Genomic DNA, 57,671 nt, shown 5'->3' with positions numbered 1-57,671 from the left:
CGCCCTCGACGCCGAACAGGATACCGGAGACGGAATTCTCAGGAACCTCATCCAAACAGATACTGCAGTCAATTACGGCAATAGCGGAGGGCCGCTCATCACCCAGGATGGACAGGTAGCCGGCGTCGTCGTCACCGCCGAAATCAGGGGCAACTTCCGGGCTGAAGGCATCGCCTACGCGGTGACGGCGCCCCGTGTTGCAGCGGCTGTCAACGAGTGGAAGTCACGGTCCACGCCCGTGGCCTTCAAGGACTGCGGAAACGCACCGGCGCCAGATTCCGGGTTCTTCCCCTTCACCGTCTCGGCGGACCATGACCAGGCCCGCAGCATAGGTCAAAGCCTGCTCCTTCACGGTCAAGGCATCAATCAAGGCGCCTACACCGCTGCGTTCAAACTCCTCACTCCCGAGCTGCAGGCCACTTTTGGGGACGCTGCCAGATGGAGCAAGGATCTTGGCTCCTCCTACTGGACAAGAGCCGAGCTCATTAAAGTCACCGGTGCCCCGTCAGCGGACGATTTGAGCGCCGATGTGAACCTTCAGACCATCCAAGACGCGGCCGATGCCTATCACGGGACGGACCAAACGTGCTCGAACTGGAGGATCCGGTACTCAATGCACTGGGACGGTACACGCTGGCTCATCGCCGGCACGTCCTTGCCGTTCGGCGATCCTACCGCTTGCTAGGATCCGTGGGCCCATATGCCTAGGCAGGCCAAGGCGTCCGATATCAGCAGGAGCAGCAAGGGTGGGGGAGCGGGGTCATCAAGAAACTCTCCGAGGACTTTTCCATCGCCCCGGCCGCATGGCCGACGGCGAGACCATCAGTTTCGTTCTCGGGGGTTTATCTTATGGAGGTGCTCCCGCAGACCTGGGATGGTGAAGTCGCCCTTGCCGTAAGCGGGGGCCTCGCTGAGTCCGGCTGCGATGAGTCGGGCGCGGTAGTTGGCCACGACGTTGCTCTTGGCGTCGAGTCGTTTCCCTATGTCGCCGGCGGTGACCGGCCCGTCGTCTTCAGCCATGGCGCGAAGGAAGTCCTTGTCTTTGTCCGATGCGGTGGATAGTGCCGCTTCGATGACTGTCGTCTCGTGGCGGCGGATGGCGGCATCGATGGCTTGGAGGACGTTCTTTTCCTCAAGTGCCATGTTGTTGACTTCAGCTTGTCGCCAGAGTTGGTAGCCGATGAGCTGGATCAGGAACGGGTATCCTCCTGTCGCGTTCGCCGCGTGCTGGACCAGGTCATCGCTGATGCTGATGCCGGCGCCATGGAAGGTGCTGGCGTAAGAGCGTTCGACATCGCTGATGATGGCTGCGTGGAGGTGGTCAACAGTCCAGGTGCCCCTGATCCGATCTGCAAGCCATATTCAAATTCATCCAGTGTCCCCTCTCGGCCGATAAGCTCGGGGGGAGTGGCACCGGCCGTGGGCCGGAAAGGGTTCATCACAGGGATCCTTGCGAGTCCTAGTGGGTCTAGGCCCTCGAGTTAGCACCTGGCGGAATCCGAGCCTTTCGGCGGTCGTGCCCGGTCACCTGAGGAGCCATTGTCCAAACACTGTCCGGACAATGGGGGCGCACGGGAATGAAGTGTTCCTGCTTCCTTAGAGACACACAGAACGCTGTGTCACCCGATGCCCCGGGGAAGTCGTCCGCGGTAGGTCCCACTTTGTTTGGCCAGCGCGATACCTTCCCGTTGGCGTTCCCTTATGAGTGAGCGTTCGAATTCGGCGAAGGCTCCCATAACGGAGAGCATGAGGTTCGCCATTGGGGAGTCTTCACCGGTGATGAGAAGACTCTCCTTGACGAACTCCACCTGCACTCCTTTACCAGTAAGTGCTTTGACCAGTGAACGTGGGTCATCAAGATTCCGTGCCAGGCGGTCCATGCTGTGCACCACCACGGTGTCCCCCTCACGGGCGAAGCGCAACATCTCGGCTAATGCCGGGCGGGTAGTGTCCTTGCCCGATGCCTTATCCATGAAGATCCTATCGAGGGCCTGTCCATCGAGCTGGCGTTGCTCATTTTGGTCCAACGTACTGACGCTCACTTACCCGATCCGCTGACCAGTCATGGCACCCCACACTTACGTGTCAGGTTTAAATCTGAGAGCCACATCAAATGCTGTCAAGAAGAGCAAAAATTGACCCTATTCTGACAGTCCAGCAGAAGCAGGCTGACGTCAGGTTGGGGTGTGCCGTATCTGGACGAGTCGTGTCCGGATCACAAACCTGACGCAGGGGCACGTCCAACCCGGATAACACTCGGTCCTACACCCGGCGTCAATTCCTCGGCGGGCTTTGGTGCAGGTGGTGTGGAGGACTGAGTATCTGCACGCCGTTCCGTTCTTCTGGTCGAGCTAATGGGTTCGGCCCGCATAGGCTCCTTGTCACTTAGGTGGGCAGGGCCGATGCCGGCACCGGCGGCGTAGGAGCTGCCAAGTGCCACATATCCTGTTCCAGGACTCCGTGCCTCTTCCGGGGCAGCCTGAGCTGGCCAAGGCGGCACCTGTCCTTTGTAGGCTGCTGTGGAGGTGCATGAGCGTTCCTTATCTCTTATGAGTGCGCGTATGTTCTTACTGAGCAGCGGAACTGGTGAGATCCGAACGAAACCGTTCAGGGCAGCGGATCGGTCGGGACGATGGGGATGTCCTGACATGCCAGCGCGGTATTCAGGTCTCCGTTGTCTTGGACTCCGGTCCGGCCTGGGTCCGGAGTGATGTGGGTCAGGCGGATATAGATGTCGGGGCTTTTTTCGATGATCCGCCGTGGAACTGCCCCGTTTTGGTGCAGCCAGAGGAGGCTTCCGTCATGGGTGACGCATTCGACTGTTCCGAAGTCGACCAGTTGCCCGCGGTGATGGATTTCCACTATGCGGCCTTTCAGTGTCCTCCAGTCGTCTACTGGTTGCCAACTACTGGGCGTTGTGCTGGTGCTGGCTGCGGTCGGGGGTCGGTTCACTATGATTTCGGTGGGGTTCACGGTGTTCCTGCCTCTTGCTTCTTTGGGGTTTCCGTGTCTGGTTGTTGCTGCCGGGTGCTGTTACGTTCCTTAGCGGGTCAGGGGTTCGGCTGTGGCGTACCCGGCTGCACTGCCCGCCGCCGCTGCGTGGACTGGTTGTTCCGTGGCTTGGATAAGTTGGGCGAGGAAAGGATTCCGCGCGGCTTGGTCCGGGTAGCTGGCAGTGTCGGCGACGCAGGTGGGGCACCAGTGGCCTGCCGTTAGGACCAGGCGGGGGCTGGCGTCGAAGGCATGGCCGAATGCGCACCTCCACGCGATTGGTGTCGTGTATTGTCCCGGGGCGATGTTTTGGGTGAGCAGTTGGCCGCCTCTGAATTCGGCGGCGGAGCTGTAGTCCGTTTTCGTCCATTCGGATGGTTTCCTGGCTTCGTCGTACCCGTGGTCGAGCAGGACTGGTGTCGGGTGAGGCGTCGGGGGCTGGAACGTGGACCAGTCGCCGATTGACTGCCAGTTGGCGAGGGATCCGAAGTGGGCGTTGATTTCCGTGGGGTTGCCTGACCTGATGGCGTGCATGGTGCCGCGTGGCTGTCGGGTTAGGGGTTTCATGACCAGGTGTTTGATTAGCCAGCCGGGCACTTTCCCGGCAGACTTTACGGCAGGGGGCAGGGAGCCTACGGCGCGTGACAGGGCTTCGGGGAAGGTGTCCTGGCGGAAGGGCACGAGCGCTTGCAGGCGGTCGCTGTCGGTGTACCAGTGGCCGTGGAAGTTTCCGGTGGCGAACCAGTTGCGGTCGTACCAGCGCCGGATGTCCTTCACTCCCAGCGCGTGGGCGATGGCGGCCTGTAGTTCCCAGTTGGTGAGCCGCCACGGGTCTCCGCCACCAATGTTGTAGATCCCGCCCCAGAATTCCTCGGGGACGTCTGGTTCGCAGATGTTGGCCAGCAGCCGGGCTGAGTCTTCTACCGAAACCCATTCCATGACCCCGTCCAGGGTGGAGTGCGTCATGATGGGGTCGCGGATGGTGAGCATGTCCGGGTGGAAGATCCCGGTTTGCCGCAGCCAGGCCCAGCGGGGGAGCCCGGAGTCGACCAGTTCCCGCTCCGCGATCACTTTGGTTTGCCCGTATTCATCGAAGGTTGAGACGCGGATCGGGTCTCCAACGCGGCCCCAGTGGTGGGGAACAACGCGGTTCCCGGTTTCGGCCACCGATCCGACTCCGACCACTTTGATCCGGGACGGATCGGGCTGGTTTTTGACGGCCCGGATGATGTTGCGCATGCTGCCGATGTTGACCTTGCGGGCCAGTTCGGGGTGCTGGTCAGCCAAGGGGGAGACCACCGCCCCGACATGCAGGATGATGTCGGCATCAGCGACGCAACGCTCCACCGCTGCCGGGTCGGTCAGGTCTCCCCAGACCACGTCCAGGTTCTCCATGTCGCTGAATTGCTCCAGCGCGGCCCGGTCCCGTTCAGTGGGAAGCACGAGCGCAGTCACACTGAACCGGTCCCCGCGTTCCCTAAATTCCCGGAGCGTGGCGCGGCCCCAGTTGCCCGTTGCACCGGTGAGGAAAACACGGGTCCGGGCACCCGTCCTGGTGCCGGCTCCGTTTGTGGCGGTGGTCATCAGGCTGCGGGTTCCTTCCGGCTGAGCTCCATCAATGACTGCAGGGCTTCCGGCGGGAAGGCTCCATTGGTGAAGGCCAGGAACTGCTGCATGGGCATGGACTCAACCATTTTGAGTTGGTCTGGGTTCTCTTGGGCCTGCTGGGCTTGCTCTTCGCTCATAGACGCGCTGAGGCCAGCCATGAGTGCAGGGCCGACGGTGGGGTGGGCAAACCAGTCCCCGACAGTGGAGTCCAGGGTCAGTTCGCGGATGATGCTGTCGCCTGCAAGGGTGATGTCCTGTTCGGCCAGAACGGTGGAGGCGTCGGAGCAGAGCTGAACGGCGTACGTTCCTGCCGGTACCACCCAGCGGCCCAGTTCGATGTCCCAGTAGGCGAAAGCCCGGCGGCCCAGGGTCAGTGCGACCTGCTTGCTTTCACCTGGTGCAAGGCTGATTTTGGTGAAGGCACGCAGTTCACGAAGGGGCCGCCGGACCGGGCCGGCCGTTGTGGCGACGTAGACCTGGACCACGTGCTTGCCGGGCCGGTCCCCGGTGTTGGTGACGGTCGCGTGGACGGTGACACTGTCGTCCGAGAGCGTGTCGACTTCCACATTGGAGGTGTCGAAGGTGGTGTACGACAGCCCGTGCCCGAACGGGTAGCGGACCTTTACGCCGGCGGTGGTGTAGTAGCGGTAGCCGACGAAGACCCCTTCGCTGTAGCGGACGTGTCCCTGTTCTCCCGGGAAGTTCAGCCAGCTTGGGTTGTCTTCCAAGCGCAGCGGGATGGTTTCGGCAAGCCTCCCGGAGGGGTTGACGATACCGAAGAGGACGTCGGCGAGGGCCCCGCCGCCGGCTTGCCCCAGCAGCCAGCCCTCAAGGATGGCGTCGACGTCATCATGCCATCCTTCAAGCGAGACGACGCCTCCGTTGGACAGCACGACAACGGTTTTCGGCGCTGCCGCGGCCACGGCGCGGATCAGCTCCACCTGGTTGGCGGGCAGTTCAAGGCCGGTCCGGTCAAAGCCTTCGGACTCTTCACGTTCGCTGAGCCCGGCGAAGATCACGGCGGTGTCGGCGGTCCGGGCAAGGTTTACGGCTTCGTCTTTTAGGAGCGCGGCGTCTGGCTCTTCGAGGGAGAATCCGGGTGCGTAATCGATTGTCCCGTTGCGGTCCTTTGCGAGGGCCGCGAGTTCGCCCAGTGCCGAGTCGGTCCGGGTGGCGTTAATGTGGGAACTTCCGCCGCCTTGGAAGCGGGGAGATACGGCGAAGGGGCCGATGATGGCGATGCGTTGTCCGCCGCGCAGCGGCAGGACTGCCTGGTTTTTCAGCAGCACGATCGATTCTGCTGCGACTTCGCGGGCCAGGGTGTGGTGCTGGTCAACCGGCAGATCGTCAGTGGCTTCCCTGTGCAGGGCTGTCAGGGCGAGGACGCGGCGTACGGCGTCGTCGACCTGGTCTTCGGTGAGCCTTCCATCGCGGACGGCGTCGACGATCTGCTGGTCGGTGCCTCCGCCGCTGCCTGGCATTTCGAGGTCCATGCCGGCGGCGACGCCTGCGACGCGGTCGCTGACCGCGCCCCAGTCGGACACGACGGGGCCGTCGAAGCCCCAGTCACTGCGCAGGACATCGGTCAGCAGCCACTTGTTATGGGATGCGTAGACGCCGTTGACCTTGTTGTAGGAGCACATGACGGTGGCGGGTTGGGCTTCGGTGACGATGCGTTCGAATGCGGGGAAGTAGATTTCGCGCAGGGTGCGTTCATCCACGTCTGCGCTGATGCGCATCCGTTCCGTTTCCTGGTTGTTGGCTGCAAAATGCTTGAGGGAGGCACCGGGGCCGGTTTCCTGGAGGGCGGTGACGTGCGCGGATCCGAGCACGCCGGAGAGCAGGGGGTCCTCGGAGTAGTACTCGAAGTTCCGCCCGCACAGCGGGGACCGCTTGATGTTAACGCCCGGCCCCAGGACGACGGACACGCCGAAAGCGAGGGCTTCACGGCCGACGGCGGCACCCACCTTGGCGGCCACGTCCGAATCCCAGCTCGAGCCCACTGCAACGGCGGGCGGAAAGCAGGTGGACGGCAGACTGTCGTTGATGCCCAGGTTGTCGGACTCGGCGTCCTGCCGGCGGATCCCGTGGGGCCCGTCGGTCAGAACGATCGACGGTATGCCGGCGTCGTCGATGCTCTTGGTCGTCCAGAAGTCTTTTCCGGACAGCAGGGACGCCTTCTGTTCGAGAGTCAGTGAGGAAATGTCGGCGGTCATACGTGGGTTCCTTGGGAAGCTGAGGTGAGTGCTGAAGTGAGGTCGTTTTTGAGCTCGTCGGAGGCGCCGGGGACGTAGTCCAGCATCGTGCGGACGGACATTACGGCCGCCTCAGGTGCGCGGCCGTCCAGGGGCACTCCCGGGAAGTGGCTGGCGAAGGCGTCGGTGAAGGCGCGCCAAGCCCGGGCGTTGCCGGCGATCTGGCCCAGGGTTGAATCCAGGGTGAAGACAGTATCGGCGGCTGCGTCTTCTCCCAGGTCATAGGACCATTGATGGGTGCCGCCGCTGATGTGGACGGTCTGGGAGTCAGGGTGCAGCGGGAGCGTGACCTCTGCCGATGTTCCGGCCGGGATGGTCGCTTCGAGGGACACGGTTCTGTCCGTGATGGACCAGGAGATACGTACTTCGCCGTAGACAGTGTCGTGGCGCAGCTTCGCGTGGGTCAGTCCGCCGCCGGGTTGTGGTGCGATGCGCATGTGCCGGTAGCCGGGCTCCAGCGCGGTGAGCCCGCCGATGGTGCGGTGCATCCAGTCCACGACCGCGCCGAGGGCGTAGTGGTTCAGGGAGGTCATTCCTGACGGGTTGATCGTCCCGTCGGGCCGGATGGAGTCCCAGCGTTCCCAAATGGTCGTCGCTCCCATGGTGATGGGATAGAGGAAGGACGGGCAGCCGGTTTCGAGCAGGAGGAGGTAGGCCTCGTCGAGGTGGCCGGTCATGGAGAGCGCGTCGGTGACCAGGGGCGTGCCGGCGAACCCGGTGGAGATCCGGTAGCCGGATTTGGCCACGGTGGCGGCGAGGACTTTTCCTGCGACCTTCTGCTGTTCTTCGTCAAGGATTCCGAATGTGATCGCCAGGGCATATGCGGTGGCGGTCTGGTCGACCAGCCGCCCGTTCCTGGTGACGTACTCGTTCAGGAACGCCTCCCTGACACGTGCCGCGAGGGCCGTAAATTCTTTGGCGTCCGCGTCCCGGCCCAGGATCCTGGCGGTATCGGCCATTTCGCGGGTGGTGCGGCACAGGTAGGCCGAGGCTACGAGGTGCCTGTCTGTTTTGCCGCCTGCCGGGTTGTCCATGGGGGCGTCCGGATCCAGCCAGTCACCATATTGGAACCCACTGCTCCACAACCCGTTCTCGTCCAGCAGGCCTGCCACCTGGCGGATGAAGGCTGTCATGGAGTCATAGGCACTGGCGAGGATGGTCTCGTCACCGTATTCGCGGTAGAGGGCCCAGGGCAGGCTGACCGCGACATCGCTCCACAGTGCTGTGGGGGAGGACGGGGTGGACAGGACGTCGGGAACCACCCACGGCACGAAGCCCTTTTCCGCCTGTTCCGCGGCGAGGTCCTCCAGCCAGGATCCCAGCACAGCGCGTACGTCGTAGAGGAACACCGCTGTGGGAGCGAAGGCGTTCAGGTCACCGGTCCAGCCCAGGCGTTCGTCGCGCTGCGGGCAGTCCGTGGGAACGCCAACAAAGTTGTCCCGCATGGACCAGACCGCGTTGGCGTGCAGCTGGTTCAGCAGCGGGTTTGAGGTCTCGAGCCAGCCCGTTCGCCGCATGTCCGAGTGCACGACCACGGCGCGCAGCGCCTCCTGCTCGGGGGTCCCCGGCCAGCCGTCGATCTCGACGTAACGGAAGCCGTGGAAAGTGAACCTCGGCTCCCAGGTTTCGGGTTTCCCTCCGCGGAGCGTGTACCTGTCGGTCGCCTTCGCGGTGCGGAGGGTTTCGACATCAATCTCGCCATCCGTCATCACTTCGGCGTGCCGGAGCGTGACGACAGTACCGGCCTCACCCTGCACCGTCAGGCGCACCCACCCTGAAATGATCTGTCCGAAGTCCACCACGGTTTTGCCCCTGGGAGTGGTCAGGATCTCCACCGGGGCGATTTCCTCGACCCGGCGGATCGGGTCCGCCGTGGCTTCGAACAGCGCCTCAAGGGGCCAGTCAAAAACCTCAACTGGATTCCAGGTCGAGTCATCAAACCCGGACTGGTCCCAGTCGTCGGATTCGAGCCGGGCGTCGAAATCTTCCCCGTCGTAGAGACTGTTGGCCCTAACGCCCCCGGTGCCTGCCCGGAAGGAGCCGTCGCTCGTCAGTGTTTCAGTCCGGTCGGTGTACTCCAGGACCAATTCCAGGTACAGGGCCGGCCGGTCCGTGTAGTGGTGCCGCTTGTCTTCCCACCCTAGACGGTTGATCGCCCACCCCTGTCCCACAACAGCCCCGAGGGCGTTCGCTCCCAGGGTGATCACGTCTGTGACGTCGTGGGTGCTGACGGCCAGGCGGTGCCTGTACGAAGTCCAGCCGGGAGCAAGGACTTCATCGCCCACTACCGCCCCGTTCAGGTGGGGTTCGACAAGTCCCAGTCCGGTGATGTGCAGGGTGGCACGTACAGGGGTTTCGGGAATGTCGAATTCGCGGCGGAAGTAGACGGCCGGGTCGTTCTCCTGGCCGTGGGAGGTGGTGGGGGTAATGAACTGGCCGGTCCAGTTGCGGGGCATAACGGATTCCTCACATAACGTGGATGGATTAGCGGACGGAGCGGATACGAAGGACGACCAGGCCGCCCAGGAACGTGCACGCGGCGGCGATGACGTAAAGCAGGAGGTAGTTCTTCTCACCTGAGGCGCTCACCCCGACGGCGAGGAACAGCGGGGCGATGAGCGGCGCGATCGACTGCGGGATGGAGGTGGCAAAGCCTGTGATGCCCATGAAGCGGCCGGCGTCCGTATCCCGTTCGGGAAGAACGTCCAGGAGCAGCGCCTGGTCCACGGCGGAGAACGCTCCAATTCCAAGGGATCCAAGGAGGGAACCGACCACGAGCATCGGCATGTCTGTAGCGAACGCCATGACGATGGCACCCGCGCCAAAGATGATGCCGGCACCGAAAACGAAGGCGCGCCTGCGCCGCAGCTTGTCGGAGATGAAGCCGCCGCCGATGGCACCGGCGGTCGTGGCAACGATTCCGGCCATGGAGAGGATGGCGATGATGCCCGCCACCTCGGTGACGCTAACCCCAAGGCGGGAAGCGAAGAAGAACGCGGTGAACGTGGTGTTCAGGGTCAGGCCAAAGTAGAACAGGAAGCGCCCCAGCCAGTTCCAGGAAAAATCGGGGTACTGCTTCGGGTTGTAGAGATATTTCCGGAGCAGACCGCCCAGGTTGAGCTTTTCCTCGAACGTGTTGCCCCGGCTGTCCTTTTCGTGCACCAGGAGAACGAACAGGAGGGTCAGGACCACGCCGATGGCGCCGGGAACAAGGAAGAGCAACAGGTTGTTGGTGGTGAAGCTGCCGGCGAGGACCACGCCGACGACGGGTGCCACCTGGGTGGCAAAACCAGTCAGGCCGGCAACCTTGCCGCGCTGGCTCTCCGGCAACCGGTCCGCAGTGGAAATCTACAGGTTGCCCAGTACCTGGCCCCAGCCAAGCTGGGCGAGGATCCATCCTGCTCCCAGCACAAGCACGTTGGGGGCAACCGCCATGACAACCAGGGAGATGACTCCGAGGATCATGCCACCGATCATGAACGGGCGGCGGCGGCCGAGCCGGGTACGGGTCCGGTCACTGGCTACCCCCAAAAACGGGGCGGTGAGCATGACGGCGAAAGCACCTGCACCGGTGATGTAGCCGAGGTATTCCTCGCGTCCCGGCGCCAGCTGGCTCAACCGGATAGCCAGGGAAATGGCCAGGGGCGTGATGAAAGCTACGAACACGCCGAACTGGGCAAGCACCATCAACCAGATGTACTTCTTGCCGACCGGAGTCAACGATTCTGATTTTGGCGTGGCTGTGGCATCGGGTGCATCCGGGAGGACGTCCAGCTGGGGGAGGGGGTGGGGCAAAGGTGCGTCAGAGTGCGCTGTGCTGCCTATTGGGGAATTCATCGATGTGACTCCGTTGTCGATGCGAAAGAAAAGTGATGCTCATCGCTAGCGCGTGCTAGCTGCATCGATCGTAGCCGACGTTACTAGCGCGCGCAAGGTAAGGTTGGGGCATGACTGTGGAGACGAAGAATCGCCGGGTGACTGCTGCGGACGTGGCCAAATCTTTGGGCATCTCCAGAGCGACGGTCGGGTTCGTGCTCAACAACACGAGGGGTCAGACAATTTCGGAGGCGACGCGGCAACGGGTCATCGCCGAGGCGGAGCGTCTTGGCTACAGGCCGCATACCGCCGCCCAGGCCCTGGCCCGGGGGCGCAGCAGAATAATTCTGCTGGCACTGCCCGACTGGCCGGTCGAGCACAGCTTGGGCCGCCATGTCGCAGAAGCTTCTAGGGTCCTGGAGGAAGCCGGATATTCCCTCGTGACGTACACGCTGCACGAGAGTGAGGCGGTAAGACCCCTCTGGGAAGCCCTGGATCCCGACGTGGTGATGGGCCTGCTTCCATTCTCCGAACGTGACGTGGCATCGATGCGGGCAAGCGGCATCGCCAGCATCATTCCTGACCCGTCCTCGGAACCGATGGCGTGGCAGACCGGCCCGAGCATCGTCGCCGGCCCTGGGCTTCAGGTGGCGCACCTTGCCGATTTGGGACACCGCAGGATTGCGTTTGCTGCACCCGACGATGCCCGGCTCACGGCCATCGTCGAAGCGCGGTTCTCGGCCGTACGGAATAAAGCGCTGGAACTGGGTCTGCCGACCCCGGATCGCCGCCACCTTGATTTCCACGACTCATCGGCGCGGCAGGCGGTTCAGCAATGGTCCGCAAGCGGCGTCACGGGGGTAGTTGCCTACAACGACGAGACCGCCGCAGCCGTGGTCGCCGCCGCCGTGCGCGAAGGCATTCCCGTCCCAGGTGAGCTCGCCGTCATCGGACATGACGACACCCCTTGGGCCGAGCTCTTCGTGCCCAGCCTCTCCACTATCCGGCTGGACATCGAAGGCTTGGGACGGCAGATAGCGATGACCGCCTTGGTCGCGGTCGACGGACGGGCCGTTCCCGCAGAAGATCCAGCCCTCATCGCCGCCCTCGTCCGGCGCGAATCAACCTGATCAAGATGGCCGGCCTTGCTTCCGCGCCGGCGTCAGGGTAGCGCGAAGTTTCGTTTTATTGACGGTGGCTCATGACGTTCTAAGATCCCACCCTGACAGTCGGAGGTGCGGAAATCGGAGAGTGGAAGCTCGAGAACAGTCGCTTAGTCCAGCTTGATGCAGTCAGCTGGGGCAGTGGGTGATTAATTCACACGCTTTGACTAGATAGGGCGTCCGAGAACCCGTCGGAGCTCCGCTCAGAAGCGAAATCTTTCCTTGTCAGAAGGTCCTAACGTCAGGTTGGGGTGTACTTGATCGGCTATGCCAGGTGAAGCCATCAAATCATGCCACGAGGCGGTGTTAAATTGACCGCCGGATGTGGCCGATTGCGACCTGTGAGCCTGTGATTTCCTTCGATTGTCCAACGTCTGGAAAGATGTAGCCGATGCCGGTTCTCCGGTTCGATGGCCGCCCTGAGGGGCTTGTTATTGGGGAAGCAATTGCCGCGAAAACTGTTCTGTGAAATATCGCCTTTGACGTACCGTCTTTCCGTTCAGCGCATGATCCTGGGTCGCCGCCTGAAGGACTTCTTTGCGGCCACAGCTTTTGCCCGGCAGCGGCCGGCTGAAGTGTTTCCGGTGGTGGTGTATCGCCACAATTCCTTGATTCGGCGGAAGCTCGGCAACGTGGACTTGCATTTGCAGGAGAACAAGGCCGTCAGTTTGGGAATCGCGGCTCCTTTGGTGAACTCAGTGGTCCTCCAGCCTGGGGAAACTTTCTCCTTTTGGCAGCTCGTGGGCAGCTGTACGAAGGCCAAGGGCTACCGGGAAGGCCTGGTCATAAATCACGGCCGGCCCGACTCGGGAATCGGGGGAGGGCTGTGCCAGTTCACCAACCTCCTGCATTGGATGGTCCTGCACAGCGAGTTGACGGTCGTTGAACACCACCACCATGGAGATCTTGACCTGTTCCCTGATTTCAACCGCCAGATACCGTTCGGTTCGGGAACTTCGATCATCTATAACTACCTGGACTACAGGGTGCGGAATGACACCGACCAGGCGTACCAGTTCCTCGTCAGTACAACTGACGAACACCTTTGCGGTGAACTTCGCGCCGAGCGCGCGCAGGACGTCAAGTTCCATATTCGCGAAGAGGACGCCTACTTCCATGAATCCGGAGGAAACGTCTACAGGCACAACAAGGTTGTCCGCTTGACCAGGGACAAGCGAACCGGGCTCGTGACATCAACAGAGCAGATCATCGAAAACAACGCCTTGGTGGCCTACGACCGGGCCTTGATCAACGCGCCTATCCTTGAGGCACCGCCGTCGTCGCAAAGGGACCAAACGCGGGAGCCCGTATCCGCCCAGGTTGATTCGTGATCCTCCCAGGACTCATTCCCTAGGTGATGTCGAAGCGTTCGTGGTGAGAGTTGGATGAGTCCTCGACTTGTGGCAGCTTCGTCGCGCCACTGCTCGTATCAAACGCAACCAGGCCACAGTGACCGGGCGGGGAACGGGCTTATGGGCATGTTGAGCTGGATGGTCTGACGGTAAGTCGAGGGCTGTTCCGGCGAAGGTTTTTCCTGGTGATGTAATTTTTCGTGCCGCTGTGGAAACAACAGGTACGAGCAGGCCGTTCTGCTCAGTCACTCCACGGGGGAAGGACCCAGACTTATGAAGTACCGTCGATCCTGTTATGCCAAGTCCGCTACTCTCGTTTCTCTTGCACTCGTGCTAACCCTTACCGCGTGCATCCCTGCAAGCCCGCAGACCGGTACTTCCACCGGTCGGGAAGTACCAGAGGTTTCGACGGCTGCTTTCAAGCCTCTCGCCACCGTTGTTGATCAGCAACTGCCATCGCCTGAACCCAACGCAGCTAACACGCTCAGTGGTCCCGTCCTGCTCGAGTTGCCATCGGCAGTCATGGTCCCGGCGACTAGCGCTGCACCCTCCCTCGAAGGTTCAGGTACCGTGTCAGCGGTGGCGCCCGCTCCTGCTGCCAGTGCCTCACAAGTTGCTGCCGCTGCCCCAGGGGTGACCACTGCGATGGCCACCCCGCCAGCGGACCTGAGTATCGGCGCCGCTGCGGGCGAGTGCATCCCGGCCAACATCGACATCCAACGCGATGATACGGTCCGGGCGATCGAACCCATCCCGGCCGGGGAACGGCACTACTACACCGTCCTTGGCTGCGCCGAAGGCTGGCTCGCTTACTCCATCTCCGATGCGGGGGTGAAAGCCATCGGCCTTGACGGCGGCAATGCCTGGTACAACATCGCCACACTCCAAAGCAACGGCAGATACCTGACCGACTTCGGACAACCATGGACCAGCATCTACAACTGGGAATTCCTTGGCTACGACGTCCAGAACGGCAAGTACACCACCGTCCAAGAAGGCATGGACCACGAATTCGCCACGGCCGGCATACCAGTCCGCCTCAGGACCCAACTCGTTGGCCCCGGGCCGGCAGCTCCAGAGCCTGGCGGCCCCACGGCGGGTGAATGCACCCCGGCAAACATCGACATCCAACGTCAGGACCAGGTCCGGGCGATCGATCCCATTCCTGCCGGGGAACGGCAGTACTACACCGTCCTTGGCTGCGCCGAAGGCTGGCTCGCGTACTCCATCTCCGATGAAGGCATCAAAGCTATCGGCCTCGACGGTGGCAATGTCTATTACAGAATTGCCAGGCTCCTAAGCAGCGGCCGGTACCTGGATGAGTACGGAGAGGTATATTCCTGCGTCCGTACCTGGGAATTCCTCGCCTTTGACGTCCAGGCCGGGAAATACGCCTCAGTGCAAGATGCCATGGACGATCAGTTCTCCACCAACGGCATACCCGTCCGGCTAAGGGAACAACTCGTCGGCCACGGACCCGCAGCTAGCACTCCCTAATCGCCTCTACTCCAAGCACAAGAAAAGAAGACCATGGAATCTATCGACGCCCACTCGGTCGTGATCTTTGGAGTACTGCTCGTTCATGTCATCGGCGTGATCGTCGTCGCCGTTTCAACTGTTGTTCTGGTGACCGCATTGCTCGTCGTCATCCTCGCCGTTCGTGCCTGCAGAAGCATGGGGCGGGCCCCTCACCCAAACAAACAAATACGCAGTGGCCACATCTTGGCCGCGCAGCGGCTCTAGACGCGATACCCGGCAAGCTCATTGGGGGAGGTTGCCGGGTATTTCCGTTCCCACGGTAACCAGGTGTCCGTAGGCACCGCGGCAGCCACTGGGTAACCCATGCGCCGCCTCGACGAAGATTAGGACCTAGCCGGAACAGAGGTCACAAGTTTTTCTCCGGTTATGTAAGAAACACTGGTTCCCGGGACACTAAGGGGTTGAATCATCACATCGCACTAGGCCGGGGGAAAAGAACAAGGATGTTGGCTACCAGAGAGCAGGAACTGATTGCTCTTCACGCTGAACACTTCAGCCGCATCTACCAGTACATCGCGTACCGGATCAGCGATCGCGAACGGGCCGAGGAACTGGCCAATGACGTGTTCCGGATCGTGTGGGAGAAACAACCGCCCGAGCCCCCTGGCATCGGATGGCTGATCGCCACGGCCAGAAACGTCCTCGGAAATGAATACAAGGGCCGAAGCCGCCGCCAACAACTCATGCAGCGCTTGGCTGAAGAGGCACGAACCCAAGCGGCCACCACCAACGATGACGCACAGCAGGCCAGCGGCGCCGAGATCCTTTCCCTCCTCAAGGAACGGGACCGGGAAATCCTGATGCTCTCCTACTGGGACGACCTCACCACCACAGAACTGGCCGAAAGCCTCGGATGCACACCCTCAGCAGCCGCGGTCAGGCTGCACCGGGCCCGCAAAGCCTTCGCGAAAGCCGCACCACAACACCTCATGACAGAACGGGAAGTCTAACCATGGACCGCATCGAACAACTCATGAAGAACGCCAAACCCCGTGTCCCCGAGCCCGGGACTACCCCCGGAGTCCTACCGGGGCGCTCCACCGTCTTCACGGACGACCCCAACGTCGTTTCCCTCGCCGAGCGCAAGACCCGGCGGACCCGCTGGACAGCGACAGCAGGCGTAGTGCTCGCAGCCGCGACGGTCATCGGCGCCGTCGTCGTCGCAGGGAACCTGACGCCCCAATCAGCACCCGCCCCGGCCACCACCGATACTCCCAGCGTCACGGCCACCCCCACACCGACCGCCTCAGCAACGCCCACTCCCTCGGCGTCGCCCACGCCGACACCGACGTCCACACCCTCGTCCGCCCAGACGCCGACCACGACCCCAAGCCCGTCCCGGGTCGTCACCGCCCCCGCCGCGAGCACAGCACCGCCCGCCACCGTGCCCGCAGGACCCGCAGCCGGCGCCTGCATACCGGCCAACATCGACATCCAACGCCAGGACCAGGTCAGGGCGATCAAACCCATCCCCGCCAACGAGCAGCAGTACTACACCGTCCTCGGCTGCGCCGAAGGCTGGCTCGCTTACTCCATCTCCGATGCGGGGGTGAAAGCCATCGGCCTTGACGGCGGCAATGCCTGGTACAACATCGCCACACTCCAAAGCAACGGCAGATACCTGACCGACTTCGGACAACCGTGGACCAGCATCTACAACTGGGAATTCCTTGGCTACGACGTCCAGAACGGCAAGTACACCACCGTCCAAGAAGGCATGGACCACGAATTCGCCACGGCCGGCATACCAGTCCGCCTCAGGACCCAACTCGTTGGCCCCGGGCCGGCACCAGCCACAACCAGTACGCACTGACCCCCATTCATCAAGCACACATAACGTGAACAATGGACCGTCGCTCTGGACGTTCGGACGCAGGCACTAAGGCCGTGATCACTGGTCCATACGTCCGCTGGAGAATCATAAGGAGGGTCGGCTTACTCCTCCTAAGTCGTATAACGATGCTGGCAAATAAGGCGTCCTGCTCAGGAAAAATGAAGATCGCACCTACTGGTCCTATCGATTCGACTACACCGCAGGTTCGAATGCACCCACGCGAGAGACCCTGAGTCTTCGACTCCTTCAAAAGCGTCCCGAGCCGGGGTTCTTGTCCACACTCGAATCGGTCCATGTGACTCTGGGGGGCGTGTCAGAATAAGCCGGAGAACCGCATTTATTGACAACGCCTCACCGTGATCTCAGAACCTATCCTGACAACGGAAGTCAACGTCAACCGCCGACGAGGAAACTCGACGACAGCCAAAACAGCCTAAGAATCCGGATCTGGGGAACACAGCATGGCCCACCGAGCCGCAAGACCACAAACAAGGCCGGAGTCCAGCACCTGATGCCAGCCGGAAGGCAGCCGTAAGCCGCATCTTCCCTTATCAGGAGGACCTAACGTCAGGTTGGGGTGTGCCTCCCTCTGACTGAGGGCCTCGAGACTGTGGGTTTCCGCGCTATGGCGGTCAGGAGGCGTCCGTCGTCCCTCCATTCCCGGGTTTCGGATGCTTCATATGCGACGCGAGTCGTCTGCCATCTGGACCTAGTTCGCCCCCGAATCACGTCATTCTCCCAGGAGCTTCCCAAGGATCCGGAGACCAGTATGTGTCCGTCATATTGAACTCGGACCTCCCGAAGCGTTCGAGTGCAAGGTCCAGCTCTCCCCATGTCTCGGCGGACACTTGAGCAACGGCGGACCGAAGAAAGGATTCGATATCGCGCCGGTCGAACTTGGCAACAATCACCTGACCATGTCCGGCTATGTAGGGCTGAAAGTTCATCCGGAGGGTCAGTTCCTCTACCGTTGTCACGGCTACCTCATACCGCAGAGCAGCAGCCTGCCCGGGCGATGTCACGTACATCGCTAGGAGAGTCGGGAAATCAGGGGCAGCGTTGTCATCCTCGATGTCGAGCCACTTAAACTGCCTTACTTCCGCGAACATCATCTAGATCCCCTTCCAGACTGCGTAGGGCCCGCCATGGGAGCGTAATAGAGCTCTGTGCCACCTAGCATTCCAGCTGCGGAGGATGTCGCCTCAAGAGCGCCATGGCTTCACTTTACTGGTTCCTTTAGACCTGGGGCTTTGGTCCGTTTTTTCTGCCATGGGGGTTAGTCCTTGGTGCTGAAGGCGGCGTCGAAGCTGGTTTGGGAGGCGGGGAAGTCGTATTTCTTGAGGGCGGTGAGGGCTTCGGGGGCGCCGTGGAGGCGGTCCATGCCGGCGTCTTCCCACTCGATGCTGATGGGTCCGTTGTAGCCGATGGCGGTGAGGGCGCGGAAGGAGGATTCCCAGGGGACGTCGCCGCGTCCTGCGGAGACGAAGTCCCAGCCGCGGCGCGGGTCGCCCCAGGGCAGGTGGGAGCCGAGGACGGTGTTCCGGCCGGTTTGGCGGAGCTTGGTGTCCTTGCAGTCGACGTGGTAGATCCGGTCTTTGAAGTCCCAGATGAAGGAGACGGGGTCGATGCCTTGCCACATGAAGTGGGAGGGGTCCCAGTTCAGGCCGAACGCTTCGCGGTGGCCGATCGCTTCGAGGGTGCGGACGGTGGTCCAGTAGTCGTAGGCGATTTCGGAGGGGTGGACTTCGTGGGCGAAGCGGACGCCGTGTTCGTCGAAGACGTCCAGGATGGGGTTCCAGCGGTCGGCGAAGTCCTGGTAGCCGGCGTCGATGACCTTTTCGGGGACGGGCGGGAACATGGCGACGTACTGCCAGATGGAGGAGCCGGTGAACCCGACGACGGTGTCCACGCCGAGGGCCTGGGCGAGCCTGGCGGTGTGTTTCATTTCCTCGGCGGCGCGCTGACGGACGCCTTCGGGGTCGCCGTCGCCCCAGACCCGGGTCCCGACGATCGCTTCGTGGCGGAAGTCGATCGGGTCATCGCAGACGGCCTGGCCCTTGAGGTGGTTGGAGATGGCCCAGACCTTCAGGTTGTACTTGTCCAGGATGGCGAGTTTGGAGTCAACGTAGCCGGGTTCGTCCCAGCGCCAGGCGTCCAGGTGGTCGCCGGAGACGGCGATTTCCAGGCCGTCGTAGCCCCAGCCGGAGGCCAGTTTGGCGACTTCCTCGAAGGGCAGGTCGGCCCACTGGCCGGTGAACAGGGTGTACGGGCGGGACATGGTCAGGCTCCTTCAGTGGTCAGGGCAGCCTGACGCACGTTCGTCAGCACGCTCTTGTTGTTGGCTGATTCTTCGACGGCTGCGAGGACGCTTTGCACCTGAAGTCCTTCTTCGAAGGACGGCGAGGGCGACTCATTGTTGTCAATGGCGGCCAGGAAGTCGCGGATCTCGTGCGTGAAGGTGTGCTCCCAACCGATGATGTGGCCCTGCGGCCACCACGCCTCCAGGTAGGGGTGCTCGGGTTCGTTGACGAGGATCCGGCGGAAGCCCTGCTTCCGGATCGAATCACTTGCATCGAGGAACATGAGTTCATTCAGGTTCTCTAGATCGAAGGTCAGTGAGCCTTTGGAGCCGTACATCTCGATGCGAAGGCTGTTTTTTTGGCCGGTAGCCACCCGGGAGGCTTCCACGGATGCGCTGATCCCGCCGGTCAGTCCAAGGGTTGCCCAGACCGCATCGTCGACGCTGACTTCCTCAGGGCCGTTTGGTCCGGGACGTTGCGTGACAAAGTTACGTAGAGTGCCTGTCACTTCCGTGATGGTCTGCGCGGTGAGGTGCTGGATCTGGTCGATGGCGTGGCTGGCAATATCACCTAGGGCGCCGGACCCGGCCGTTTCTTTGCGCAAGCGCCAGGTCATGGGGACTTCCGGGTCGGCGAGCCAGTCCTGCAGGTAGGCGGCCCGGACGTGCCGGACGGTGCCGAGCCGGCCTTCGGCGATCAGTTCGCGGGCCAACGCCAGGGCCGGGACGCGGCGGTAGTTGAACCCGACCATCGACTGGACCCCGCGGGTCCGGGCCGCCTGCGCCGTGGCGGTCATGGCCTCGGCCTCGGCGAGGGTGTTGGCGAGCGGCTTCTCCACGAGCACGTGCTTGCCCGCCTCCAGGGCGGCGATGGCGATCTCGGCATGCATCCAGCCCGGGGCGCAGATATCGACGATGTCGATATCGTCACGATCCAGCACGGACCGCCAGTCCGTCGCGGACTCGGTCCAGCCGTACTTAGCTGCAGCTGTGGCAACCTGTCCGGCGTCCCGGCCGACTAGGACCTTCATCTCGACGGGGGGGACATCGAAGAAGCTGCCGACATTCCGCCAGGCGTTCGAGTGGGCCTTGCCCATGAACGCATAGCCGATCATTGCCACGCCGAAGGTTTTGCTCGGATTATTCGGGTAAGACATGCTTTCCGTTTCTTTCTGCGAACAGTAGGGGTCGATGGCGAGCTGGCACAGCCCAGCTTCAATGGCACGGGGACTGATACGGTGCTCTTTGCCAGCCCGCCTCGCTCAGGCCAGATGGCCCGCACCCTCCTAAATCAATCCCTACTTGGTGATCGTGGACAGTTCGGCGACCGTTGGTACGTCCACCCAGGCGCCCTTGTCCGCTGATGTGACGATAGCGTCGTCGATGAGCGCGGTCTGATAGCCGTCGGCGAAGTTCGGGCTCACGCTGCCGCCTTCTGCGATGGCTTTGAAGAAGTCATGCGCTTCGATGATCTTCGTTTCGCCATAGCCGATACCCAGAGCCGGGATCGGCCAGAGCCCGTCCCCGTAGGGATGGGCGGGGCCGGTGTAGACGGTCCGGAAGCCGCGTCGGTCGTTCTGATCGGAGGCGAAGCAGACCTGCAGCTCGTCGCGGCGTTCATAGTTGAATGCGATGCTGCCTTCTGTGCCGTGGATTTCGAAGGTGATGAAGTTATTGCGGCCATAGGCATTGCGGGTGGCCTCGATCGAGCCGACGGCGCCGTTGGCGAAGCGGACCATGGTCATCACCTCGTCGTCGACGTCAACCTCGCCCCGGGGTCCTTCACCGCCGCGGACGTTCCCTAGCGCGTCGGCGCCCCCGGTCTGCAGCGGACGTTCCGGGATCCACGTTGAGAGGACCGAGTTCACGGAGGCGAACTCACCGACAAGGTAGCGGGCCATGTCAACGACATGGGTCGCGATGTCGCCGAGGGCCCCGGACCCGGCGATGTTTTTCTGGAAGCGCCAGGACAGTGGCGAGTTGGGGTCCGCGGACCAATCCTGGAGGTATGTGCCGCGGAAGTTCAGGATTCGCCCGATAGCGCCCTCCTCGATGTACTTCTTGGCCAAGGCGACGGCGGGAGTCCGGCGGTAATTGAAGGCCACCATATGGACGATTCCGGCGTCCTTGACCGCGTCGTACATGGCCTTGGACTCCTCACCCGTGCGGGCCAGAGGCTTTTCGCAGATAACATGCTTGCCGGCTTGGGCCGCGGCGATGGCGATCTCGGCATGTAGGTGGTTGGGGGTGGCAATGTCGACGACATCAATCGCCGGGTCATCCACGATCCGGCGCCAATCGGCGGTGGAGTTTTCAAAGCCGAAGCGGCGGGCGGCCTCGGCGGCGAGGGCGTCATTGGCTTCAGCGATGGTGTGGCGGATGGGGAGGGCCGGTGCGGGCCAGAAGAACATGGGCATGGCCGAGTAGGCCAGGGAGTGGGCCTTGCCCATGAAGCCGCCTCCGATGAGGCCGACGTTAAGGTTTTTCACGATCGTGTTCCTTTTCTGAGATGCGTTGGGGTTAGGGGAGGAGCTCTTCGAGGTATTGGCGGCTGATCTCAGCCGCCTCCCTTGGGTTGCCGTCGTACTCATCGAGCTCAACCATGAGCCAGCTGTCGTAGCCGCTCTCTTTGATGGCTTGGACGATGTCTGGGAAGTCCAGCTCACCCTTCCCGAGGGGCAGGAAGGAGAATGGGTCCTTTCGCAGATCCTTGAGGTGGACGTGGCGGATCCGCTCGGGGTACTTGCGGATGACAGCGGCCGGGTCCGCTCCGCCTGCCGCGAGGTGTGCGGTGTCCGGGCAGAAGCCGATCCGGGTGAGGGGCATGAGGCGTTCCAGCTCATCCGGGCTCTCGACGATGGTGGTCAGATGCGGGTGGTAGGTGGCGGTCAGCCCCGCGGCCTCGGCGATGTCGGTGACGCGGTCCAGGGCCTCGCCGAGGCGCCGGTAGTCCTCGTCCGTGGTGCCCGCGGCGCGCCGGGCGCCGCCTCCAACGACGAGGCGTTCGGCGCCGAAGGTCGCGGCGAGCTCGGCGGCACGCTGGATGCGGTGCAGCTCGTCGGGCAGGATGTCCGCGTAGATGAAGTTTGCCCCGGTGTAGACGCTGACGAGGGAGACACCGGCCTCTTCGAGAATGCCGCGGAGCTGCTCCGGGTTGTCCTCGTAGTGGGCGAGGTTTCCGTCGAACATTTCCACGCCCTGGTATCCGGCCGCGGCGATGTCTTTGACGGCGGTGTCCATTGACCCGTGCGTCAGATAGAAGAGGTCTTTGACGCTGGTCACGCCGACCGGATGGCCGACGACGCCGCCCCAGGTAATGGTGCAGTATCCGAGTTTCATGGTTCTGCCTTTCAAAGGAGGAATGTTGCGAGGGGCCTGCGTATACGGGCCAAGGCGACGGCAAGGGCAATGCCCTCCTGCTGTCCAAGCGCCCCCCAGGGTCAGGGGTCGTTGATCAGGAGCCCCGGCTCTTGCGGGAAGAGGAGGCGCAGTCTGCCGGAAGCCTCCGTGAACGTTTACGATTCAGCCTGCGCATCCACGGAGCATAGGGGGACTATTGCTTCGCCACCGGTGTGCAATTCGAACGATGGCGAAGCAGCGCTGGGAGTTGCAGCGGGCAGCCGGGTGCGTCGATTGGCGCAGTCGCCCGCAGGTTGGCCCGCCGCCGGAGTGGCGGGGGTGTCTCCCGGAGCCGGTGCTCAGGAGGGGTGGGCTGTTATATCCGTTGCTGGGCTGTAGCCTGTGCCTGGGCGTTGGCTTCGCGGATCCGGTCGGTCATGTCGGTGTAGAACTCGTCTTTCGGGTCCTTGATGCCCCAGCCGCGGCCGAGGTTCTCGATGTAGCCGCACCAGTGCCAGCCGATGATCCAGGGCTCGGCCATCACCTTGGCGAGCCCGTTGACGTAGTCTGCGCCGCGCTCGGCGTGGGTGGTCATGTCGCTTGTCCGGTGGGGGTTCATGTCCGTGGCTACCCAGTTGCCGATGTCTGCGATGACCACGGGCTTGCCGGTCAGTTCGTGCCAGCCGCGAAGGTCTTCGATCATGGTCTTGTATTCCTCGTCCGTTTTCCCGGTGAAGTACTGGACGGAGAGGACGTCCACAAAGGGGACCATTGCGCGCAGCGCCGCTTCCGGGATGCCTTTATTACCGTTGTAGCGGTCGCCAAGGATCAGGTGGTTGGGGTCGTAGCGGCGAATCGCCTCGGTGATGGTCTTGTAGTACTGGGTTGCGACCTCAAAGAGCTTTTTGTCGTGCTCTTCCTGGCTGAGCCCCTCGAACCCGGGCCAGAACCTACCCGCGGCGTGGGGCAGCCAGGCTGGGATGTCCACCAGAAAGTAGCCGATCAGGTTCCGGCTGTTCTTGTGGTCGGAGACCATCCGTCGGGCGATCCAGTCGGCGTACTTCTGGAAGTCTTCCCCGAAGACGTCCCGGAAGGCGGGGTGGCCGTTCCAGTCCTCGATCTCCTGCACGCGGATTTGCACGACGTAGGGCATGCCGGAGTCCAGCAGGTGCTGGTCGGGCCAGGGGAGTGAGTGGCCAAGGTCCACGGGGTCCCCGAACCAGTCCAGGGCCTCACCCCAGCCGCCGCTGATGTACTGCGACGTCCACCCGATCGTGTTGAAGTTCAGGTCTTGGAGGTCCTGGACCGCGCCCTTCGTCCAGGCCTCGCGCGAGCCGTACTTGCGATCGAAGATCTCCGCGTTGTGCGGGTAGCGCAGGTCGGTGTCGTCGATGTGGTTCAGGGCGAGGGAGAGGAACGGCTTGCCCTCGGGGTCAAGGAAGCTCCACGCTCCGTCTCCGTTTTGGGCTACCTGGAAGAATCCGTTGTTCTTTGCTTCGGCTGACATTTCAATCGTTCCTTTGCGGGTTCTGCTATTTCTTGCTGAGGGACACGGCGGCGATGATGATGGCTCCCTTGATGATCTGCTGCACCGAGGAATCAACGCCCATGAGGACCAACCCGTTGTTCATCATGCCGATGATCAGGGATCCTGCAAGGGCACCGATAATCGTTCCCCTGCCGCCGAAGAGGCTGACGCCTCCAAGGATGACGGCGGCGATGACATCCAGTTCGAGGCCGACGCCGACATCCGGGCGGGCGGCGTGGGCGATGCCGGTGAACAGGAGCGACGCAACACCAACGAGGGCGCCAGTGATGACGAACGACAGGATCACGGTGCGGTGCGTCTTGACGCCGGTGAAGCGCGCCGCCTGGGGATTCCCTCCGGTGGCGAAGACCCGGAGCCCGAAGACGCTCTTGTGCAGGAGTACGAAGCCGAGCGCCACTATCACTATGGTCCAGACGACGGCGATGGGAATGCCCAGGATGTTGCTGTCACCGAAGATGCTGAAGTAGGGCCGGTTGGCGATGAGTACGGGGCGGGTGTCCGTGATGAGCAACGCTATTCCGCGGGCGACGCCGAGCATCCCCAGGGTGACCAGGAAGCTGGGTATCCCGAGCTTCACAGTCAGCAGCCCGTTGACGAAGCCAAAGACGACGCCGACGGCGATGGCCGCCAGAGCTCCGAGTACCCAGAAGTTGGACAGGTGCTGGAGCGCCAGGGCGGAGGCCATTCCGGAGAGCGCGAAGACGCTTCCGACCGAGAGGTCGATCTGGGCGTTGACGATGACGAGCGTAACTCCGACGGCGATGATGGACACGATCGCTGTTTGCCGGCCGACGTTGGCGAAGTTCTGCACGCTGAAGAAGACAGGCGAGGCTATGGAGAAGAAGAGCACCAGGGCCACGAGTGCGATATAGACGAAGTATTCGCGGACGAAGTCCATGGTGGACCGGCCGCCCCATTGCGGTCTGGTCAGGCTATAGCTGTTGGTGATCGCGCTCATGGCTCTCACGAACCCTTTCATTGAGTCTTGAATAGATGTACTGGTCGGTCATGTCGGGGGTGACTTTCTCCGGTTCGCTCATGGATGTTGAGGTCATGAAGTAGATCTCGTCGCACAGCTCCTGGAGCTCGACGAAGTCGGAGGAGGCCACGACGATTGCTGCTCCCTCTTCTGCGAACCGGTGGATGACCCGGTAGATCTCCTGCCGTGCTCTGACGTCGACGCCCTGGGTCGGCTCGTCCAGGAGCAGGAGGTGCATCCCCGGCTGGAGCCATTTGGCGAACACGACTTTCTGTTGGTTGCCGCCGGACAGTGTCTGGACGGGGCTGTCGATCGAGTTCGCTTTCACCTGAAGTGTCTCCACGAGGCCGCGGATCATTGACCGTGCTGCCCTGTTGTCGACGAGCCCGCCCCTCCGCAGTGATTTGTAGTGGGCCAGGGTCAGGTTTCGCTGGATCGAGTGCTGCAGCACGACACCCGAGCGGTGTCTGTCCTCGGGGACGAGCGCGACCCCGGCGCTGAGCGCTTCCCACGGGTGCTTGAAACGGACTGTCCTGCCATCGAGCATGACTTCCCCGGCGGTGCTGCGGCGCATGCCGCCGATGGTTTCCAGCAGCTCGGTGCGGCCGGTCCCGATCAGCCCGGCGATGCCGATGATCCGCCCAGCCTCAGCGGTGAAGCTGATGTCTGAGAACCGGTCCCCGGCCAACTTGGATACCCGGAGTTTCGGTCCGCTGGAGGAGTTGGGCAGCAGTTCGGGACGGGCGAACCTGTCGAACGCTTCCTTCGGCGGCCCGGGTTCCTGGGGTTCGACGCCTGTGATCTCGCGGACCAGCGAGCTCATCTCCATATCGGCTACGTCGGCGGTCAGCACCTTCTTGCCGTCGCGGATGATGGTCACCCGGTCGGCGAGTTCGAAGACCTCCGTGAGGCGGTGGGTGACATAGATGATGCCCACGCCGGACTTTTGGATGTCGCGAATGCTCTTGAACAGCAGCAGCTCATCGGCCTTGGTCAGTGTCGACGTTGGCTCGTCCAGCACCAGGACGCGGGCGTTCCGGTGGATGGCCTTGGCGATCTCGACAAGCTGACGGGAGGCGACGGAGAGGTTCTCGACCAATTCCTGAGGTGGCAGGTGCAGCCCGAGCGAGTCGAGGAGTTCCTGGGCTACGCTGTTCATCTTCTTCTTCTGGACGATCCCGAAGGCGTTTCGGAGCTCGTTGCCGAGGAAGATGTTCTGGGCCACTGAGAGTGACGGGACGAGGCTGAGCTCCTGGAAGACGGTCGCGATGTCCGACTCGACGCGTTCGCGCCCGTCGATTTCGACATGTCCTTCGTCCTGTGGCTGGACGCCGTCGAGGATCTTGATCAACGTGGATTTGCCGGCGCCGTTGGGGCCGAGGAGTGCATGGACCTCGCCGGGACGCAGATCGAAATCGACGTCCTTCAGGGCATAAACTCCGCTGAAAGCCTTGCTGACGCCACGGGCTTGAAGAATTGGTTTGCCGTAGGCCTGCCCTGCTTCGCCCACTTCGGTCGCCGTTTTCATGTCGGTGTCTTCCGTGGGTGTTTGCTTGTTAGTGGCCATGTCACTGGCCTCCGCAGATTCCCGAGGACTTGCATGCGTCCAGGACTTCCCGGGGCGGCTTGGCATGGAAGATCGTTTCGTATTTCTCCAGGAGGTTCCCGGGCGTAACGGCGACGGCCGGAAGAGCAACCCAGGCCGGTACCTTGTTGCCGATCAGGGCGTGCGCGGCAGCCATGCCCTCGGCGACTCCTTGGTTGTAGGGCTCCTGGGCACCAATGGCCTTGATGTAGCCGCCGCTGGCCATCTCTACGGCGACTTCGGTGCCGAGGTCGATTGTCGTGATCGGGACGTTGATTCCTGCGTTGCGGAGGGCGGCGACGGACTGCATTGCCGGTGAATCCCAGATGACAAAAAGCCCTTTGACTTCAGGGTTTGCGGTCATGAAATTGGCTGCGGCCGGTCCGACGGCATTGGTGTCCGTGAAGCCGACTTCCTTAATTTTCACGTCCGGGCGGTTCTCCTTGAACCATTCTTTAACCCGCTGGGTGCGCTGGTTCGTGGTGTAGAAATCGACAGCGAAGTCCACGATGCCGGCTGTCCCGTTCTGCGGGATGAATTCCGAGAGGGCGGCCGCGGCAATTTGTCCGTTGCCCTGGTTGTCCGGGGCGATCACTGCCTGATAGTCCGAGGGGTAAGAGAGCCCGGAGGCGGGCATGTGGATGAAGACGAGTTTGATGCCGGCGTCAGCGACCTTTTTGTAGGTCTGGGCGGTTGCTACATCGTCAGTGGGGATGCTGATGATGAGGTCCGGTTTTTTGGTGATGAGGTTTTCGAGGTCGGCAATCTGCTGCTGGACTTTGAATTTTGCATCGGTGACTCCGATGACTTTGACGCCGAGGTCGCCCAGGGTTTTTTGGATGCCTTCGATCGTCAGGCGGGACCAGTCGATGTCCATGGTGTTCATCGAGATGCCGACGGTGAACTTGCCCTCGGCCACTTTCTTCTTGTCTGCGTCGCTGAGTTTGAGTGCGTCCGCAAGTGCTGGCTTCTCGCCGTTCTTGCCCTGGCCGACGATTCCGGCGGGGGTGATGGATGCGGCGTTGACGGCTGTGCGTTCCGGGGATGTTCCGCCGCCAGCATCGCTGGAGCATCCGGACAGCGAAATGGCGATCGCGGTGAGCAGCCCGGCCGCGACGGAGAGCGTCTTTCTGCGTGTCATTACAGTTGGTCCTTTTGGTGGCCAGGGAAGCCGGTGGCGGACTTCAACCTGAGGGGAATGAAATGTATTAAGGGAACCGAGGTCGCCGGCTGCCCGACGTCCTCGTGTTTGGACTTCTAAGGCTGTGCGGGACGGCCGGGCGGCCGTCCCGCACAGGTGTTGCTGTTATTCCTTGAAGAACTGCAGGTAGGCCTCGGCGAGGGCCTCCGGGTCCTCTTCTGCCAGCTGGTGGCCCCAGGGCAGGATCACACCCCGCACGTCCTCGGCGACTTCGCGCATCTGCCGCTCGTTGTCGGCTCCGATGAAGTACTCGCTGCCAACGGCCAGGACCGGCATGGTCAGTTTGGTCTTTGCGGCCTCGCGGTTCTGTTCGGCGTCCTCGAGTGTGGCCCGATAGATGGCGAACATGCTCCGCAGTCCTCCAGGAGAGGAGTAGCAGCGGACATACTCGTCCAGAGCATCGGGGGTGATGGCCTGGGGGTTGTGAGTCTCGTGCTTGATGAAGTAGTTGAAGTATTCCCGTTCCTTACCGGTGATCAACAGTTCCGGGAAGTCCGGCACGCTGTAGAAGTTGATGTGCCAGAGCCAGACGTAGGTGCTGACGTTCTCCTTGGTCAGGAAGGAGTAGTCCTCGAGCCCGAAGCCGGGGAGGATCATCTCCTGGTAAACGAGTTTCTTCACCCGCTCCGGGTATTGGGCTGCGACCTGGTAGGCGGTCGAGGCGCCCCAGTCTTCGCCGACGAGGTAGAAGGTCTCGTATCCGAGGTGCGTGGCAAGCTGGGCGATGTCTTCAGCCATGTTTTTCATGTCGAAGCCGCCCTGTGGGTGCTCGGAGTCGCCCAAGCCCCGAAGGTCCGGCGCGATGACCGTGTAGTAAGGGGTCAGCAGAGGAATGACGCGGCGCCAGTGGTAGGACGTCTTCGGCACACCGTGCAGCAGGAACAGCGGCTCACCTTCGCCGGCGATGGAGTAATGGAGCCTGACTCCGTTGACGAAAGCGCGTCCGTGCTTTGCAGGCACTCCATTGTGGTCCTGAATGATTTCCATGATCTACAGCTCCTGTTTTCTTGTCGGTCTTTCGGGATATTGGGTTGTTGGGGTTACCCGCAGCCCTCGGTGGACTTGCACGCCTCTGCGAGCTGGCTGGGTGGGTCCTGGTGGTAGACCTGCTTCCACGCCTGGAGGACGTTGTTCTGGAGAACCGGCACTGCGGGGAAAGCAAGCCAATTGGGAGCGGTGCCGCCCAGTAGCACCTTGATGGCCATGTCAGCCTCGGCCAGGCCCTGGTCGTAGGGAACCTGGGCCCCCAAGGCCTTGATGTTGCCGCCGGTAGCGAGGTCGGCCGCCACATCGGAGGCGATGTTGACTGCGGTGATTGGCATCGTTTTGCCCTGGGCCCGCAGGGCCTGGTCAATGCCCACTGCCGGGACTTCCCATTCAGTGAACATTCCCTGGACGTCCGGGTTCGCCGTGAGGAAATTCCCGGCGTCCTTGCCTGAGTTAGCTGGATCGAGGAATTCGGCGACTTTGATCTTGATGTCGGGGCGGTTGGCCTTCATCCAGCCGACGAAGCCCTTCATGCGTTCCTTGGTCACAAAGAAGTCGACTCCGAAGTCGAGCACGCCAACGGTTCCGCCTTGCGGGATGTGCTTGGCCAGTGCCTCGGCGCAGACGGCGCCGTTGCCCTGGTTGTCGGATGAAACCATGCCCTGGTAGTCCTTCGGGTACTTCAGTCCCGTGGGCACGTTGTCCATCATGATGAGCTTGATGCCGGCAGCACCAATCTTGCGATAGGCCTCGGCCGTGGCTGTGTCGTCCACCGGGATGCTGATGATCGCGTCCGGTTTCAGCTGGATCATGTTCTCGATGCTTGATACCTGCTTTTGGACGTCAAAGTTGGGATCGGCCACGCCAACGACCTCGGCGTCGTACTTCTTCAACCGGTCGGTAATGGCCCGAACCTGTTCGGTGGACCACTCGATGTTCATCGTCTGCATGACGATGCCGACCCGGAATTTCCGCTGCTTGGCCTGATTGACTTCCGCCTCGGTCAGTTTGATGTCGTCAAGGGTCCCGGACTTTACTCCGTTCGGCCCGCGTCCGACGATGTCCTTGGGCACGAGCTCTTCTGCCTTGACCTGTGCGAGTGGGTTCTGGCTGCCAGCGGGCGCTGCCCCCGTGTCCGAGGCGCAGCCAGTAAATAATGCAGCGATCGTGGCGAGGGCAAGGGCCCCGGCTGTTGCTGACCTTCTCATTCTCGTCTTCCCTTCAGTTGGTCGTCGGCGACCCCGGTGGTGCCCGATTCGGGCATGGCTTTTCACGGTGGGGGTATTGGAGTCTTGCGGGGTGGAGCGGCTCAGGCGAGGGCGGTCGCCAGAGCAGGGGGCAGCGGAGACAGGACGAGCCCGCCGGCGGCCGATGCCGCGCGGATGGCCGCAGCCTTGTCGGAGGCATTCAGCAGGGCCTCCGCATGGGGCTTATCCAAGAAGAGGCCCAGGGAGCACGGTCCGTAATGGGTGTGAACCCAGCGCACTGCATCGCCCGCCACTGCGGCCATGGCCCCCCGCAGCTCAACGGCGTCGGCGTCCACTGTTGTTACTGACACAGGCAGACCTGAGGAGTCGACAGCGACGACCAGGCTTGCCCATAGGACGCCGGCCTCGAAGACGCCGACGACCGCCGTGGAGCGGTGGGGTACGAACATTCGGATGCCGAGCGCGAGATCTTCGCGTGTGCATCCCGTATCCGCTAGGAGTTCTTCGGCGTGCGTCCACTGGGCGTCGCCGATGTTGTGGGGCTCGAGGTGAGTGTGGAGCGCGAGGATCTGCTCGATGTAGTCATGCATCCTGCACTCCTTTCCACTTCTTCGTGAACGTTTACGGTTTCTATCGTGAACGTTCACGAGAGTTGTGTCAAGAGTCACAGCGGGAGATTTTTACTGGAAGGATAATTACAGCTTTAGAACTTCGTGGCTCTGTAAGCTTAATCAGGCAGTCAGGCTTCCCGTGCGGCTGGAGGGATAGACAGGAGAGTTCGTGGCAGGAGCAGTCAGGCAAAAGGACGCCGAAGCAAGGCCACCAGAGTCACCTTCGCGCCGCAAGCCGAACATCAATGATGTTGCACGGATTGCGGGCGTCTCTTACGGTACGGTCTCGCGGGTGCTTAACAACGCGCCCGATGTCAACGCCGCAACTCGCGAACGGGTGCTGCAAATTATCAAGGACATCGGGTACCGCCGCAATCGCGCGGCGACCACGCTCGTAACGAGCCGCTCGACGTCCATCGGAATCCTGACTGACGGCTCGCCCCGCTTTGGCCCGGTCGGGACGCTCATGGCCCTTGAGAACACCGCCCGGAAGAAGGGCTATTCGACGAACGTCGTCACAGTGGAGGCGCCCTACGAAGATTCGGTGCACAAGGCTCTGGACACCTTGGACGACATCGGTGTGGACGGAATCATTGCCATCGCGCCGGTCGTATCGATGGCCTCGGCCGTCTGGAGCGCCTCGGTCCGGGTTCCCGTCGAGATGATCGCCGCCGGAGCGTCTTCGACACCCAATGTCTTCACGTACTCCGAGAACCAAGAGCTGGGGGCGCGCATGGCGACACAGCACCTCATCGACCTCGGCCACACCGACATTGCCCACTTGGCGGGCTCGATGGAATGGTTTGATGGCCGGGTCCGCAAGCGCGGATGGGAGGCCGCCCTGCGAGATGCAGGCCTCCGCCCGGGGCTCTGCCGTGAGGGTGACTGGAGTCCAAAATGGGCCTACGAAACGGGCTTGCAGCTCGTGGAGGAGGGCAACATCCCCCAGGCTATTGTCGCAGCGAGCGACCACACAGCCCTTGGAGTGATTCGGGCCTTTGTTGAGAAGGGTGTGCGGGTGCCCGAGGATGTTAGCGTTGTTGGCTTTGACGACATCGAGGGATCGGACTATTTTCTGCCTCCGTTGACGACAGTGCGACAGGATTTCACTACGCTCGCGGCAGCCAGCATTGACGTGCTCCTAGGCGCGATCGAAGGCCGGGAGGTTGACCGCGATCCCAGTCCGCCGACGCTCGTCGTCCGTCGAAGCTCTGCCCCTGCCCGTAACGCCGGTCGCTAGCTCACGGGGTAGGCGGAGGAGAACGACCCCAAGCAGACCTGAGCAAGCCTACGTTTAAAACGGAACCCCGGGCACCGCCACAGCGGCGCCGGTTGTGCACACTCGCTAATCCACAGCCGACAACGCGCTTGTTCTCCTTCAAACCCCGATAATTGCGATTCCGTCAAGTAACTACGCAGCCGCGCCCCGCCAAGGCTTCTCCGAGGTTTTTTCACCGTTGAGCCTCGGTGGACCGGGGGGAAGGCGGCGGCAACTTGAGGCGCCGGCCTGCCCTCCTCATCTGGCGCACGACAATCGTCACGACGATTGCGTTGGCGTCAGAATAGCGCCAAATTCCGTTTTCTTGACAGTGACTTGATGGTCTTCTTAGATCTCACCCTGACAATGAGGGGCAGAAAATCGGAGGCTGGGGTAGCCAGCGAATCGTCGCATAGTCCGAAGAATCAAGGCCTAAAGGGAAATCGCTTGGCGAAGGGGCCGGCGATGTCGCCTCCTGCGGCTCGGCAGGTATTTGAAAAGTCCGCCGACAGACGAATCCTCCCTTGTTAGGCCGCCCGGACGTCAGGTTGAGGTGTGCCCGAATTGCACGGACCTTTCCAGGACTAAGTAAGGCAGAAGGGCCTGCCACGCGGAACCTCGAGTTGGCTCGGCTATAAGCCGTCGTATAGGGAGGACCCGGGAAGGAGCTGGACCATCGCCGCAGTGCCAACACTGGTTTGAAGTCATCTCTCGCGTTCCTACCGAGACCTTCGCAGATCCGCGATGGTTGGTCGTCAGCTCCTGCTCAGGACAGTCAATTGCACGGCGGTCGTGGAAGCTCACGTGGCAGGCTCCAGCCGCTTTATGAAGTAGACCCGGCAAAATCCATCCTCAATGTCTCGGTGTGTCTCTTGATAGCCACGGCGCCGATAAAAGGTCAGGTTTTCGAGCATCGCCTCGTTCGTGTAGAGGCGGAGTTCATCACTCCCTGCGCGACGGGCGAGCTGCTCGGCTTCGATGAGCAACGCTGATCCCAAACCCAGGCCCTGAACGTCGGGGGATACGGCGAGGTTATGAATATGAAGTGCCGCGTCCTCTACACGGGTGATAAGCATGCCGACCAACTGGTCATCGCTCCAGGCAAGGAGGGCGTCCCCTGAGGCTGCAATCGCAGCATAATCGAATGTTATCGGAGCGGATTCCTTCCCAATCCGCTCAACGTAGATTGCGTACGCCCTGCGGGCGAGGACACGCATGAAAGAGCTGTCAGAGGCACTTGCAGCCGCCAGTTTTATCCCTGATTTTTGGAGCATCTTGGAAGTGGGCATAGCCAGTGCTGGGCCCCGGCCTTGCCTTTTCTTTCTGTGACGGTGCGACCGCACCAGGCTGACCAGACGGCTTAGCCGTTAACTCGCCTGGACGGCGGCGTCTACTCCCCCATTGGAGTGTGCAGTGGCAGGGAGATAGGCAGCAACATGATGGGTCAGGGCATGCTCGGCCAGCTCAGGATCGCCAGCTTCGAGGGCGTCAACAATTGGTCGATGTGATTCGGCTGCGTCATCTAATGGGATGTCGCTGGAGGCCATTGCCAAGATCGTCATGACCTCGATTCCCAGGGCGTTCCAGGCGCGCAGCAGAGAGGCGTTTTCGGCCGCCCGTACGACGGATCGGTGGAACGTGGTACTGGCTGCAGCGAAAACCCTGCGGTCACCCCCTTCCGCTGCTTCCTTCATAGCCTCGAAGCTTCCACGAACCTCCTCAGCGTGATTGTGATAGTTATTGGCGGCTAAGCGGCCGGCTATGCCTTCAAGGGCAGAACGGATGGGCGCCGCCTCAACCAAATCCTTTTCGGCTAGTTGTCGTACACGGGTGCCGACGTGGATACGGGATTCGAGCAGGCCAAGGGCGGCGAGTTCACGAAACGCCTCACGCACCGGCGTCTGACTTGTCCCGAGCTGTGCCGCTATTTCCATCTCACGAACGGGGGCACCCAAAGGTAGCCTTCCCTGCGCAATTTCCATGACGATGAAGTCTCGCACTTGGCTGGCGACGGTCGTTCTCGTCAGCCGCTTAGAGGTAGCGTCCATGGTTCCTCGGCCTTTCTTGGTGCGCCCGGAAGGCAAGCACGAGTTTTCTGGTCTCGCCGGGCTTTGCACTCACCCTACGCGGGGCAAGAAAAAAAAGAAAGTTTTAGGCATTATCGATAATGCTTGACTTGCGGGTGATCGCGGTCATACAGTTGCTGCTCGTACAGGCCGCCGAGACGGTGCGGTTTCCGCTTCGACGGGCGTCACAACGAAGTGAGATGAGGCTTTCGTGTTAGCACTTGAAGTACGGGGAGTGAGCAAATCATTCTTCGGATTCCCGGTACTGACCGGCGTAGACCTTGAGATAAGGCCGGGAGAGGTGCACGGGCTCGTAGGAGAGAACGGCGCCGGGAAATCTACATTGATGAAGATTCTTGCGGGAGTCTACACACGGGACGAGGGCAGGGTTGTTCTCGGTGGCAGGGATGTTATGTTCAGCCATCCTGTGCAGGCTCAGCTGGCAGGCATTTCGACGGTATTCCAGGAATTCAACCTGTTGCCGGACCGGTCCGTAGCCGAAAATATATATCTCGGCCGCGAACCGCGTGTGCGAGGTTTCATCTCGCAACGGAAGATGAACGCAGCGACTGCAGAGCTTTTTTCATCCCTTGGGGTTGACTCCATTAACCCGGCAGCGCATGTGCGGACACTATCTGTGGCGCAGCAACAGCTCGTGGAAATCGCCAAGGCCCTCAGCTTTGACGCCCGGGTCATTTCCATGGACGAGCCAACCGCTGCCCTTGCGGATCACGAAGTGGAGCTCCTGTACAGCATCATTGAAAACCTCAAGAAGCGCGGCGTTGCCGTTCTCTACGTATCCCACAGATTGCGGGAAATTTTTAAGCTTTGTGACCGCATCACGGTTCTCAAAGATGGCGCCCTTGTAGCCACGAAGCCGGCAGAAGAACTCAACGAGCAGGAACTGGTCCGGCTTATGGTCGGGCGCCCCCTGTCCTCGTTCTTCCCGCCCAAGACCGAAGGAACAGTAGTTGGAGACACAGCGCTCTCCCTTCAAAACGCCGGGAACCATGTAGTAAACAACGTGACGCTGAAACTCCGTCGCGGGGAAATCCTGGGAATAGCCGGACTGCAAGGGTCAGGCCGCACAGAAGTTTTGGATGCTATCTCCGGATCGGCACCATTCACCCGCGGCGAGATACACGTCAATGGGGCACCCACGACCATCAAAACAACCCGCCAAGCAATTCGAGCCGGGATTGCTCACGTCACGGAGGACAGGAAAGCTACGGGACTGCTCCTGAATCAATCAGTCATTGATAACGCTCTGACAGTAATCCGAGCCTGCTATCCCAAACGCACTTCAACTGCCCGTCAGGCTGCAACCGACCTGTTTCTGGAGCTGCAACTCTCAGCACGGGGACCGGATCAGGAGATCAGGTACCTTTCCGGCGGCAATCAACAAAAGGTGATTCTCACCAAGTGGCTGCTTATGGAACCACAAATCGTCCTTCTCGATGAGCCAACCAGAGGGATTGATGTTGGTGCGAAGTTTGCCCTGTACGTCCTCATGCGACGTTTGGCTGCCGCCGGACACGCCATCCTCATGGTTTCCAGCGAATTGCCTGAACTCATCGGGATGGCCGACAGAGTTCTCGTTATGCGTGACGGGGAACTGGTCTCCGAGCTTCCTGCCGGGTCCAGCGAAGAAAGCATTTTGCAGGCAGCGGCCGGCATAACCGACGCGGCGGTGGCAGCATGAACGCTCACAGATTCAAGTCCACTTTGAACAACACCCTCCGGTCCAATACAGGTTCGGTATATCTGGTCTGGATCCTCGTCCTCTGCTGCGGTGGGGCTCTCACTGGGCTCTCCGGCCGCAGCTTTTTTACCGAAGGGAACATTACCGACCTTCTGACCAGCACCACCGTCCTTGGTCTGGTTGTCGTCGGACAGACCCTCGTCATTCTCCTTGGAAGCCTTGATCTGTCCGTTCCATTCGTGCTCAGCCTTTCCAGCGTCCTGGCCGCAGGAGTCATGGCAGGACGATCGGAAAACTTTACTGCCGGTATCGTCACAGCGATTTTGGTATCCCTCGCCATTGGACTCGTCAACGGCCTGCTCGTCGGTCTGGTCAAGATCAATGGCTTTATCGCCACGCTCGGTACAGGTCTCGTGGTTTCGGGATACCTCTTCACCAACTACCGCGGAAGCACTGGCAAAGCATCCCCTGAGCTTGCCGCCATCGGGTCAGCCTCCTGGGGAGTGGTGCCATGGACGACAGTTGCCATGGTCCTATGCCTGGTGGCCACAGCCCTGTTTCTGAACAGGACCCGGACAGGGCTCCACATTTACGCCGTGGGCGGGGATCCCGCCGTCACAAGGATGTCGGGAATCAGGGAATCGTTACCCGCAATCGTGGCTCACTCCCTTTCCGGACTCTTCGCGGGCCTCGCCGGACTGGTCATCGTCGCGCGTCTGGGCGTCGGCAGCCCCGAGGTCGGCACCCAGGGTGGTTATGACCTGCTCTCAATCGCGGCCGTCGTGGTGGGCGGAGCAGTCCTAGCCGGCGGAAAAGGATCGATTTGGGGCTCGCTCGGCGGCATCCTCATCTTCGCGACCATCGACAGCCTGCTGGGAATCATGGAAGTCAACCCCTACCTGAAGGAAGTAGTCAGGGGCCTCATCATCATCATCGCTGTCGCTGTCTATGCGAAAAGAAACCAGCTCAAACGATCCGCGCGCTTCGACTCACTGCGGACGAAATCAACCAGTTCAATGAAGGAGGGCAGCATCCGATGACCACAATCAGGTATTCCGCCCAAAGGCAGCCCCTGTTTTCACGAACCCTGCGTTCCTTCGCCACACCTGGTGGAGCGATCTACTTGCTCCTCCTCGCCCTCCTTATCATCCTGACCTTCTACAATCCATCCCTCGCAGAGCCGGACCAGATGACCCGGTTCATTGGGAGGTCAGTACCAATCGCGGTCGTGGCAATTGGCCAGTACTTCGTCATCGTCGCAGGGGAATTCGACCTGTCAATGGGCGCCGTCATCTCGGCTCAGGTCGTTCTTGCCGGAAATCTGATTGGCCAGGAGCCATCCCGCATCCCGCAGGTTATGGTGCTCATGATGGTGCTGGGAACCGTTGTAGGCATCGTCAACGGCGTACTGACCTCTCTGCTCAAGGTACCCAGTTTCATCACCACGCTCGGAACGGCGCTGGTCCTGTCCGGACTGACTTTCTACTTCACCGGGGGCGCTCCCAGCGGAAACCCGGCCGATGCATTCCGCGCCATTGGCCGCGGCGGACTGCAAAATGTCCCCCTTATAGGATTCGTGCCCTACTCCGTTCTGGTTCTGCTCTTCGTAGCTATAGGCGCGGCCTGGCTCATGAAAAAACCGTTCGGACGAATGCTGATTGCAGTTGGTGACAATCCTGCGACAACAGCCCTTGCTGGCGCCAGCCCCTGGTGGATCCGTACTAAAGCCTTCATCCTTTCATCCACAGCAGCCACCGTGGCAGCAGTTCTCATGGTCGGCTACGCCGGTGCCAGTCCGGTTGTCGGACAGGGCTATGAGTTCACGGCCATCACGGCCGTCGTTCTCGGCGGCGTCGCCCTGGGAGGTGGACGCGGCGCAGTCCTGTCCGCGGTAGCAGGGGCTTACGTCCTGGAAACCCTTGTCAGCATTCTCAACTTTGCCGGCATCCAATCGACGTGGCGCCCTTCAGTTCAAGGCGCAATTATCATCCTCGCTCTCGGCATCCCACTGCTGCGCATGAAGCGCCCAGCATGGCTGACGAAAAGGCCGGTAAACCGCAACACCCCGGATGACCAGTAACAAATAACAACAACCCCCTGGCCATAGCAGGCCACTTCGAAAGGAACAACGTGCCTACACAAGGGACCAAAACAAAGATGTTTGCGGTACTAGGTGCAGCCGCCATGATGATCACCGCGTGTGCTCCCGGTTCGACCGCTGGTGCGGAAACCTCTCCGGGTTCCACCACCACAACCAACGACTGGTTCGACCAGGCACAATTCGATCTGGAAAACTCGCAACGGACTGCAACCTTTGCCGGGGACCCATCCACCCCCTATCTTCAGCACCTCGACGGGCCAATGGTAGACGCCACAGCATTCAAAAAGAACGCGCCGGCCAAGGTCTGTTTCTCCAACGCTGCGCTCAGTAACACGTGGCGGCAGACCGGCTGGATCACCATGAACGAACAGCTCAAGGAGCTGCAAAAGCAGGGTGTCATCTCGCAAATGGAAACCCGCAACGCCCAAGACAGCGACAACACACAGGTTGCTGACATCGACTACTTCGTGAACCAGCAATCCTGTGACGCCTTCATCATCGCCCCCAATTCGCCACAGGCAACGGCACCGGCAGTGGAAAGAGCCTGCAACACAGGAAAACCCGTCATCATCTTCGACCGTGGGGCCGGCACGGACTGCGCAACCACATTCATCCACTCCGTGGGCGGCATGGCCTGGGGAATTGATTCAGCGACGTTCGTAACAGAAAACGTCAAACCAGGAGGACACGTAGTAGCACTGCGTACGGCGCCTGGAGTTGACGTTTTCGAGCAGCGCTGGGCCGCTGCCCAGCACATTTTCAGCGAGGCAGGGCTGAAATACACGGACTACATCACCGGTGCCGACCCCACCAAAATCAAAGCAGTCGTGGCCGATGAGCTCGCCAAAGGAACTGTCGATGCCGTTTGGGTGGACCTGGGCGACCAGTCGGTTCCAGCTATCGAGGCCTTCGAGGATACCGGCAAGGACATCCCTGTGGTGACCGGCGAAGACAACCTCTCTTACCTCAGGGCATGGAAGAACAAAGGGTTCAAAGGCTTCGCGTCCGTGTATGACGCCTACCAGTGGCGAACCGCGCTCCTTGCGGCAGCGTCCCTCTTCCGGGGCGAATCAATCCCCAAGGATTGGGTATTGCCGCAGGTACCCGTCACTTCCGAAGATCTCGACAAGGTCCTGAAGACCAACGAGGGAATGCCCGATTCGCATTACGCAGCCTTCGGCGGCGAGGACCTTCCAGGCTTTCCGCAGGTATGGCAAAAGCGGGTCATTCCCTAACGCACAGGGAAGGGCCGGGAAGAACGTCCTTCCCTCCACACTTCACTTCAGTTCGAAAGGAAAACCCATGGCGGCAGACAGCGCTGTTTTTTCGCCCCATCCAGACCTATTTCCACCTGCGCGCGTCGCAGAGCTCATTGTGCTGGCAAAAGCACTCTATCCACACCCGGACCTACGGGACGGACCTTACACCCGGACTGTTTCCAGCATCATCACACAGGCCGCATCAGATCCCGGGCTATACCGAACCCTGTCAGACGGATTAAGGGACTTGGTCCAGATAACAACTTCGCCAATCCGCGACATGGATTCCAAGGCCATTGATTGCCTGTTGCGAGCGGTTGAGCAAACGACGTTCTTCAACACTCTGCGTCCGCTGGTTGCATTTCACCTTTACGACGACCGCGAAGTCTGGGAATTCATAGGCTACCCGGGGTCTTCGTTCGAACAGGGCGGCTACCTGCACCGCGGATTCGACGACCTGGCATGGCTTCCCCAACCCCGCATCGAAGAACCCGCCGAGCCCCTCCTCCCCATCGGACCTCTCCCAACCATGTCTCCTGACGTGACCGAATATGCAAGGACAGCCGGATGAAAAAGTATGACCTCACTGATGACGACGTCGCCGTTATCATCGGTTCCGGCCCCGGCGGTGCCACCTTGGCCCTCAGACTCGTGCAGCAAGGCCTTAAAGTCGTGCTTCTCGAAGCAGGCCCATGGATCACCAACGACAAGTTCATCAACGACGAACGGGAGTCCTACAAGCAGCTCACATGGACCGACACCCGACTGGCAACTGGATCATGGAGCCTCGCGAAGGACTTCCCCGGCAGCCCGGCGTGGAACGGAAAGGCCGTCGGTGGAACGGCGACATTCTGGACCGGACTGACACCCCGATTCAAATGGCACGAGTTCAAGACACACACGTACTACGGAGACCTGCCCGATGGAACCATCGCAGACTGGCCACTGGACCTGGACGAACTCGACCATTACTACACCGCAGCGGAAAAAGCGGTGGGAGCCTCCCACCGGCACGGCCGACCTCCGCTGCCGGCGAGCAACGGCTACAAGGTTCTGGCGAACGGCGCCGAACGAATCGGATACCGCCATTACGCTACAGGCCCCTACGCCACCAACGTTGAACCCTACGATGGCCGCCCGGGCACAGTTCAGGACGGCTTCGCTATGGCAGGCGATAAAAGCCGCGCCAAGTGGTCACCACTTGTCAGCGAGATACCAAAGGCTTTAGCCACGGGCCTGCTGGAACTGCGGACCGAAGCCCAAGCCGTACAAATCACGCTTGGCCCTGACGGCCGCGCGGACGGCGTCGTCTACACAGACACCGTCGGAAACCTGCAACGTCAACGGGCTCGCCTCGTAGCTGTAGCAGGAAACGCCATCGAGACCCCACGCCTGCTCCTGCTTTCGGCTACCTCGGGCCATACCGACGGCCTTGCCAACTCCTCAGGCCAGGTCGGGCGCAACTATATGCGGCACACCACCGGTCTCGTCTACGCCGAGTTCCCCAACGAAGTCCATATGTACCGCGGCGAACCCATGGCGGGCATCATCAGCGACGAATCGCGGCATGACCCATCACGGGGCTTCGTTGGCGGCTACTACATCGAGATGATCGCCCAAGGGCTGCCCTCATTCAGTACCTTCATGAGCCCGGGGGAGTGGGGGCCACAATTCACAGAGAAGGTAGAAGCCTACACCCGCACAGCGGCACTTTGGATTTGCGGTGAGGACGTTCCGCAGGCATCCAACAGAGTAACCTTAAGCAACACCGTCACCGACCGCCTCGGTCTGCCCGCACCTGTCGTCCACTACGACGACCACCCCAACGACATCGCCATGCGGAACCACGGCTACGAGCAGGGCGAGAAACTCTTCAAATCTGTCGGCGCCATCCGCACAACCAGAGCCCCGGGGATGCCCTCCGGGCACAACCTGGGAACAGCCCGAATGAGCCAGAAGCCTGATGAAGGCGTCGTCAACAGTTTCGGTCAAGCCCACGACGTACCTAACCTGTTCGTCTCCGACGGGTCACAATTCACGACCGGCGCTGCCGCGAACCCCACCCTGACAATCGTCGCCCTGTCGATGCGACAGGGCGACTACATCGGCCGGCAGCTCAGCGCCGCAGCTCTGTAGACAATCCTTTCCGCTGCCCTACCAGCAATCGAAAACAGCAACAAGGAGCATCATGGCAATCGCTACCATCGACCCCACCACGGGCATCACCCTGAAAACCTTCGACGCCCATACGCCCGAAGAGGTAGAAAACCGGATCGCCCGGGCGGAAGCAGCATTCCGGTCACTGCAGAACACCTCCTTCGAAGAACGCGCCCGCTGGATGCATAAGGCCGCTGACATCCTCGAAAGCGAATCCGACGAAGTGGCCCGCCTCATCGCCACCGAGATGGGAAAAACTTTAGCGACAGCAAAGTACGAGGCCCTGAAATCAGCCACCGGCATGCGGCACTTCGCCGATCACGCCCAGCGCTACCTAAGCCCAGAAACCCCGGTGCCGGCAACCGAGGTCAACGCCTCCAACCTCCACGTACAATTCGACCCGCTAGGCGTCGTTTTGGCCGTTATGCCCTGGAATTACCCCCTTTGGCAGGCCGTGCGTTTCGCCGCCCCCGCACTAATGGCGGGCAACACAGGGCTCCTCAAGCACGCCTCAAACGTTCCTCAATGTGCGCTGTACCTGGGAGACCTCTTCGCCCGCGGCGGTTTTCCTGAAGGCGCGTTTCAGACACTGCTGGTTGAAGGCAAAGACGTTATTCCCCTCGTGGATGACGCAAGGATCAGGGCGGTCACCCTGACCGGCTCCGTCGCTGCCGGTTCCGCCATTGCTGAAGCAGCCGGCAGGAACATCAAAAGGAGTGTCCTGGAACTGGGAGGCATGGATGTCTTTATCGTCATGCCCTCGGCCGATATTGAAAAGGCCGCTGCCCAGGCAGTAATCGCACGCCTTCAAAACTCGGGGCAGTCCTGCATCGCGGCCAAGCGCTTCTACGTTCACGAAGATGTCTACGACCGCTTTGAACATCTGTTCGTTACAGGTATGGCCGAAGCAGTTGCCGGTGACCCCTTGGACGAAAGCACCAGCTTTGGCCCCCTGGCCACGGAGCGAGGACGCCAGGACGTTCATGAACTGGTTAGGGACGCCCGCGAAAAAGGGGCAGCAGTTCAGTGTGGAGGAGAAATACCGGAAGGGGAGGGCTGGTACTACCCGGCGACTGTCCTCACAGGCGTAACAGAGGACATGCGCATCTACCGGGAAGAATGCTTCGGCCCCGTGGCCTGCCTCTACAAGGTGTCATCACTCCAGGAAGCCATCGCTCTCAGCAACGACTCTGATTTTGGTTTGAGCTCAAGCGTGTGGACCAATGACGAGACCGAAGCGACCGAAGCAGCTCGATCAATCGAGGCCGGGGGCGTCTTCATCAACGGTCTGACGGCGTCATTCCCGGCGGTGCCTTTCGGTGGCCTCAAAGACTCCGGCTACGGACGTGAGCTCTCCGCCTATGGAATCCGGGAGTTCGTAAACATCAAGACGGTCTGGACCTCCTGACCCACCCGAAACGGGGCGGCGCTGGCCCTACTAACCCTCAGCGCCGCCCCTTCAACCCTTTTCTCTGAGGAAAATATGACTAAAACAGCGATTGTCCGCGTCGCTATGAATGGCATCACCGGCCGGATGGGCTACCGCCAGCACCTGCTGCGTTCCATCCTCCCCATCCGCGACGCCGGCGGCTTCACCCTCGAAGACGGCACCAAGGTCCAGATCGAACCGATCCTCGTAGGCCGCAACGAAGCCAAGATCCGCGAACTCGCCGAGAAGCACAAGGTTGCCGAGTGGAGCACGGACCTGGACTCGGTCGTCAACGACCCCACCGTCGACATCATCTTCGACGCCTCCATGACCAGCCTCCGCGCCGCCACCCTGAAGAAGGCGATGCTGGCCGGCAAGCACATCTTCACCGAGAAGCCCACCGCGGAAACCCTGGAAGAGGCCATTGAACTGGCCCGCATCGGCAAGCAGGCAGGCGTCACCGCAGGCGTCGTACACGACAAGCTGTACCTCCCGGGCCTGGTCAAGCTCCGCCGCCTGGTGGACGAAGGCTTCTTCGGCCGCATCCTGTCCATCCGCGGTGAGTTCGGCTACTGGGTCTTCGAGGGCGATATCCAGGCCGCCCAGCGCCCCTCCTGGAACTACCGCAAGGAAGACGGCGGCGGAATGACCACGGACATGTTCTGCCACTGGAACTACGTCCTTGAAGGCATCATCGGCAAGGTCAAGAGCGTCAACGCCAAGACCGCCACCCACATCCCCACCCGCTGGGATGAAGCCGGCAAGGAGTACAAGGCAACCGCCGACGACGCCTCCTACGGCATCTTCGAGCTTGAAACCCCGGGCGGCGACGACGTCATCGGCCAGATCAACTCCTCCTGGGCCGTCCGCGTCTACCGCGACGAACTGGTGGAATTCCAGGTGGACGGCACCCACGGCTCCGCCGTTGCCGGCCTGAACAAGTGCGTCGCCCAGCAGCGCGCACACACCCCCAAGCCGGTCTGGAACCCTGACCTGCCCGTCACCGAGTCCTTCCGCGACCAGTGGCAGGAAGTCCCCGCCAACGCCGAACTGGACAACGGCTTCAAGCTGCAGTGGGAAGAGTTCCTGCGCGACGTCGTCGCCGGCCGCGAGCACCGCTTCGGCCTCCTGTCCGCAGCCCGCGGCGTGCAGCTCGCAGAACTCGGCCTGCAGTCCAACGACGAACGCCGCACCATCGACATCCCGGAGATCACGCTCTAATGACTTCGCTCATCCTCCCCTCCTCCGACGGCGGCACCCGGGAATACCGCCTGCAGGGCGTCACCACCTGGGCACGTCCCAACGCGCCGCTAACGGCCCGCCGGGCCTACGCCGCCGCCCACGTTATTCCCGAAGTGTTAGCGGACAACACCCCGGGCGCCCCGGCCCGGCTCGACTGGGACGCCACCATGGCGTACCGCCACGAGCTGTGGTCCTACGGCCTTGGCGTCGCCGATGCAATGGATACCGCCCAGCGCGGTATGGGCCTGGACTGGGCAGCCACCCAGCAGCTCATCAAGCGCACCGGCGTAGAAGCAGCGTCCGTGGTTGCAGCGAACAATGCGGCCACAGCCGGCAAGTCCGTCCGGGACCTCGTCTCCTGCGGTGCCGGAACGGACCAACTGGACATCGACTCACTGCCCGCAGGCGAAGCCGGCCTGAAAGCCGTGCTCGAGGCCTACCGCGAACAGATCGCCGTGATCACCGAAGCCGGGCCGAAGGTCATCCTGATGGCCTCCCGTGCCCTGGCCAGGGTAGCCAAGGGTCCGGAGGACTACCTGAATGTGTACTCGACGCTGCTGCAGGAGGTGGACCAGCCGGTAATCCTGCACTGGCTCGGCACCATGTTCGACCCCGCGCTTGCCGGTTACTGGGGCTCCGACGACGTCGCTGCCGCCACCGAGACCTTCCTGGGCCTCATCAAGGACAACGCGGACAAGGTTGACGGCGTCAAGGTCTCGCTGCTCGATGCCAGCCACGAGGTGGCCCTGCGCGCAGCGCTGCCCGAAGGCGTCCGCCTCTACACCGGTGACGACTTCAACTACCCCGAGCTCATCGACGGCGACGGCACCCACCACTCCGACGCGCTGCTGGGCATCTTCGCGGCCATCTACCCGGCCGCCTCGGTGGCCCTGCAGAACTACGACGCCGGAAACGCCGCCAAAGCCCGCGAGATCCTGGACTCAACCCGGGAACTGGGCAAGCACATCTTCAGCGCCCCCACTTTCTACTACAAGACCGGCATCGCGTTCATGTCCTGGCTCAACGGCAAGCAGCCCGGGTTCCAGATGGTCGGCGGCCTGCACTCCGGCCGCTCCGTCTGCCACCTCGCCAAGACCTTCGAACTGGCCGACCAGGCCGGCCTGCTCAAGGACCCGGCACTGGCTGCCTTCCGGATGTCTGAATTCTTACAGACAAGCGGGATCTAGATGGACCTTGCCAATCCGCGCCCGAATGGACACGCACGGGTTCTCATCGCATCAGATAAATTCAAGGGCTCCCTTTCCTCACGAGAGGTCGCCGCCCATCTCACTGCTGGTCTTCGCAGCGTGCATCCAGACGTTCAGGTCAAACAGCTGCAGGTCGCTGATGGTGGCGAAGGCACAGTAAAAGCGGTGATCAGTGCAGGCTTCAGCAGCCAGCTCGTTCAAGTCAGCGGTCCCACGGGACGTCCAGTTGTCGCAGAATTTGCAACACGGGGCAACGAAGCCGTTATTGAGATGGCAAATGCCGCTGGCTTAGCCCTTCTCCCAGGGGGTGCCTCCGCTCCGCTGACCGCTAGTAGTAGAGGAGTAGGAGAACTCGTCTGCGCAGCCCTCGACCTGGGCTGTAACAAGATCATCATCGGGGCTGGAGGAAGCGCCTGCACTGACGGTGGGGCTGGATTGCTGGCGGCACTCGGTGCCGAATTTCTCGATGCCAAGGGTCAACCTCTGCACGAGGGCGGGGGGTTTCTGATGGACCTCGCCTCCGTGAAACTGGACAACCTGGATAAGAGACTTCGTCGGGCGCGATTCGTTTTGGCAACAGACGTTAACAACCCATTGCTCGGTCCTGAGGGTGCAGCAGCGATATTCGCGCCCCAAAAGGGGGCTACGATGACCGACATCGCGCGCCTCGAAGCCGGACTTGAGCAGCTAGTCGCAAGTATGGAGCAAGAAATCGGTCCTCGGGCTATTAGAGCCGCCGCAGTACCAGGAGCGGGATCTGCCGGCGGGCTCGGTTACGCTGCCATCGCAGTCCTGGCTGCGCAAACCCAACCAGGAGTCGTTGCCTTCCAAAACATCCTGGAACTGAACCACTACATCGCGGACTCAACACTCGTAATAACCGGTGAGGGAAACATGGACGAGCAAAGCCTCGGCGGGAAGCTGCCCCTGGGCATCAGTCGCATCGCTTCAGAACACGGTGTACCAGTGATTGCAGTCTGCGGAAACATCGCCCTGGACGCTTCGCAAGTTGAGCTCGCCGGTTTCACCCGGGCCTACTCTCTGCGGGAACTGCAGCCCGATCTGTCCCGATGCATCAACCAAGCTGGGCCACTGTTAGAACAAATTGGGAGCACCATCGGATCTGATCTTCACAAACTGGGTGCATGACAGACACGGCGGGCAGGGCAGGTCGCACGTTGGAGGCAAGAATATGAGCAAATTCCAATACCTTGAGCCCGGCAGCCGAATTGAAGCATGGGACAAAACCGGCACCCGCTGGCAAGGAACCGTAGATATGGCAGACCCTGATTTGGGCGTTATTTGGATCCACACAGACGTTGGGGAACGCAAACTCCTCGACTTCCACGAGCATACGATCCTTGCGCCCTGCCGGTAAATCTGCAACCAGACTCGCTCAGGCCCGTGGTTTAGGAGCCGATAACCGATGTTTCGTCAACCTGTTCCTGAGCCGACTAGCGTCAACCCAAGTCGCGGGGCGACGACGGTAGGGGTGTTGGCCATGTGTCCGGCAGTGGCCGGTTCAGTACCTTAGGAAACTTTAAGGCACCAGCAGGCCGAAGGATGTGGCTCCTGCCGACTCCGATGCGGACTTGCCCAGCCAGCCACCCGCCTCCAACGCCCACGACCCCTACGCCCTGTCCCTCAGCCGTGCCTCTCCCTCCGCGTAAGCATCCAGCAGCTTCCGGGCATGGGCGCCGTCGGAACCTTCCTCATCCAAGGCCGACTGCATGCCTTCCAGCTTTTGCTCGCCGGCGGGGAAAGGCGGCAGCAGGGGAGTGTTCGGATCGGTCAGCACTTCAATGACCGACGGCCTGTCCGCTGCCAGGACCTCGTCCCATGCGGCGCCAAGCTGCGCGGGGTCGTCCACGGTCACGCCCTTCAGGCCAAGCAACTCCGCGTATGCAGCGAACGGGAAGTCCGGGAGCTCCTGGCTGTCGTTGAAGCGGGGTTCGGTTTCGGTTTCGCGCTGCTCCCACGAAACCTCGGCGAGATCCCGGTTGTTGAAGACGCACACCACAAAGCGCGGATCCGCCCAGTCCCGCCAGCGGTGCGCCACGGTGATCAGCTCGGCAACACCCAGCATCTGCATGCCTCCGTCACCCGCCAAAGCAACCAGGGGACGGTCCGGGTGGGCGAGCTTCGCCGCCAGGCCGTAGGGGATGGCGCAGCCCATGCTGGCGAGGGTTCCGGAAAGGTGCGCCGGGACTCCCTGCGGAAGGGTCAGCTGCCGCGCGTACCAGTAAACGCAACTGCCGACGTCGACGCTTACTTGTGCGTTTTCAGGGAGCCGGCCGTTCAACTCGCGGACCACCAGTTCCGGGTTGACCGGGCTCGCGGCAATACGGGCGCGTTCCTCCGACAACTTCCGCCAGGCGCGGACCTGGTCTTCGACGTCGGCACGCCACCGTGCGCGTTCGGCTTCCTTCTCCTGCTGCCTTGCAGCCAATCGGAAAGCGAGTTGTTGCAGCGTCTCTGCGGCATCGCCCGGGAGGCAAACTTCCAGGGGGTAGCGGTTGGCGATCTTCCGTCCGTCAATGTCGATCTGCACAGCCCTGGCCTGCCCGGGCTTTGGATAGAACTCCGTCCAGGGATCGTTGGAGGCGATGATCAGCAGGGTGTCGCAGTTCTCCATGAGGTGGGCGCTCGCCGTTGTGCCCAAATGCCCCATGGTGCCCGTGGCAAAGGGGAGTGTTTCGTCCATATAGGGCTTGCCAAGAAGGCTGGTGGTGATGCCGGCGTTCAGTTGCTCGGCTAGTTCCACTACCTCTTTTTGTGCCTTGCGGGCGCCCTGGCCAACCAAAAATGCCACCCGTTCGCCTTGTGCGAGGACCTCCACTGCGGCGTCTAGCTCTTCATCGCGCGGCACCACCCGGCCCGGGCGCCAAACGGGGGCAGTGACCACGATGCCGTGTTCGGGTTCGAGCTCCGGGGCCTCGGCTGTCTGGAGATCGTGGGGAACGATCACCACGCAGGGAGTCCTCGTCTCCAGGGCGGTGCGGAACGCCCGGTCGATCAGCATGGGGACCTGTTCGGGGGAGCTGGCCAGCTGGGCGAACTGCGCGGCGACGTCCTTGAACAGGGTCAGGAGATCGATCTCCTGCATGTAGGCAGAACCCAGGACCGTGCGGCTTTGCTGGCCGATGATCGCGACCAACGGGACGCCGTCCATTTTCGCGTCGTAAAGGCCGTTGAGCAGGTGGACCGCGCCGGGGCCTTGGGTGGACGTCACCACCCCCACGCCGCCGGTGTATTTGCCGTGGCCCACCGCCATGAAGGCCGCGGCTTCCTCGTGCCGAGCCTGGACGAACTCCACCTCGCCCTCGGAGCGGCGGAGCGCGCCCATGAAACCGTTGATGCCGTCCCCGCTGTAGCCGAACACCCTGTCCACGCCCCAGGCTTTGAGGCGTTCCACGATCAGATCCGAAACCGTTCGCTGAGTCATGGAGCCATGGTAAGCATACTTATTTATTCGGCGGGAGGGGCCTTGATGTCACTTCTCCCGGAGCGAGGTCACCCCTCCCGCGGCGCGTCCCCCGAAGACCCCCGCACCTGCAGCCGGGACGGCACCTGGTGCAGCCGCGCGGGAAGGTCGGGTGTAGCCAGCCGCTCGAGGATGAACTTTCCGGCCTCAACGCCGACTGCCAGGTTGCCGTTGTCCACGGAGGTCAGCGAAAGATGGCGGATCTTGGCGAGGTAGGTGTTGTCGTAGCCAACCAGTGAGAGGTCCCCGGGTACAGCCAGTCCTTGGTCATCAGCGGCCGACAATGCGCCGATGCAGGCGATGTCGTTGTACGCGAAAATCGCAGTAGGGCGTCCAGGTCCCGAAAGCAGGCGGGTTGCAGCCGCGTAGGCCGACTCCTCGCTTTCCCCGCCGGACACAACCATTGGTTCCAGTCCGGCGTCGCGCATTGAACGCTCGAACGATTCCCGCCGCAACCTGCCTACGATGCCCGGCCCTTGCAGGTGCGCGATCTCCCGGTGACCCAAGTGCAAAAGGTGCTCGGTGGCTTGCCGGGCGCCGGCGTCGTCGTCATTGACCACAATGTCCACCCCGGGAAGTTCAGGTTCGCGCGTGCCGGCCAGTACCACCGGAATGTTGCGCGCAGCAGCTTCGATCGCAGCGGACTCGAGAGTGGTGCCCACCACCACCAGGCCATCGATGCGCTGTTCCAGCAAAGTCTCCACAGAGCTCCGGCCCACACGGTTGTCCGTGTACGAGTCGGCCAGGACCGGAGAGACCCCGGCCGCGTGCAGCGATGCCGTGAGCCCTTCCAGCAGTTCCACGAACCATGGATTCCGGATGTCGTTGAGCATCACGCCAACAGTTCCGCTGCGCGGCCCGGACAGGCGCTGGGCCAGCCGGTTGGGCCGGTAACCCAGTTGCTCCATGGCTTCCAGGACAGCACGACGGCGGCTCTCGCTCACGTTCGCGGATCCCTGCAGGACCAGTGACACCAGGGACTTGGAAACGCCGGCAGCACTCGCCACATCACGGATGGTGGGTTTTGGTGCCGCCACTTTGGGCGTGTCAGTCACGGTGCTGCGTCCTCTCGGTCCGGCGGAATCGGCTCGATCTTCAAGCTTAGGGGTTGACGGGCCCCTGCTTATGACTCCATGATGGACCGGTCCAAGTAAATTCCAAAGAGTCAATGAGGATCTTCAATGAGTGCACCGAATTCGCGGCAGTTGGTCGCCGGGATGGTAGGCGGCGGGCCGGGGGCCGACATCGGCAAGACCCACCGCTACGCCATGCGGCTGGACGGCCACTACGATCTGCGGGCCGGGATCTTCGGCCGTGACCGGAGCAATTCGCGGCAGGTCGCCGTCGGGCTTGGCGTGTCCGCGGACCGCAACTACGCTGACGTCGCGGAGATGGCAGCCGCTGAGGCGGCCCGCGAAGACGGCGTGGATGTGGTGGTGATCGCTACGCCCAACGACAGCCACTTCCAGCTCGCCAAAGCCTTCCTGGAAAAGGGCATCTCAGTGGTGTGCGAGAAACCGCTGACCCAGGACTCCGCCACGGCTGCGGAGCTCGTCCGGGTCGCGGACCAAAACCATGCGATCCTCGCGGTCCCGCACTGCTACTCCGCCTACGCCATGGTCCGCCAGGCCGCGCGGATGGTCCGCAACGGCGAGCTGGGCGCCATCCGGTTTGTCGACGTCGAACACGCCTCCGGCTGGGCGGCGACGCCGCTCGAAGAACTCGGCCACAAGCAGGCCGGCTGGCGCACCAACCCGGACATCGCAGGTTTCCCGAGCGTGGTGGGCGACCTGGGTACGCATGCCTTCCACCTCCTGCGCTACATCACGGGCCTCGAAGCCGAGCGCCTGTCCGGGCGGCTGCAAACGTTCGTGCCCAACCGCCGCGTCTTCGACAACGCCACAGTGGAACTCGAACTGACCGGCAACGTCCCCGCACGGCTGTGGGCCAGCATGGCTGCCACCGGCCACAACCACGGCCTCCGCATCCGCGTTTACGGCGAAAAGGGCAGCCTCGAGTGGCAGCACGAGGATCCGCACCACCTCAAGGTGCAGGACCTCGCAGGTGCCACCACCATCCTCACGCACGGGCTCAGCACCCTGCACGACGACGCGTCCCGGCTCACCCGGGTGGGCCTCGGTCACCCGGAAGGCTTCCTTGAGGCCTTCGCCAACTTCTACTCAGACCTCGCCGAGGCCCTGAGCGCCCGCCGCGACTCCATGCCACTCCCGGAGCGTGATCTCTCCTTCCCGACCGGCATTGACGGCCTGGTCGGTGTCCAGTTCGTTGAGGCCGTCGCCGCCTCCCACCACGATGATTCCGCGTGGAAAGTCCCCGCGTTCGCCCTCGAGAAAGCAGTTGCCTGACATGCCCCGTTTCGCCCTTCTGGGAGCCGGCTTCATCGGTTCGGTCCATGCCGCCAACCTGGCCGCCCACCCCGGCATCGATTTCAGCCTGGTGTACGACGTCGACCAGCAGCGGGCGGAGGCGCTCGCCGTCGCCCACGGAGCCGTAGCCGCTACCTCGCTTGAGGAAGTTTTCGACCCATCCCGGATCGATGCTGTCTTTATCGCCTCCTCCACCGATACGCACGCTGAACACCTGCGCCGGGCTGCCGCCGTCGGAATTGCCGCTCTGTGTGAGAAGCCCATCGACCTGGACCTTGACCGCGCCCGGGAAACCGCGGCGTTCGCGCAGCAGAGCGGCGTGGCCGTGATGGTGGACTTCAACCGCCGCTTCGATCGCGACTATGCCGAACTCAAGCGCGTGGTGGACTCGGGGGAGATCGGCAAGGTGGAGCTCATCCAGCTCACCTCCCGCGGACCGTCCATGCCGCCGCTGTCCTACGTGGCCGTCTCCGGCGGCCAGATGCGCGACCAGACCGTCCACTTCTTCGACCTCGCGCGGTGGCTTTCAGGTTTGGATCCGGTGGAGGTTTTCGCTACGGGTTCGGCTTTGGCTGAGCCGGGAATCGCGCAGTACGACGACGTCGATACCTCCGCGGTCACGTTGCGGCTCCCCGGAGGGGCCTTGGTCCAGATCGATTCCGTGCGCCGCACCGGGTACGGGTACGACGAGCGGATCGAGATCATGGGCTCCGAGGGGATGGTGGAAGCCCGCCGGCACCGGAACGGCGCAGTCTCCCGGTACTCCGGTGCTTCCGTGGTGGACGATGGCCTCCACCCCGGCTGGTTCGAACGCGTCCAACCGACGTATGCCGCAGCGTTGGCGGCGTTCGTGTCCTCACTCGAAGGCGGTGCCGCCCCGATTCCGACCCTGGACGACGGACTGAAAGCCCAAGCAATCGCCGAGGCCGCCACGCTCTCCCTGCGCTCCGGCCGCATGGAACCCATCAAGTACTAACCCAACTGGGTCGCATTTGTGCGCGTTTTGACGGCTGAGAACGCGCACAACTGCGACTCAGTTGGGAGGGGGCGGAGGGGGAGGGGGTGGGGCGGGGTTAGGCGAACGCGGCGCGGAAAGCGGACAGTGCTGCGTCGCCTGCCTCGACTCCCTGGCCGCCGATCGCACCCGCCTCCATGCCGATCACTCCCGCATACCCGGCGTCCCGGAGTGCCTTGGCGATGGCCGGGTAGTTGATCTCTCCTGTCCCGGGCTCGAATCGACCGGGAACGTCCGCCACTTGGATCTCCCCGATGTGCGGCCCGGCCGCACGGACCAGTTCGATCAGGTTCCCTTCGCCGATCTGTGCGTGGTAGAGGTCCAGCATCATCTTGACGTTTGGATGGTCCACTGCCCGCACCAACGCAAGAGTGTCCTTTGCCCGGGCCAACGGGATGCCCGGATGGTCAAGGATGGTGTTGAGGTTCTCCAAAGCAAACGTGATGCCATGCTGTTCGCCCAAGGCGCCGAGTTTCTCCAGCGTGCGGAGCCCGGTCAGCCACATTTCTCCCGTTGACCGGTGGGTGGGCCGGACGGCACGTCCACCTTCGCCCAGTTCCGCCGGGTGGACCACCATTCGTTCCACCCCCAGTTCCAATGCGGTGGGGATCAGCTTCTCTGCCGAGGCCAGCACTTCATGGGCATTTGAAGGATCGACGACGCTGCCGCCGAAGTAGCCGCTCATCGACGAGAACCGGGCTCCCGTCGCGGCCAGGGCGGAGATGTCCTGTCCGCGGGTGTCCCACAGTTCCACGTCGAAGCCGTGGTCGTGGATCCTGCGCACCCGGTCGATCAGGGGCAGCTCGCCGTAGACCATCTCCGCGCAGACTGCCAGGCGGAAGCTCATGCTCCCTGCAATTCCACGAAGCCCTGCAATTCCACGGCACCTTCGGCGGCCCGCAACTCTGCAATGTCGGACACCTCCACAGGCAGGCCGGTTTCCGCGGACTTGAACGCAGCAAGCGCTACAGCCAAGGCATTCCGTGCGTCCACACCAGCCGGCGCTGCGACGGCGGCAGGCGCGGTGGCCGCCGTCGTATCTTCCGGTGCATAGCCCCGCCGGACGGCGACGTCGTGCACAAAGTGCGCAAGTTCGGCCGTGTAAGCGTCATGGAACAGATCGATGTTCAGCCGCGTGGTGTCCGAGGCGATGCCGGCGGCCGTAAAGCTGGTGGCGTTCGTGGCCTGCGGCGAACCCGCCGTGACCATGCCGGCGGAGCCGAAGACTTCGCCGCGGACGTCGTAGCCGTAGAGGGCGTTGAAATTGGCTTCCGCCACTGCGATTGCGCCATTGCTGTAAGTGACGGTCACGACGGCGGTATCCAGCAGGCCGCCCGGCTTCGCCTCGGGTGCCACCAAGGCATCCGCAACCGCATGGACCTTCACGGGCACGGCGCCCGGGTTGAGCCAGTTGAGGGTGTCGAAGTCGTGGATCAGGGTCTCCAGGAAGATGGTTCCCGGTGCGATGCGTTCAGGGTTGCTGATGCCGGCCTCGGTGCCGGGGTCGCGCGTGAGCGAGCGAAGCAATTGCGGGGTCCCCACTGTGCCGCTGTCGATCAGCCTGCGGGCGGCCGCGAAGTCGCTGGAGTAGCGCCGGTTGAAGCCGAAGCGGAGTACGACGCCGGCGCTCGCCGCTGCGTCGATGGCGGCGTCGAGTTCATCCAGGGTGGCGCCGCCGGGTTTCTCGCAGAAGACGTCCTTGCCGGCGCGGGCGGCGGCCGTGATGAGGTCGGAGTGGAAGCGCATGGGTGCGGCAATGAGGACCGCATCAACGTCCGGATCCGCGAGGACATCCTGGACGTCGGTGCTGATCTTCCGCACTCCTAGCCTCGAAGCGAGTTCCTGGACTGCGGGAAGCACGGGATCGGTAATTGCTGCAAGGCGTGCTGTTGGAATGCGCCTGGCAATGGACTCGGCGTGGAATTTGCCGATCCAACCAGCGCCGATCAAGGCAACGCGTACGGGCTGGTCTGCGGCGACGGGGTTGTGGAGGTAGCTCAACGGGACTCCTGTGCGGTCGTTTCTAGATCGTTCTAGTCGAACTATGGTGGCATAGGGAAGTCGGACTGTCTAGATCGTTCTAGTAGTTTTCTTGGTCCACCGCGATCCGCGCCTCAAAGGCATCCGCAGTAGGTAGCGGCCGGGCCTTGGTGGTTAGAGGTAATCCCCGGCGTGCTTGTTCGCCAGTTCCATAAGCGTGGATTGGAACGCCACTTCTGCCGGGGCGTAAACCTTGTCTTGCCGCTGTGCCAGCAGGACCCGGCGTAAAGGTGCGGCATCCCCCAAAGAGATGACCTTCACGTCCGGATGCTGCAGTGCCACGGCGGTCCGCGGGACCATTGCAACACCCATACCGACGCTGACCATCGCCTGCGCCTCCTGATAGTCGTTGGCGAGGAAGCCGATGGACGGCTCAAAGCCGGCGTCGTGCGCCGAGCGTTTGAGCACTTCAACCACGGGGTGGGCCTCGGCACGGACAATCCAGGATTCCTTGCTCAACTCCTCCATGCGGACTTCGTCCCGGTCGGCCAGGGGATGGTTGCGCGATATGAGGAGGACGGTGCTTTCCTGGAAGACTTCGGTGACGCGGATCGCGTCGTCCTGGAAGCGGTTCCATGGGTAGTCCCACAGCAGGCACAATCCCGTGACGCCGGACTGAAGGTCGGAGACCAGTTCGTCGAAGCGCGCGCTCCGGAGTGATAGTCCGATTGCCGGGTAGCGCTTCTTGAAGACGCGGATCACCAGGGGGAGGAACGAGCCGGCCAAGGTGGGAAAGGTCCCTACCGCCAGTGATCCGCGCTTGAGTCCTGCTATTTGGGCAAGATCTGCCTGGGCGGCCATCATCTGTTCAACGATCTTCCGGGCATGGCCCGCCAGGACCTGCCCCGCCTCGGTGGGGACCACGCCACGGGAACGACGGTTGAGCAGTGGCTGTCCGACTTCCTGCTCGAGCTTCCGGAGTTGTTGAGAGACCGCCGAGGGCGTGTACATCATCAGTTCCGCCGCCGACGTGATGGAGCCCTGCTCAACCACTTCCACCAAGAGGGCCAGGCGCCGGATATCAAAAAGACTTTGGGAATCATCGTTAAGCAATGCTTTACCCCTCCTCAGGATTGGTTCATTCTATGCATTCACGGGGTTGATCCCGGAACTTAGGCGCCGATTCTGAACAGATAGCAGGGTTCGCTGCCGGGGTTTTGAGCTTTCCTGCCAATGAATGAAGCGTTCCTACATCCCCATCAAGATTTCCGACATTGTCTTCATTTGTGATCTGGCTCATTCTCGAAATAACCCCTCAACACGGGGGGGCGTCGAGAAGCAAGGGATAGACCATGAAGATCCAAGCGGAATGGATGCGCGGCGGCACCAGTAAGTGCTGGGTGTTTGAATCAGCACAACTGGAGGAGCTCCAAGCAAGCCCGGATGTCTTGCTTCCGCGCCTCTTCGGCAGTCCGGACCACCGCCAGATTGATGGCGTGGGCGGAGCTACCTCTACAACCAGCAAGGCGATGATCCTGCACAGGCCGCAGGCCGGCGATGTAGATGTCGAGTTCACTTTCGCCCAAGTGGGCATCGAGGAAGCGGCCGTGGACTGGGGCAGCAACTGCGGCAACTGCTCGGCCGTTGTTGGCCTGTACGCGATCGAGAAGGGCTGGGTGGTTCCGCGCGGTGACGTCACCCGGATCGTCACCCGCAATACGAACACCGGGCAAATCATCATCCAACGGATAGCTACCCCGGATGCCGGCCTTCCTGCCGAGCCCCTGGCGGAAATGCCCGGAGTGCCGTTCCCCGGACACCAAGTGGGGCTTGGGTTCCTGGATCCCGCAGGCAAGACCACTGGCCGGCTCCTCCCGTCCGGCGCGGCGACTGATGCCCTGACGGTGGGCGGCACCACGTGGAACGTCTCGATGGTGGATGCCGGCGCTCCGGTGGTCATCATCAGGGCCGAGGACCTGGGCCTGGATCCGGAGGCGTATGAATCGTGGTTCGGCGGCGTCGAACTGCTGCTGCAAACCCTGGAACGTATCCGTCGCCAAGCAGCCGTGCGCATGGGTCTGGCCGCAACGGCCGGCGAGGCGGCCAGGGCCATTCCGAAGGTCGCCATCGTTGCTCCGCCGTCGTCCACCGATCAAGGGAGTGATGCCGGCATCATGATGCTGTCCATGGGTAAGCCACACCCCGCGCTGGCGATCACGGGATCCATTGCGCTCACGCTCGCAGCCAGAACACCGGGCACGGTAATGCACCGGTTCCTGGGTGGTTTCGCATCGCCGACGCTCCGGCTGCGCACTCCGGCGGGCGTCATCGAAACATGGAGCGAGGAACGGGACGGTTCCCTGCTCGTCGGTGTGGAACGGACGGCCCGCACCATTGCCTCCACCACCATCCATCTCCCCGAAACCCTCGATATCAAGGCACCCAAGGCAGGGGCTTCCCTTGCCGGCGCTACTCGATGACGAGGCCGCTGCTCAATGAAGAGAGAGCCATCATGACCACCAAGATTGCAGAAAAGGCCACCCCGACCACCGCGTCGCAGGACCAAACTGCGCCACCCAAGCGTCGCCGTCGTATTCTTCTGGTGACGGCAGCCGTCATCGCCATTCTGGGCATGGCCGCCCTCCTGTTTGGGGGTGTCCCGGGCACCCCTTCGGCCGCCTCGGATACGGAGCCGACCATGACCATCACCCAGATCATTCCCTTGGTCATCCTCGTCGTGATGTTCGTCGTAGCCACCAAGTGGCCGCTCAACATCGGCGTCATGGGCCTGGTTGCCTCGTTCGGCGTGGGCTACTTCGTCCTTGGCATGACGGACAAGCAGATCCTGGAGGAATTTCCCGCCAGCATCGTCCTGACCATCATCGGTGTGACCTACTTCTTCAGCATGGCGCAACGCAACGGGTCCATCGACATCATTGTGCAGAGCTGTGTCCGTCTTGTCCGCGGCAAGACCATGATGCTTCCATGGGTGTTCTTCCTGATGGCCGCTGCCCTGACAGCGCTGGGAACCTTCTCTCCTGCAGCGGTGGCACTCCTGGCACCTGCTGCCCTCGGCCTCGCTTACGAGTCCCGCCTCCACCCCGTCCTGATGGGGGCCTTCGTCATCAATGGTGCCCACGCCGGCGGTTTCTCGCCGCTATCCGTGGCCGGCGTGCTGGTCCACGACATCGCCAACAAGAACGGTTTCCCCATCGACCAGGGTGCGCTCTTCCTGGCCAGCTTCGCCCTTAACTTCATCCTGTCCGCGCTGACGATCGTGCTGTTCGCGCTCCTCGGCAAGCTCCGGGACAAGCATTCCAACGAATACACCGCCCTGGACGCTCCCCGCATCGGACGGCCCACGGGGCAGCAGTTCTTCACGCTGGCCCTGATCGTCGCCATCCTCGTTTGCACCTTGGGCTTCCACATGCCGATCGGGTTCGTGGCCCTGTCCGCAGGCCTGCTGCTGGCGTTCGTCAACATCAAGGAACACCAGACCTTCATCGGTGGCGTCTCGTGGTCCACCGTCCTGCTGGTCGCCGGCATGATCACCTACGTCTCCTTGCTCCAGCACGTCGGCGTGATCGATACGCTGGCCGAGATGGCCCTGGCTCTTGGAGCGCCGCTGCTGATTGCCTTGGTTCTTTGCTACGTCATTGGCGTCGGCTCGGCGTTCGCATCGTCCACCGCCCTGTTGACTGCATTCATCCCCATGGCGGGCCCGCTGCTGGCAACCAGTTCCCTCAGTGCGTCGGGCACGGTGGCGGCCCTTGCCATCGCTGCAACCGTTGTGGATGTATCGCCCTTCTCCACTGACGGAGCCCTGGTGGTGGCGAACGCCCGGGAAGCAGACCGCCAGCGCGTCTACCGCCAGCTGATGATGTACGCCGGCGGAGTTGTCCTCGCCGCTCCGGCCCTCGCTTGGGCGCTGTTGGTTCCCACGGGAATCATGTAGCAGCCACAGCCCGCCGGACCTCCGTCCGGCAGGTGCCAAGGGGACCTGCGTTCCCACGCAACAGGAAACCCGACGGTCGGGTGCAGGTCCATCACCGGCACAATACGAAGGC

General features: G+C 62.1%; 49 protein-coding genes and 1 pseudogene (1 of these 50 running past the window's edge). 23 read left to right on the top strand and 27 right to left on the bottom strand.

The window, feature by feature from the left end:
* Positions 1-685, top strand: partial view of a S1C family serine protease gene (locus HMI59_RS19550; protein WP_227471460.1) — the 3' portion only. It extends 317 nt beyond the left edge of the window; only the last 685 of its 1,002 coding nucleotides appear in the window; its start codon lies off the left edge, out of view; it ends in the stop codon at positions 683-685.
* Positions 686-822: 137 nt separating this feature from the next.
* On the opposite strand, the gene HMI59_RS25790 is transcribed toward HMI59_RS19550, so the two are convergent.
* The 8 genes and pseudogenes from HMI59_RS25790 to HMI59_RS25780 all read right to left on the bottom strand — a co-directional run bounded on the left by HMI59_RS25790 (position 823) and on the right by HMI59_RS25780 (position 10,691).
* Complete coding sequence (locus HMI59_RS25790; protein WP_227471459.1) at positions 823-1,143, bottom strand: hypothetical protein; 321 nt, start codon at positions 1,141-1,143, stop codon at positions 823-825.
* Between the two features lie 497 nt (positions 1,144-1,640).
* Positions 1,641-2,042 (bottom strand): annotated as a pseudogene (locus HMI59_RS19540) (recombinase family protein); the annotation flags it as partial.
* Between the two features lie 565 nt (positions 2,043-2,607).
* A complete protein-coding gene (locus HMI59_RS19535; RefSeq protein WP_193592268.1) occupies positions 2,608-2,862 on the bottom strand; it encodes a hypothetical protein in 255 nt (84 codons plus the stop codon).
* A gap of 180 nt (positions 2,863-3,042) precedes the next feature.
* A complete protein-coding gene (locus HMI59_RS19530) occupies positions 3,043-4,575 on the bottom strand; it encodes an NAD(P)-dependent oxidoreductase (protein ID WP_193592267.1) in 1,533 nt (510 codons plus the stop codon).
* Positions 4,575-6,815 (bottom strand): glycoside hydrolase family 3 C-terminal domain-containing protein, encoded by a 2,241-nt coding sequence (locus HMI59_RS19525; RefSeq protein WP_193592266.1) that lies wholly within the window; start codon positions 6,813-6,815, stop codon positions 4,575-4,577. Before HMI59_RS19525 ends, HMI59_RS19530 begins: the two co-directional genes overlap by 1 nt.
* Positions 6,812-9,310 (bottom strand): glycoside hydrolase family 78 protein, encoded by a 2,499-nt coding sequence (locus HMI59_RS19520; RefSeq protein ID WP_193592265.1) that lies wholly within the window; start codon positions 9,308-9,310, stop codon positions 6,812-6,814. Before HMI59_RS19520 ends, HMI59_RS19525 begins: the two co-directional genes overlap by 4 nt.
* Before the next feature lie 28 nt (positions 9,311-9,338).
* Entirely contained in the window at positions 9,339-10,184 is an 846-nt protein-coding gene (locus HMI59_RS25785) for an MFS transporter (protein WP_227471458.1), read from the bottom strand.
* 18 nt (positions 10,185-10,202) lie between these two features.
* Positions 10,203-10,691, bottom strand: coding sequence for an MFS transporter (locus HMI59_RS25780; RefSeq protein ID WP_227471457.1), 489 nt, complete (start codon positions 10,689-10,691; stop codon positions 10,203-10,205).
* A 110-nt stretch (positions 10,692-10,801) separates the two neighbouring features.
* Here HMI59_RS25780 and HMI59_RS19510 point away from each other — a divergent pair, with 110 nt between their 5' ends.
* From HMI59_RS19510 to HMI59_RS19485, 6 genes are all read left to right on the top strand, one after another.
* Positions 10,802-11,800 carry a LacI family DNA-binding transcriptional regulator gene (locus HMI59_RS19510; RefSeq protein WP_193592264.1) on the top strand — a complete coding sequence of 333 codons (999 nt, stop codon included), beginning with the start codon at positions 10,802-10,804 and terminating at the stop codon, positions 11,798-11,800.
* Between the two features lie 512 nt (positions 11,801-12,312).
* Entirely contained in the window at positions 12,313-13,164 is an 852-nt protein-coding gene (locus tag HMI59_RS19505; protein WP_227471456.1) for a VanW family protein, read from the top strand.
* Between the two features lie 666 nt (positions 13,165-13,830).
* Positions 13,831-14,682 carry a hypothetical protein gene (locus HMI59_RS19500; RefSeq protein WP_193592263.1) on the top strand — a complete coding sequence of 284 codons (852 nt, stop codon included), beginning with the start codon at positions 13,831-13,833 and terminating at the stop codon, positions 14,680-14,682.
* A gap of 33 nt (positions 14,683-14,715) precedes the next feature.
* Positions 14,716-14,928, top strand: coding sequence for a hypothetical protein (locus tag HMI59_RS19495; protein WP_193592262.1), 213 nt, complete (start codon positions 14,716-14,718; stop codon positions 14,926-14,928).
* Between the two features lie 239 nt (positions 14,929-15,167).
* Positions 15,168-15,674 carry an RNA polymerase sigma factor gene (locus HMI59_RS19490; RefSeq protein ID WP_193592261.1) on the top strand — a complete coding sequence of 169 codons (507 nt, stop codon included), beginning with the start codon at positions 15,168-15,170 and terminating at the stop codon, positions 15,672-15,674.
* A gap of 2 nt (positions 15,675-15,676) precedes the next feature.
* Positions 15,677-16,537, top strand: a complete 861-nt coding sequence (locus HMI59_RS19485) for a hypothetical protein (protein WP_193592260.1) — start codon at positions 15,677-15,679, stop codon at positions 16,535-16,537.
* A gap of 746 nt (positions 16,538-17,283) precedes the next feature.
* Here HMI59_RS19485 and HMI59_RS19480 read toward each other — a convergent pair.
* The 12 genes from HMI59_RS19480 to HMI59_RS19425 all read right to left on the bottom strand — a co-directional run bounded on the left by HMI59_RS19480 (position 17,284) and on the right by HMI59_RS19425 (position 30,295).
* Positions 17,284-17,670 carry an Imm8 family immunity protein gene (locus HMI59_RS19480; protein ID WP_193592259.1) on the bottom strand — a complete coding sequence of 129 codons (387 nt, stop codon included), beginning with the start codon at positions 17,668-17,670 and terminating at the stop codon, positions 17,284-17,286.
* Between the two features lie 164 nt (positions 17,671-17,834).
* Complete coding sequence (locus HMI59_RS19475) at positions 17,835-18,836, bottom strand: sugar phosphate isomerase/epimerase (protein WP_193592258.1); 1,002 nt, start codon at positions 18,834-18,836, stop codon at positions 17,835-17,837.
* Between the two features lie 2 nt (positions 18,837-18,838).
* Positions 18,839-20,014, bottom strand: coding sequence for a Gfo/Idh/MocA family protein (locus tag HMI59_RS19470; RefSeq protein ID WP_193592257.1), 1,176 nt, complete (start codon positions 20,012-20,014; stop codon positions 18,839-18,841).
* Positions 20,015-20,155: 141 nt separating this feature from the next.
* Entirely contained in the window at positions 20,156-21,346 is a 1,191-nt protein-coding gene (locus tag HMI59_RS19465) for a Gfo/Idh/MocA family protein (RefSeq protein ID WP_193592256.1), read from the bottom strand.
* Between the two features lie 31 nt (positions 21,347-21,377).
* Positions 21,378-22,196, bottom strand: coding sequence for a sugar phosphate isomerase/epimerase (locus HMI59_RS19460; RefSeq protein ID WP_193592255.1), 819 nt, complete (start codon positions 22,194-22,196; stop codon positions 21,378-21,380).
* 376 nt (positions 22,197-22,572) lie between these two features.
* Complete coding sequence (locus HMI59_RS19455; RefSeq protein WP_193592254.1) at positions 22,573-23,703, bottom strand: agarase; 1,131 nt, start codon at positions 23,701-23,703, stop codon at positions 22,573-22,575.
* A gap of 25 nt (positions 23,704-23,728) precedes the next feature.
* On the bottom strand, positions 23,729-24,703 hold the full coding sequence (locus tag HMI59_RS19450) for an ABC transporter permease (protein WP_193592253.1): 975 nt from the start codon (positions 24,701-24,703) through the stop codon (positions 23,729-23,731).
* Positions 24,678-26,291: a sugar ABC transporter ATP-binding protein gene (locus HMI59_RS19445; RefSeq protein ID WP_193592252.1), complete on the bottom strand. Its 1,614-nt coding sequence runs from the start codon at positions 26,289-26,291 to the stop codon at positions 24,678-24,680. The genes HMI59_RS19450 and HMI59_RS19445 overlap by 26 nt, the downstream gene beginning before the upstream one ends.
* A 1-nt stretch (position 26,292) precedes the next feature.
* Complete coding sequence (locus HMI59_RS19440) at positions 26,293-27,450, bottom strand: substrate-binding domain-containing protein (protein WP_193592251.1); 1,158 nt, start codon at positions 27,448-27,450, stop codon at positions 26,293-26,295.
* 165 nt (positions 27,451-27,615) lie between these two features.
* Positions 27,616-28,497: an alpha/beta fold hydrolase gene (locus tag HMI59_RS19435; protein ID WP_193592250.1), complete on the bottom strand. Its 882-nt coding sequence runs from the start codon at positions 28,495-28,497 to the stop codon at positions 27,616-27,618.
* A 53-nt stretch (positions 28,498-28,550) separates the two neighbouring features.
* On the bottom strand, positions 28,551-29,705 hold the full coding sequence (locus HMI59_RS19430; protein ID WP_193592249.1) for a substrate-binding domain-containing protein: 1,155 nt from the start codon (positions 29,703-29,705) through the stop codon (positions 28,551-28,553).
* Positions 29,706-29,806: 101 nt separating this feature from the next.
* The gene (locus HMI59_RS19425) at positions 29,807-30,295 is read right to left on the bottom strand and encodes a hypothetical protein (protein WP_193592248.1); all 489 of its coding nucleotides are present in this window, start codon (positions 30,293-30,295) and stop codon (positions 29,807-29,809) included.
* Between the two features lie 190 nt (positions 30,296-30,485).
* On the opposite strand from HMI59_RS19425, the gene HMI59_RS19420 reads away from it, so the two are divergent.
* Positions 30,486-31,556 carry a LacI family DNA-binding transcriptional regulator gene (locus HMI59_RS19420; protein WP_193592247.1) on the top strand — a complete coding sequence of 357 codons (1,071 nt, stop codon included), beginning with the start codon at positions 30,486-30,488 and terminating at the stop codon, positions 31,554-31,556.
* 818 nt (positions 31,557-32,374) lie between these two features.
* Here the strand turns inward: HMI59_RS19420 and HMI59_RS19415 are convergent.
* Complete coding sequence (locus HMI59_RS19415; RefSeq protein WP_193592246.1) at positions 32,375-32,863, bottom strand: GNAT family N-acetyltransferase; 489 nt, start codon at positions 32,861-32,863, stop codon at positions 32,375-32,377.
* 78 nt (positions 32,864-32,941) lie between these two features.
* Positions 32,942-33,622, bottom strand: coding sequence for a GntR family transcriptional regulator (locus HMI59_RS19410; protein WP_193592245.1), 681 nt, complete (start codon positions 33,620-33,622; stop codon positions 32,942-32,944).
* A 253-nt stretch (positions 33,623-33,875) separates the two neighbouring features.
* On the opposite strand from HMI59_RS19410, the gene HMI59_RS19405 reads away from it, so the two are divergent.
* From HMI59_RS19405 to HMI59_RS19355, 11 genes are all read left to right on the top strand, one after another.
* Positions 33,876-35,342 (top strand): sugar ABC transporter ATP-binding protein, encoded by a 1,467-nt coding sequence (locus tag HMI59_RS19405; protein WP_370583537.1) that lies wholly within the window; start codon positions 33,876-33,878, stop codon positions 35,340-35,342.
* Positions 35,339-36,382 carry an ABC transporter permease gene (locus HMI59_RS19400; protein WP_227471455.1) on the top strand — a complete coding sequence of 348 codons (1,044 nt, stop codon included), beginning with the start codon at positions 35,339-35,341 and terminating at the stop codon, positions 36,380-36,382. Before HMI59_RS19405 ends, HMI59_RS19400 begins: the two co-directional genes overlap by 4 nt.
* Entirely contained in the window at positions 36,379-37,422 is a 1,044-nt protein-coding gene (locus tag HMI59_RS19395; protein ID WP_193592243.1) for an ABC transporter permease, read from the top strand. The genes HMI59_RS19400 and HMI59_RS19395 overlap by 4 nt, the downstream gene beginning before the upstream one ends.
* Before the next feature lie 50 nt (positions 37,423-37,472).
* The gene (locus tag HMI59_RS19390; protein WP_370583536.1) at positions 37,473-38,678 is read left to right on the top strand and encodes an ABC transporter substrate-binding protein; all 1,206 of its coding nucleotides are present in this window, start codon (positions 37,473-37,475) and stop codon (positions 38,676-38,678) included.
* Between the two features lie 304 nt (positions 38,679-38,982).
* Complete coding sequence (locus tag HMI59_RS19385) at positions 38,983-39,273, top strand: hypothetical protein (protein WP_181968423.1); 291 nt, start codon at positions 38,983-38,985, stop codon at positions 39,271-39,273.
* A complete protein-coding gene (locus HMI59_RS19380; RefSeq protein WP_016359407.1) occupies positions 39,270-40,838 on the top strand; it encodes a GMC family oxidoreductase in 1,569 nt (522 codons plus the stop codon). Before HMI59_RS19385 ends, HMI59_RS19380 begins: the two co-directional genes overlap by 4 nt.
* Before the next feature lie 52 nt (positions 40,839-40,890).
* Complete coding sequence (gene aldh / locus HMI59_RS19375; RefSeq protein WP_193592242.1) at positions 40,891-42,267, top strand: aldehyde dehydrogenase AldH; 1,377 nt, start codon at positions 40,891-40,893, stop codon at positions 42,265-42,267.
* Positions 42,268-42,342: 75 nt separating this feature from the next.
* Entirely contained in the window at positions 42,343-43,509 is a 1,167-nt protein-coding gene (locus HMI59_RS19370) for a Gfo/Idh/MocA family protein (protein ID WP_193592241.1), read from the top strand.
* Positions 43,509-44,717, top strand: coding sequence for a dihydrodipicolinate synthase family protein (locus HMI59_RS19365; protein WP_193592240.1), 1,209 nt, complete (start codon positions 43,509-43,511; stop codon positions 44,715-44,717). The genes HMI59_RS19370 and HMI59_RS19365 overlap by 1 nt, the downstream gene beginning before the upstream one ends.
* Positions 44,718-45,887, top strand: a complete 1,170-nt coding sequence (locus HMI59_RS19360) for a glycerate kinase (RefSeq protein WP_193592239.1) — start codon at positions 44,718-44,720, stop codon at positions 45,885-45,887.
* A 43-nt stretch (positions 45,888-45,930) separates the two neighbouring features.
* A complete protein-coding gene (locus HMI59_RS19355; protein ID WP_181968424.1) occupies positions 45,931-46,116 on the top strand; it encodes a hypothetical protein in 186 nt (61 codons plus the stop codon).
* Positions 46,117-46,368: 252 nt separating this feature from the next.
* Here the strand turns inward: HMI59_RS19355 and HMI59_RS19350 are convergent, their stop codons facing one another.
* Positions 46,369-48,183, bottom strand: coding sequence for a thiamine pyrophosphate-requiring protein (locus HMI59_RS19350; RefSeq protein WP_193592238.1), 1,815 nt, complete (start codon positions 48,181-48,183; stop codon positions 46,369-46,371).
* Between the two features lie 68 nt (positions 48,184-48,251).
* Positions 48,252-49,277 carry a LacI family DNA-binding transcriptional regulator gene (locus tag HMI59_RS19345; RefSeq protein WP_193592237.1) on the bottom strand — a complete coding sequence of 342 codons (1,026 nt, stop codon included), beginning with the start codon at positions 49,275-49,277 and terminating at the stop codon, positions 48,252-48,254.
* A gap of 126 nt (positions 49,278-49,403) precedes the next feature.
* Between HMI59_RS19345 and HMI59_RS19340 the strand changes: the two genes are divergently transcribed.
* Entirely contained in the window at positions 49,404-50,588 is a 1,185-nt protein-coding gene (locus tag HMI59_RS19340) for a Gfo/Idh/MocA family protein (RefSeq protein ID WP_193592236.1), read from the top strand.
* A gap of 1 nt (position 50,589) precedes the next feature.
* On the top strand, positions 50,590-51,585 hold the full coding sequence (locus HMI59_RS19335) for a Gfo/Idh/MocA family oxidoreductase (protein WP_193592235.1): 996 nt from the start codon (positions 50,590-50,592) through the stop codon (positions 51,583-51,585).
* Between the two features lie 97 nt (positions 51,586-51,682).
* On the opposite strand, the gene HMI59_RS19330 is transcribed toward HMI59_RS19335, so the two are convergent.
* From HMI59_RS19330 to HMI59_RS19320, 3 genes are all read right to left on the bottom strand, one after another.
* The gene (locus HMI59_RS19330; RefSeq protein ID WP_193592234.1) at positions 51,683-52,471 is read right to left on the bottom strand and encodes a TIM barrel protein; all 789 of its coding nucleotides are present in this window, start codon (positions 52,469-52,471) and stop codon (positions 51,683-51,685) included.
* Positions 52,468-53,625, bottom strand: coding sequence for a Gfo/Idh/MocA family oxidoreductase (locus HMI59_RS19325; RefSeq protein ID WP_193592233.1), 1,158 nt, complete (start codon positions 53,623-53,625; stop codon positions 52,468-52,470). Before HMI59_RS19325 ends, HMI59_RS19330 begins: the two co-directional genes overlap by 4 nt.
* Before the next feature lie 153 nt (positions 53,626-53,778).
* On the bottom strand, positions 53,779-54,717 hold the full coding sequence (locus tag HMI59_RS19320; protein ID WP_193592232.1) for a LysR family transcriptional regulator: 939 nt from the start codon (positions 54,715-54,717) through the stop codon (positions 53,779-53,781).
* A gap of 239 nt (positions 54,718-54,956) precedes the next feature.
* On the opposite strand from HMI59_RS19320, the gene HMI59_RS19315 reads away from it, so the two are divergent.
* Entirely contained in the window at positions 54,957-56,084 is a 1,128-nt protein-coding gene (locus HMI59_RS19315; RefSeq protein WP_193592231.1) for a PrpF domain-containing protein, read from the top strand.
* Positions 56,085-56,116: 32 nt separating this feature from the next.
* Positions 56,117-57,559 carry an SLC13 family permease gene (locus HMI59_RS19310; protein ID WP_193592230.1) on the top strand — a complete coding sequence of 481 codons (1,443 nt, stop codon included), beginning with the start codon at positions 56,117-56,119 and terminating at the stop codon, positions 57,557-57,559.
* The last annotated feature ends 112 nt before the right edge of the window (positions 57,560-57,671 follow it).

Source organism: Paenarthrobacter sp. YJN-5 (genome assembly GCF_015040095.1).
Lineage (GTDB): Bacteria > Actinomycetota > Actinomycetes > Actinomycetales > Micrococcaceae > Arthrobacter > Arthrobacter ureafaciens.
This window is presented reverse-complemented; position numbering and strand designations above follow the sequence as displayed.

Excerpts from the sequence above, each read along its gene's own strand:
- HMI59_RS19310 (WP_193592230.1), top strand. The coding sequence starts at position 56,117 with ATGACCACCAAGATTGCAGAAAAGGCCACCCCGACCACCGCGTCGCAG.
- HMI59_RS19440 (WP_193592251.1), bottom strand. The coding sequence starts at position 27,450 with ATGACACGCAGAAAGACGCTCTCCGTCGCGGCCGGGCTGCTCACCGCG.
- HMI59_RS19395 (WP_193592243.1), top strand. The coding sequence starts at position 36,379 with ATGACCACAATCAGGTATTCCGCCCAAAGGCAGCCCCTGTTTTCACGA.
- HMI59_RS19500 (WP_193592263.1), top strand. The coding sequence starts at position 13,831 with ATGGCCACCCCGCCAGCGGACCTGAGTATCGGCGCCGCTGCGGGCGAG.
- HMI59_RS19485 (WP_193592260.1), top strand. The coding sequence starts at position 15,677 with ATGGACCGCATCGAACAACTCATGAAGAACGCCAAACCCCGTGTCCCC.
- HMI59_RS19530 (WP_193592267.1), bottom strand. The coding sequence starts at position 4,575 with ATGACCACCGCCACAAACGGAGCCGGCACCAGGACGGGTGCCCGGACC.
- HMI59_RS19510 (WP_193592264.1), top strand. The coding sequence starts at position 10,802 with ATGACTGTGGAGACGAAGAATCGCCGGGTGACTGCTGCGGACGTGGCC.
- HMI59_RS19450 (WP_193592253.1), bottom strand. The coding sequence starts at position 24,703 with ATGAGCGCGATCACCAACAGCTATAGCCTGACCAGACCGCAATGGGGC.
- HMI59_RS19470 (WP_193592257.1), bottom strand. The coding sequence starts at position 20,014 with ATGTCTTACCCGAATAATCCGAGCAAAACCTTCGGCGTGGCAATGATC.
- HMI59_RS25780 (WP_227471457.1), bottom strand. The coding sequence starts at position 10,691 with ATGAATTCCCCAATAGGCAGCACAGCGCACTCTGACGCACCTTTGCCC.
- HMI59_RS19520 (WP_193592265.1), bottom strand. The coding sequence starts at position 9,310 with ATGCCCCGCAACTGGACCGGCCAGTTCATTACCCCCACCACCTCCCAC.
- HMI59_RS19460 (WP_193592255.1), bottom strand. The coding sequence starts at position 22,196 with ATGAAACTCGGATACTGCACCATTACCTGGGGCGGCGTCGTCGGCCAT.
- HMI59_RS19430 (WP_193592249.1), bottom strand. The coding sequence starts at position 29,705 with ATGAGAAGGTCAGCAACAGCCGGGGCCCTTGCCCTCGCCACGATCGCT.
- HMI59_RS19315 (WP_193592231.1), top strand. The coding sequence starts at position 54,957 with ATGAAGATCCAAGCGGAATGGATGCGCGGCGGCACCAGTAAGTGCTGG.
- HMI59_RS25790 (WP_227471459.1), bottom strand. The coding sequence starts at position 1,143 with ATGGCACTTGAGGAAAAGAACGTCCTCCAAGCCATCGATGCCGCCATC.
- HMI59_RS19400 (WP_227471455.1), top strand. The coding sequence starts at position 35,339 with ATGAACGCTCACAGATTCAAGTCCACTTTGAACAACACCCTCCGGTCC.
- HMI59_RS19435 (WP_193592250.1), bottom strand. The coding sequence starts at position 28,497 with ATGGAAATCATTCAGGACCACAATGGAGTGCCTGCAAAGCACGGACGC.
- HMI59_RS19380 (WP_016359407.1), top strand. The coding sequence starts at position 39,270 with ATGAAAAAGTATGACCTCACTGATGACGACGTCGCCGTTATCATCGGT.
- HMI59_RS19455 (WP_193592254.1), bottom strand. The coding sequence starts at position 23,703 with ATGTCAGCCGAAGCAAAGAACAACGGATTCTTCCAGGTAGCCCAAAAC.
- HMI59_RS19355 (WP_181968424.1), top strand. The coding sequence starts at position 45,931 with ATGAGCAAATTCCAATACCTTGAGCCCGGCAGCCGAATTGAAGCATGG.
- HMI59_RS19425 (WP_193592248.1), bottom strand. The coding sequence starts at position 30,295 with ATGCATGACTACATCGAGCAGATCCTCGCGCTCCACACTCACCTCGAG.
- HMI59_RS19415 (WP_193592246.1), bottom strand. The coding sequence starts at position 32,863 with ATGCCCACTTCCAAGATGCTCCAAAAATCAGGGATAAAACTGGCGGCT.
- HMI59_RS19410 (WP_193592245.1), bottom strand. The coding sequence starts at position 33,622 with ATGGACGCTACCTCTAAGCGGCTGACGAGAACGACCGTCGCCAGCCAA.
- HMI59_RS19350 (WP_193592238.1), bottom strand. The coding sequence starts at position 48,183 with ATGACTCAGCGAACGGTTTCGGATCTGATCGTGGAACGCCTCAAAGCC.
- HMI59_RS19475 (WP_193592258.1), bottom strand. The coding sequence starts at position 18,836 with ATGTCCCGCCCGTACACCCTGTTCACCGGCCAGTGGGCCGACCTGCCC.
- HMI59_RS19525 (WP_193592266.1), bottom strand. The coding sequence starts at position 6,815 with ATGACCGCCGACATTTCCTCACTGACTCTCGAACAGAAGGCGTCCCTG.
- HMI59_RS19360 (WP_193592239.1), top strand. The coding sequence starts at position 44,718 with ATGGACCTTGCCAATCCGCGCCCGAATGGACACGCACGGGTTCTCATC.
- aldh (WP_193592242.1), top strand. The coding sequence starts at position 40,891 with ATGGCAATCGCTACCATCGACCCCACCACGGGCATCACCCTGAAAACC.
- HMI59_RS19480 (WP_193592259.1), bottom strand. The coding sequence starts at position 17,670 with ATGATGTTCGCGGAAGTAAGGCAGTTTAAGTGGCTCGACATCGAGGAT.
- HMI59_RS19335 (WP_193592235.1), top strand. The coding sequence starts at position 50,590 with ATGCCCCGTTTCGCCCTTCTGGGAGCCGGCTTCATCGGTTCGGTCCAT.
- HMI59_RS19365 (WP_193592240.1), top strand. The coding sequence starts at position 43,509 with ATGACTTCGCTCATCCTCCCCTCCTCCGACGGCGGCACCCGGGAATAC.
- HMI59_RS19340 (WP_193592236.1), top strand. The coding sequence starts at position 49,404 with ATGAGTGCACCGAATTCGCGGCAGTTGGTCGCCGGGATGGTAGGCGGC.
- HMI59_RS19385 (WP_181968423.1), top strand. The coding sequence starts at position 38,983 with ATGGATTCCAAGGCCATTGATTGCCTGTTGCGAGCGGTTGAGCAAACG.
- HMI59_RS19370 (WP_193592241.1), top strand. The coding sequence starts at position 42,343 with ATGACTAAAACAGCGATTGTCCGCGTCGCTATGAATGGCATCACCGGC.
- HMI59_RS19445 (WP_193592252.1), bottom strand. The coding sequence starts at position 26,291 with ATGGCCACTAACAAGCAAACACCCACGGAAGACACCGACATGAAAACG.
- HMI59_RS19495 (WP_193592262.1), top strand. The coding sequence starts at position 14,716 with ATGGAATCTATCGACGCCCACTCGGTCGTGATCTTTGGAGTACTGCTC.
- HMI59_RS19330 (WP_193592234.1), bottom strand. The coding sequence starts at position 52,471 with ATGAGCTTCCGCCTGGCAGTCTGCGCGGAGATGGTCTACGGCGAGCTG.
- HMI59_RS19490 (WP_193592261.1), top strand. The coding sequence starts at position 15,168 with ATGTTGGCTACCAGAGAGCAGGAACTGATTGCTCTTCACGCTGAACAC.